At 52.3% G+C, this 57671-nt stretch carries 52 protein-coding genes and 2 pseudogenes (1 of these 54 cut by a window edge); 28 read left to right on the forward strand and 26 right to left on the reverse strand.

The window, feature by feature from the left end:
* Both xylB and xylA read right to left on the reverse strand, forming a co-directional pair.
* A protein-coding gene (gene xylB / locus WC7_RS03085) for a xylulokinase (RefSeq protein WP_016154924.1) crosses the window boundary here: on the reverse strand, positions 1-69 show its 5' portion. It extends 1386 nt beyond the left edge of the window; only the first 69 of its 1455 coding nucleotides appear in the window; the start codon lies at positions 67-69; its stop codon lies off the left edge, out of view.
* 71 nt (positions 70-140) lie between these two features.
* On the reverse strand, positions 141-1463 hold the full coding sequence (xylA, locus tag WC7_RS03080) for a xylose isomerase (RefSeq protein ID WP_016154925.1): 1323 nt from the start codon (positions 1461-1463) through the stop codon (positions 141-143).
* Between the two features lie 365 nt (positions 1464-1828).
* On the opposite strand from xylA, the gene xylF reads away from it, so the two are divergent.
* From xylF to xylR, 4 genes are all read left to right on the forward strand, one after another.
* On the forward strand, positions 1829-2821 hold the full coding sequence (gene xylF, locus WC7_RS03075; RefSeq protein WP_016154926.1) for a D-xylose ABC transporter substrate-binding protein: 993 nt from the start codon (positions 1829-1831) through the stop codon (positions 2819-2821).
* Between the two features lie 109 nt (positions 2822-2930).
* Positions 2931-4472, forward strand: coding sequence for a xylose ABC transporter ATP-binding protein (locus WC7_RS03070; protein ID WP_016154927.1), 1542 nt, complete (start codon positions 2931-2933; stop codon positions 4470-4472).
* Positions 4450-5631, forward strand: a complete 1182-nt coding sequence (gene xylH, locus WC7_RS03065; protein WP_016154928.1) for a xylose ABC transporter permease XylH — start codon at positions 4450-4452, stop codon at positions 5629-5631. Before WC7_RS03070 ends, xylH begins: the two co-directional genes overlap by 23 nt.
* An 80-nt stretch (positions 5632-5711) precedes the next feature.
* Positions 5712-6890, forward strand: a complete 1179-nt coding sequence (xylR, locus tag WC7_RS03060; protein ID WP_016154929.1) for a D-xylose utilization transcriptional activator XylR — start codon at positions 5712-5714, stop codon at positions 6888-6890.
* Positions 6891-6932: 42 nt separating this feature from the next.
* Here xylR and WC7_RS03055 read toward each other — a convergent pair whose 3' ends face one another.
* Positions 6933-7757, reverse strand: a complete 825-nt coding sequence (locus WC7_RS03055) for a protein bax (protein WP_016154930.1) — start codon at positions 7755-7757, stop codon at positions 6933-6935.
* Between the two features lie 316 nt (positions 7758-8073).
* On the opposite strand from WC7_RS03055, the gene malS reads away from it, so the two are divergent.
* Complete coding sequence (gene malS / locus WC7_RS03050; RefSeq protein ID WP_016154931.1) at positions 8074-10104, forward strand: alpha-amylase; 2031 nt, start codon at positions 8074-8076, stop codon at positions 10102-10104.
* A gap of 176 nt (positions 10105-10280) precedes the next feature.
* Positions 10281-11531 (forward strand): valine--pyruvate transaminase, encoded by a 1251-nt coding sequence (avtA, locus tag WC7_RS03045; RefSeq protein ID WP_016154932.1) that lies wholly within the window; start codon positions 10281-10283, stop codon positions 11529-11531.
* Positions 11532-11567: 36 nt separating this feature from the next.
* Here avtA and WC7_RS03040 read toward each other — a convergent pair whose 3' ends face one another.
* Complete coding sequence (locus WC7_RS03040; protein WP_016154933.1) at positions 11568-12041, reverse strand: 4Fe-4S dicluster domain-containing protein; 474 nt, start codon at positions 12039-12041, stop codon at positions 11568-11570.
* A gap of 117 nt (positions 12042-12158) precedes the next feature.
* The gene (yiaJ, locus tag WC7_RS03035; RefSeq protein ID WP_016154934.1) at positions 12159-12974 is read right to left on the reverse strand and encodes an IclR family transcriptional regulator YiaJ; all 816 of its coding nucleotides are present in this window, start codon (positions 12972-12974) and stop codon (positions 12159-12161) included.
* A gap of 217 nt (positions 12975-13191) precedes the next feature.
* Between yiaJ and yiaK the strand changes: the two genes are divergently transcribed.
* The 8 genes from yiaK to araD all read left to right on the forward strand — a co-directional run bounded on the left by yiaK (position 13192) and on the right by araD (position 20768).
* Positions 13192-14190, forward strand: coding sequence for a 3-dehydro-L-gulonate 2-dehydrogenase (gene yiaK, locus WC7_RS03030; protein ID WP_016154935.1), 999 nt, complete (start codon positions 13192-13194; stop codon positions 14188-14190).
* A gap of 11 nt (positions 14191-14201) precedes the next feature.
* Complete coding sequence (locus tag WC7_RS03025) at positions 14202-14666, forward strand: YhcH/YjgK/YiaL family protein (RefSeq protein ID WP_016154936.1); 465 nt, start codon at positions 14202-14204, stop codon at positions 14664-14666.
* A 13-nt stretch (positions 14667-14679) separates the two neighbouring features.
* Positions 14680-15612 (forward strand): DUF4862 family protein, encoded by a 933-nt coding sequence (locus WC7_RS03020; protein WP_016154937.1) that lies wholly within the window; start codon positions 14680-14682, stop codon positions 15610-15612.
* 31 nt (positions 15613-15643) lie between these two features.
* Positions 15644-16963 (forward strand): MFS transporter, encoded by a 1320-nt coding sequence (locus WC7_RS03015; RefSeq protein WP_016154938.1) that lies wholly within the window; start codon positions 15644-15646, stop codon positions 16961-16963.
* Between the two features lie 98 nt (positions 16964-17061).
* A complete protein-coding gene (locus WC7_RS03010) occupies positions 17062-18564 on the forward strand; it encodes an FGGY-family carbohydrate kinase (RefSeq protein ID WP_016154939.1) in 1503 nt (500 codons plus the stop codon).
* Entirely contained in the window at positions 18564-19226 is a 663-nt protein-coding gene (gene ulaD, locus WC7_RS03005; protein WP_032947249.1) for a 3-keto-L-gulonate-6-phosphate decarboxylase UlaD, read from the forward strand. The genes WC7_RS03010 and ulaD overlap by 1 nt, the downstream gene beginning before the upstream one ends.
* Complete coding sequence (locus WC7_RS03000; protein ID WP_016154941.1) at positions 19219-20079, forward strand: L-ribulose-5-phosphate 3-epimerase; 861 nt, start codon at positions 19219-19221, stop codon at positions 20077-20079. Before ulaD ends, WC7_RS03000 begins: the two co-directional genes overlap by 8 nt.
* Positions 20073-20768 carry an L-ribulose-5-phosphate 4-epimerase gene (gene araD / locus WC7_RS02995; protein WP_016154942.1) on the forward strand — a complete coding sequence of 232 codons (696 nt, stop codon included), beginning with the start codon at positions 20073-20075 and terminating at the stop codon, positions 20766-20768. The genes WC7_RS03000 and araD overlap by 7 nt, the downstream gene beginning before the upstream one ends.
* 4 nt (positions 20769-20772) lie before the next feature.
* On the opposite strand, the pseudogene WC7_RS02990 reads toward araD, so the two are convergent.
* Positions 20773-21252: pseudogene (locus WC7_RS02990) on the reverse strand (helix-turn-helix domain-containing protein); the annotation flags it as partial.
* 108 nt (positions 21253-21360) lie between these two features.
* Positions 21361-22101 carry a MipA/OmpV family protein gene (locus WC7_RS02985; RefSeq protein ID WP_016154944.1) on the reverse strand — a complete coding sequence of 247 codons (741 nt, stop codon included), beginning with the start codon at positions 22099-22101 and terminating at the stop codon, positions 21361-21363.
* 121 nt (positions 22102-22222) lie between these two features.
* Here WC7_RS02985 and WC7_RS02980 point away from each other — a divergent pair, with 121 nt between their 5' ends.
* A complete protein-coding gene (locus tag WC7_RS02980; RefSeq protein WP_016154945.1) occupies positions 22223-23176 on the forward strand; it encodes a LysR family transcriptional regulator in 954 nt (317 codons plus the stop codon).
* A 48-nt stretch (positions 23177-23224) separates the two neighbouring features.
* On the opposite strand, the gene WC7_RS02975 is transcribed toward WC7_RS02980, so the two are convergent.
* The 9 genes and pseudogenes from WC7_RS02975 to WC7_RS02940 form a co-directional block, all read right to left on the reverse strand.
* Entirely contained in the window at positions 23225-24361 is a 1137-nt protein-coding gene (locus tag WC7_RS02975) for an HlyD family secretion protein (protein ID WP_016154946.1), read from the reverse strand.
* A gap of 5 nt (positions 24362-24366) precedes the next feature.
* A complete protein-coding gene (locus WC7_RS02970) occupies positions 24367-24690 on the reverse strand; it encodes a DUF3302 domain-containing protein (protein WP_016154947.1) in 324 nt (107 codons plus the stop codon).
* Between the two features lie 184 nt (positions 24691-24874).
* Entirely contained in the window at positions 24875-26413 is a 1539-nt protein-coding gene (gene aldB, locus WC7_RS02965; RefSeq protein WP_016154948.1) for an aldehyde dehydrogenase AldB, read from the reverse strand.
* Positions 26414-26505: 92 nt separating this feature from the next.
* Positions 26506-27657: an L-threonine dehydrogenase gene (gene yiaY, locus WC7_RS02960; protein WP_016154949.1), complete on the reverse strand. Its 1152-nt coding sequence runs from the start codon at positions 27655-27657 to the stop codon at positions 26506-26508.
* Positions 27658-27845: 188 nt separating this feature from the next.
* A complete protein-coding gene (gene selB / locus WC7_RS02955; protein WP_016154950.1) occupies positions 27846-29690 on the reverse strand; it encodes a selenocysteine-specific translation elongation factor in 1845 nt (614 codons plus the stop codon).
* On the reverse strand, positions 29687-31078 hold the full coding sequence (gene selA, locus WC7_RS02950; protein ID WP_016154951.1) for an L-seryl-tRNA(Sec) selenium transferase: 1392 nt from the start codon (positions 31076-31078) through the stop codon (positions 29687-29689). The genes selB and selA overlap by 4 nt, the downstream gene beginning before the upstream one ends.
* 98 nt (positions 31079-31176) lie before the next feature.
* Positions 31177-31785 carry a glutathione S-transferase gene (locus WC7_RS02945; protein ID WP_016154952.1) on the reverse strand — a complete coding sequence of 203 codons (609 nt, stop codon included), beginning with the start codon at positions 31783-31785 and terminating at the stop codon, positions 31177-31179.
* Positions 31786-31855: 70 nt separating this feature from the next.
* Positions 31856-32992, reverse strand: a pseudogene (locus WC7_RS0124765) (HlyD family secretion protein).
* Positions 32993-32994: 2 nt separating this feature from the next.
* Positions 32995-33357: a DUF3302 domain-containing protein gene (locus tag WC7_RS02940; protein WP_016154955.1), complete on the reverse strand. Its 363-nt coding sequence runs from the start codon at positions 33355-33357 to the stop codon at positions 32995-32997.
* A gap of 533 nt (positions 33358-33890) precedes the next feature.
* Here WC7_RS02940 and mtlA point away from each other — a divergent pair.
* From mtlA to mtlR, 3 genes are all read left to right on the forward strand, one after another.
* Complete coding sequence (gene mtlA / locus WC7_RS02935; RefSeq protein ID WP_016154956.1) at positions 33891-35807, forward strand: PTS mannitol transporter subunit IICBA; 1917 nt, start codon at positions 33891-33893, stop codon at positions 35805-35807.
* A gap of 220 nt (positions 35808-36027) precedes the next feature.
* Complete coding sequence (gene mtlD / locus WC7_RS02930) at positions 36028-37176, forward strand: mannitol-1-phosphate 5-dehydrogenase (RefSeq protein ID WP_016154957.1); 1149 nt, start codon at positions 36028-36030, stop codon at positions 37174-37176.
* Entirely contained in the window at positions 37173-37763 is a 591-nt protein-coding gene (gene mtlR / locus WC7_RS02925; RefSeq protein ID WP_005120486.1) for a mannitol operon repressor MtlR, read from the forward strand. The genes mtlD and mtlR overlap by 4 nt, the downstream gene beginning before the upstream one ends.
* 12 nt (positions 37764-37775) lie before the next feature.
* Here mtlR and WC7_RS02920 read toward each other — a convergent pair whose 3' ends face one another.
* Positions 37776-37982 (reverse strand): hypothetical protein, encoded by a 207-nt coding sequence (locus tag WC7_RS02920; RefSeq protein WP_016154958.1) that lies wholly within the window; start codon positions 37980-37982, stop codon positions 37776-37778.
* Between the two features lie 292 nt (positions 37983-38274).
* Between WC7_RS02920 and WC7_RS02915 the strand changes: the two genes are divergently transcribed.
* From WC7_RS02915 to trmL, 6 genes are all read left to right on the forward strand, one after another.
* Positions 38275-38637 carry a YibL family ribosome-associated protein gene (locus tag WC7_RS02915; RefSeq protein WP_016154959.1) on the forward strand — a complete coding sequence of 121 codons (363 nt, stop codon included), beginning with the start codon at positions 38275-38277 and terminating at the stop codon, positions 38635-38637.
* Between the two features lie 262 nt (positions 38638-38899).
* Positions 38900-40555, forward strand: coding sequence for an L-lactate permease (lldP, locus tag WC7_RS02910; RefSeq protein WP_016154960.1), 1656 nt, complete (start codon positions 38900-38902; stop codon positions 40553-40555).
* Positions 40552-41328 (forward strand): transcriptional regulator LldR, encoded by a 777-nt coding sequence (gene lldR, locus WC7_RS02905; RefSeq protein WP_016154961.1) that lies wholly within the window; start codon positions 40552-40554, stop codon positions 41326-41328. Before lldP ends, lldR begins: the two co-directional genes overlap by 4 nt.
* On the forward strand, positions 41325-42515 hold the full coding sequence (lldD, locus tag WC7_RS02900; RefSeq protein ID WP_016154962.1) for an FMN-dependent L-lactate dehydrogenase LldD: 1191 nt from the start codon (positions 41325-41327) through the stop codon (positions 42513-42515). Before lldR ends, lldD begins: the two co-directional genes overlap by 4 nt.
* Before the next feature lie 195 nt (positions 42516-42710).
* Entirely contained in the window at positions 42711-44051 is a 1341-nt protein-coding gene (locus WC7_RS02895) for an MFS transporter (protein WP_016154963.1), read from the forward strand.
* 46 nt (positions 44052-44097) lie between these two features.
* A complete protein-coding gene (gene trmL / locus WC7_RS02890) occupies positions 44098-44571 on the forward strand; it encodes a tRNA (uridine(34)/cytosine(34)/5-carboxymethylaminomethyluridine(34)-2'-O)-methyltransferase TrmL (RefSeq protein ID WP_016154964.1) in 474 nt (157 codons plus the stop codon).
* A gap of 181 nt (positions 44572-44752) precedes the next feature.
* Here the strand turns inward: trmL and cysE are convergent, their stop codons facing one another.
* The 5 genes from cysE to WC7_RS02865 all read right to left on the reverse strand — a co-directional run bounded on the left by cysE (position 44753) and on the right by WC7_RS02865 (position 47919).
* Entirely contained in the window at positions 44753-45574 is an 822-nt protein-coding gene (gene cysE, locus WC7_RS02885; protein ID WP_016154965.1) for a serine O-acetyltransferase, read from the reverse strand.
* Between the two features lie 77 nt (positions 45575-45651).
* Positions 45652-46671: an NAD(P)H-dependent glycerol-3-phosphate dehydrogenase gene (gene gpsA, locus WC7_RS02880; protein WP_016154966.1), complete on the reverse strand. Its 1020-nt coding sequence runs from the start codon at positions 46669-46671 to the stop codon at positions 45652-45654.
* A complete protein-coding gene (secB, locus tag WC7_RS02875) occupies positions 46671-47138 on the reverse strand; it encodes a protein-export chaperone SecB (RefSeq protein ID WP_003024155.1) in 468 nt (155 codons plus the stop codon). Before secB ends, gpsA begins: the two co-directional genes overlap by 1 nt.
* A 46-nt stretch (positions 47139-47184) precedes the next feature.
* Positions 47185-47436, reverse strand: coding sequence for a glutaredoxin 3 (gene grxC / locus WC7_RS02870; protein WP_003024152.1), 252 nt, complete (start codon positions 47434-47436; stop codon positions 47185-47187).
* A gap of 51 nt (positions 47437-47487) precedes the next feature.
* On the reverse strand, positions 47488-47919 hold the full coding sequence (locus tag WC7_RS02865) for a rhodanese-like domain-containing protein (protein WP_005120473.1): 432 nt from the start codon (positions 47917-47919) through the stop codon (positions 47488-47490).
* Between the two features lie 247 nt (positions 47920-48166).
* On the opposite strand from WC7_RS02865, the gene gpmM reads away from it, so the two are divergent.
* From gpmM to WC7_RS02850, 3 genes are read left to right on the forward strand one after another with little or no spacing between them, the layout of a single operon-like run.
* A complete protein-coding gene (gene gpmM, locus WC7_RS02860) occupies positions 48167-49711 on the forward strand; it encodes a 2,3-bisphosphoglycerate-independent phosphoglycerate mutase (RefSeq protein ID WP_016154967.1) in 1545 nt (514 codons plus the stop codon).
* Between the two features lie 33 nt (positions 49712-49744).
* Positions 49745-51004, forward strand: coding sequence for a murein hydrolase activator EnvC (gene envC, locus WC7_RS02855; RefSeq protein WP_231390992.1), 1260 nt, complete (start codon positions 49745-49747; stop codon positions 51002-51004).
* 3 nt (positions 51005-51007) lie between these two features.
* Positions 51008-51979 (forward strand): divergent polysaccharide deacetylase family protein, encoded by a 972-nt coding sequence (locus WC7_RS02850; RefSeq protein WP_016154969.1) that lies wholly within the window; start codon positions 51008-51010, stop codon positions 51977-51979.
* Here WC7_RS02850 and WC7_RS02845 read toward each other — a convergent pair.
* On the reverse strand, positions 51966-53000 hold the full coding sequence (locus WC7_RS02845) for a glycosyltransferase (RefSeq protein WP_032947240.1): 1035 nt from the start codon (positions 52998-53000) through the stop codon (positions 51966-51968). The two genes, WC7_RS02850 and WC7_RS02845, sit on opposite strands and share 14 nt — an antisense overlap.
* A 231-nt stretch (positions 53001-53231) precedes the next feature.
* On the opposite strand from WC7_RS02845, the gene rfaY reads away from it, so the two are divergent.
* On the forward strand, positions 53232-53918 hold the full coding sequence (rfaY, locus tag WC7_RS02840) for a lipopolysaccharide core heptose(II) kinase RfaY (RefSeq protein WP_016154971.1): 687 nt from the start codon (positions 53232-53234) through the stop codon (positions 53916-53918).
* A 67-nt stretch (positions 53919-53985) separates the two neighbouring features.
* Here the strand turns inward: rfaY and tdh are convergent, their stop codons facing one another.
* The 3 genes from tdh to WC7_RS02825 form a co-directional block, all read right to left on the reverse strand.
* A complete protein-coding gene (gene tdh, locus WC7_RS02835) occupies positions 53986-55011 on the reverse strand; it encodes an L-threonine 3-dehydrogenase (protein ID WP_016154972.1) in 1026 nt (341 codons plus the stop codon).
* Between the two features lie 9 nt (positions 55012-55020).
* The gene (gene kbl, locus WC7_RS02830) at positions 55021-56217 is read right to left on the reverse strand and encodes a glycine C-acetyltransferase (RefSeq protein ID WP_016154973.1); all 1197 of its coding nucleotides are present in this window, start codon (positions 56215-56217) and stop codon (positions 55021-55023) included.
* 153 nt (positions 56218-56370) lie between these two features.
* On the reverse strand, positions 56371-57522 hold the full coding sequence (locus WC7_RS02825; protein WP_016154974.1) for a glycosyltransferase: 1152 nt from the start codon (positions 57520-57522) through the stop codon (positions 56371-56373).
* Positions 57523-57671: the final 149 nt, after the last annotated feature.

The raw sequence follows: 57671 nt of genomic DNA on the forward strand, positions 1-57671 counted from the left end.
CACATCGCCCTGCTCGTTGAGCAGAATGGCCTTTACGCCTGATGTGCCAAGATCTATCCCGATATACATAGGGCATCGTTCCTTAAAGAAAGGCCCGGTCGCGCGAGCTGACCGGGCTTACGGACATTCTCAGAGACCCGTTATTTGTCGAACAAATAATGGTTCACCAGATTTTCCAGCAATTCCTGATGACCGCTCTGGTGCACTGGCGCCAGGTTGTGTTGTTCAGCGTACTGCGCAATTTCCGTCAGCGTCATCTGCCCTTTCAGAATTTGCTGGCCCAGCTCACCATTCCAACCGGCATAACGTTTAGCCACGCGCTGATCCAGACCACCGTCTTCAATCATACGCGCCGCAATTTTCAGCGACAGCGCCATGGTATCCATCGCACCAATATGACCATAGAACAGATCGTATTTATCGGTACTCTGACGACGAACCTTGGCATCGAAGTTCAGGCCACCGGTGGTGAAGCCGCCGGCTTTCAGGATTTCGTACATCACCAACGCATTCTCTTCTACGCTGTTCGGGAACTGATCAGTATCCCAGCCCAGTTGCGCGTCCCCACGGTTGGCATCGACAGAGCCAAACAGACCCAGCGCGATAGCGGTGGCGATTTCGTGATGGAACGAGTGACCCGCCAGCGTGGCGTGGTTGGCTTCGATATTCAGTTTGATCTCTTTTTCCAGACCGAACTGCTTGAGGAATCCGTATACGGTCGCCGCATCGTAATCGTACTGGTGCTTGGTCGGTTCCTGCGGCTTCGGCTCGATAAGCAAAGTGCCCTGGAAACCGGTTTTGTGTTTGTGTTCCACGACCAGTTGCATGAAGCGACCAATTTGCTCACGTTCCTGACGCAGATCGGTATTCAGCAGCGTTTCATAGCCTTCACGACCGCCCCACAGAACGTAGTTTTCACCGCCTAATTTATGCGTGGCATCCATAGCCGTAACCACCTGCGTGGCGGCCCAGCTGAACACTTCTGGATCCGGGTTCGTGGCCGCGCCCGCGCCGTAACGTGGGTTGGTGAAGCAGTTTGCCGTTCCCCACAGCAGCTTCACGCCGCTCTGCTCCTGTTTTGCCGCCAGTACATCAACCATCTGCGCGAAATTGTTTTTGTACTCTTTCAGCGACGCACCTTCCGGCGAGACATCCACGTCATGGAAGCAGTAGTAGGGCACGTTCAGTTTGTGGAAAAACTCGAACGCCACGTCCGCCTTGCGCTTCGCTAATTCCAGCGCTTCACCGGGCTGCTGCCACGGGCGATTAAATGCACCAACACCAAACATATCTGCACCATTCCAGCAGAAAGTGTGCCAGTAGCAGGCAGCAAATCGCAGGTGATCTTCCATACGCTTGCCTAACACTAACTCATCAGAGTTGTAGTGACGAAATGCTAATGGATTAGTTGATTTGGTGCCTTCATAACGAACGCGCTCAAGCTGGTCAAAATAGGCTGGCATAATGAACTCCATAATCAGGTAATGCGGCGGGTGATGGATAATGTCGTAATATTGGGCACTCCCCACCTATTGCTCAATTATGTTATTTCATACTGCCATTGAGATAATTCACAAGTGTGCGCTACTTCTCAAAATAAAATCTGACCAATTTAAAAATTGTTACTTATCAAACTTAAATGCAACCCAGGTAACGAATCATTTAAAATACGATCCCGGTCATAAATCAAGAAATAAACCAAAAAACGTAATTGGAAGATAAAAATCTATAATTGCCTTCCCGCCGTTACCTGTTAAAACTCTGCTACGTCTTATGCTGTGATTGTTACTTTTACTGCTGTTTCCCCCCTACAAAAGGCATCACGATTATGAAGATGAAGAACATTTTACTTGCTGTTTGCACATCCCTTTTACTCACCAGCGTCGCAGGTCATGCCAAAGAAGTAAAAATCGGTATGGCGATTGATGATCTCCGCCTGGAACGCTGGCAGAAAGATCGCGATATTTTCGTCAACAAAGCTGAATCGCTTGGTGCGAAAGTATTTGTACAATCGGCGAATGGTAATGAAGAAACCCAAATGTCGCAGATTGAAAACATGATAAACCGGGGCGTGGATGTCCTTGTGATAATCCCTTACAACGGCCAGGTATTAAGCAATGTTATCAAAGAAGCAAAACAAGAAGGGATCAAGGTGCTGGCTTACGATCGCATGATCAATGATGCTGACATCGATTTTTATATCTCTTTCGATAATGAAAAAGTAGGTGAATTACAGGCTCAATCATTAGTCAATATTGTCCCCGAAGGGAATTATTTCCTGATGGGTGGCTCACCCGTTGATAACAACGCGAAGCTGTTCCGCGCTGGACAAATGAAAGTATTAAAACCGTATATCGACAGCGGAAAAATTAAGGTGGTGGGCGATCAATGGGTTGACGGCTGGTTACCGGAGAATGCGTTGAAGATTATGGAAAATGCGCTAACCGCCAACAATAACAAAATTGACGCAGTAGTTGCCTCAAATGACGCCACAGCTGGCGGTGCGATTCAGGCGCTGAGTGCGCAAGGATTATCAGGAAAAGTCGCTATTTCCGGACAAGATGCAGACCTTGCAGGCATCAAGCGCATTGTCGCCGGGACTCAAACCATGACGGTTTATAAACCTATTACATTGCTCGCAAATACCGCTGCGGAAATCGCCGTCGAACTGGGAAATGATCAACAGCCTAAAGCAGATACTTCGCTGAATAATGGCCTGAAAGATGTCCCTTCCCGACTACTCACACCTATTGATGTTAACAAAGATAATATTAACGAGACCGTCATTAAAGACGGATTCCACAAGAAAAGCGATCTGTAAGCCATGTGCCCTCTGCAAATCAGAGGGCAATAAAACGTGGTGTCAAATTCGCCACGGATATACGTGAATGTCCACGCAGGGTTCTCTTATTGGCTTATGTGGAGCAGTTATGCCATATCTTCTTGAAATGAAAAACATTACCAAGACATTCGGCGTAGTGAAGGCGGTTGATAACGTTAGCCTTAGGATCAATGCTGGCGAAATCATTTCATTATGCGGTGAAAATGGTTCGGGTAAATCGACGCTAATGAAAGTTCTGTGCGGAATTTACCCGCATGGAACCTACGAAGGCGAGATCATTTTTGCTGGCGAAGCCATCCGTGCCAGCCATATTCGTGATACCGAACGTAAGGGTATTGCGATCATCCACCAGGAATTAGCCCTGGTGAAAGAGTTAACAATACTGGAAAATATTTTCCTCGGTAACGAAATGACCCGTAACGGCGTTCTTGATTACGAGATGATGACGTTACGCTGTCAAAAATTACTCGATCAGGTCAGTTTGTCTATTTCGCCAGATACGCGCGTGGGCGATTTAGGATTAGGGCAACAACAGCTGGTAGAAATTGCAAAAGCGCTGAATAAGCAGGTCCGCTTACTTATTCTGGATGAACCAACGGCCTCCCTCACCGAGCAGGAAACTGCAATACTGCTGAATATTATACGTGACCTACAACAGCATGATATCGCCTGCATTTATATTTCACACAAATTGAATGAAGTTAAGGCCATCTCGAATACCATTTGCGTTATTCGCGACGGTAAACACATCGGCACACGCGATGCGACCAACATGACTGAAGACGATATTATCACCATGATGGTTGGTCGTGAGCTCACCGCACTTTACCCCAGCGAGCCTCATATCACGGGAGAAGAGATTTTACGGGTTGAGAATCTGACAGCCTGGCATCCCGTCAATCGCCATATAAAACGCGTCAACGACATTTCTTTCTCACTCAAGCAGGGCGAAATTCTCGGCATTGCCGGACTCGTCGGTGCAGGACGTACCGAAGCCGTACAGTGTCTGTTTGGCGTCTGGTCTGGTCGTTGGGAGGGAAAGATTTTTATTGAAGGCACTCAGGTGCATATCCATAACTGCCAGCAAGCTATTGCTCATGGCATCGCCATGGTGCCTGAAGACAGAAAAAAAGATGGCATTGTTCCGGTGATGGCTGTGGGGAAAAATATCACGCTGGCTGCACTCGATAAATTTACCGGGGGCATGAGCCATCTTGATGATGCCGCTGAACAAAAATGCATTCTGGAATCGCTTCAACAGCTCAAAGTAAAAACATCGTCCCCCGACCTTGCGATCGGGCGTCTGAGCGGAGGGAATCAGCAAAAAGCGATTCTCGCGCGTTGCCTCCTGTTAAATCCCCGGATTCTCATTCTTGATGAACCCACCAGGGGTATTGATATCGGCGCCAAATATGAAATCTACAAACTCATCAACCAGCTCGTCCAGGAAGGCATTGCCGTGATTGTCATCTCCTCTGAATTACCTGAAGTGCTCGGACTAAGCGATCGCATCCTCGTGATGCATGAAGGAAAACTGAAAGCTAACCTGGTAAATCATAACCTGACTCAGGAGCAGGTGATGGAAGCCGCATTAAGGAGCGAACATCATGTCGAAAAACAATCCGTCTGAAGCGAAACTTTCTCCCTCTATCACAGGTGGTTTCCCAGCAATAAAATCGCTTAACTTGCAAGTCTTCGTCATGATTGCGGCGATTATCGTGATTATGCTGTTTTTCACGTGGACCACTGATGGCGCATACCTGAGCGCACGTAATGTCTCGAACCTGCTTCGACAGACTGCGATTACCGGTATTCTTGCCGTGGGTATGGTGTTTGTGATCATTTCCGCTGAAATCGATCTCTCTGTCGGTTCCATGATGGGATTATTGGGCGGCGTAGCGGCGATCTGTGATGTTTGGCTAGGCTGGCCTTTACCGCTGACGGTGATCGTAACCCTGACTCTGGGATTGCTCCTCGGGGCATGGAATGGATGGTGGGTTGCTTACCGCAAGGTTCCGTCGTTTATCGTCACCCTTGCGGGAATGCTGGCTTTCCGCGGTATTCTGATTGGCATCACCAACGGCACCACCGTATCCCCCACCAGCGCAGCAATGTCTCAGATTGGTCAGAGCTACTTGTCTGATGGCACAGGCTTTGTCATCGGTGCTCTCGGCTTAATGGCGTTTGTTGGCTGGCAATGGCGAGGCCGTATGCGTCGCCAGGCGTTAGGCCTTGCCACTCCCGCATCAACGTCGGCTGTGGGTCGCCAGGCATTCACAGCCATTGTCGTCTTAGGGGCAATCTGGCTATTAAACGATTATCGTGGTGTTCCAACGCCCGTCCTGCTGCTGACGCTGCTGCTGCTCGGTGGGATGTTTATGGCCACGCGCACTGCATTCGGTCGGAGAATTTACGCCATTGGCGGGAACCTGGAAGCCGCCCGCCTTTCAGGTATCAACGTTGAACGCACCAAACTTGCCGTCTTCGCTATTAATGGTTTGATGGTCGCCATTGCCGGGCTCATTCTTAGCTCCCGGCTTGGCGCAGGTTCCCCTTCCGCAGGGAACATTGCAGAACTGGATGCCATTGCCGCATGTGTCATCGGGGGAACCAGCCTGGCGGGAGGGGTCGGGAGTGTTGCCGGCGCCGTCATGGGCGCATTTATTATGGCTTCTCTCGATAATGGAATGAGTATGATGGACGTCCCCACCTTCTGGCAATACATAGTGAAAGGAGCGATATTGTTGTTGGCGGTATGGATGGACTCAGCAACCAAACGTCGTTCCTGAATTTAAGAAGTGGGTGTATCTCAATGCCGGTTAATGCAACCGGCATTGTCTTTTCTACATGATTCAGCAGGAAAAGAACCATGTTTTATAAACGTCATCGTATTACGTTGTTATTTAATGCCAATAAAGCCTACGACCGTCAGGTGGTTGAAGGGGTTGGCGAGTATCTGCAAGCGTCGCAATCGGAGTGGGATATCTTCATAGAAGAAGATTTTCGTGCTCGCATTGATAACATTAAAGAGTGGTTAGGCGACGGCGTTATTGCCGATTATGACGATGATGATATTGCGCAATTACTTGTCGATGTGGATGTTCCGATCATTGGCGTTGGGGGTTCCTACCATCTGCAGCAAGATTATCCACCAGTACATTACATTGCCACCGACAACCACGCGCTGGTAGAAAGCGCCTTCCTGCATCTGAAAGAGAAAGGGATTAACCGGTTTGCATTTTATGGTCTTCCGGCTTCAAGCGGTAAACGCTGGGCCGCAGAACGTGAATATGCGTTTTGCCAGTTGGTTGCCAAAGAGAAGTACCGCGGCGTCGTCTATCAGGGGCTGGAAACCGCGCCGGAGAACTGGCAGCACGCGCAAAATAGGCTGGCGGACTGGCTGCAAACCTTACCTCCACAAACCGGGATTATCGCCGTCACCGACGCACGTGCGCGGCACGTTCTGCAGGCCTGTGAACATCTGCATATTCCGGTACCGGAAAAACTGTGCGTCATTGGTATCGATAACGAAGAGCTGACCCGTTACCTGTCACGAGTCGCCTTGTCCTCCGTCGCTCAGGGGGCCAGACAAATGGGGTATCAGGCAGCCAAACTACTCCACCGCCTGCTGGCTCACGAAGAGATACCCTTACAGCGCATTCTGGTTCCTCCTGTACGCGTTGTTGCGCGTCAGTCTACAGATTATCGTTCACTTACCGATCCTGCCGTTATTCAGGCGATGCATTACATTCGCAACCATGCCTGCAAAGGTATCAAGGTTGATCAAGTGTTGGACTCAGTAGGGATTTCACGTTCGAATCTGGAGAAGCGCTTTAAAGAAGAGGTCGGAGAGACCATTCACGCCGTGATTCATGCCGAAAAGCTGGAAAAGGCGCGCAGCCTGTTGATTTCTACCACGCTTTCAATCAACGAAATTTCACAGATGTGCGGCTACCCATCTCTGCAGTATTTCTATTCGGTATTCAAGAAAGAGTACGACACGACGCCAAAAGAGTATCGCGATGTGAACAGTGAAGTGTTGCTATAAGGATGATAGCCGGAGGGCGAAGTCGCCATCCGGCACTCGAAATTACATATGCGCGGCGATTAAACGCTGGTTGTCCTGATACATTGCGAACAGATAGTTGTTATAACTCTGTCCCTTAGTGGAATAACCCTTCAGCTTATGGATCATCGCGGTGGCGGTGACTTCCTGATCGGCTTTACGCAACTGCGCACGTGACTTACGGAAGGAAGAGTAGGCCGGATGCGTATTCAAATTAATGACGTAAGCATTCACCGACTCTTTCACTGATTCAAACTGTGAGTAGCCTTTCACCTTACCCGGTGCATTGTTACAACGACCCTTGCCACATTTCATGCCAAACAGGTTGTTGTTGCTCCGCGCCAGCTTCGACGTACCCCAGCCGCTTTCTGCCGCAGCCATGGTTGCCACCATACTGGTCGGGATAATGTCTACACGCTCAAGCAGCGTATTCCACGGAATTTTACGCGTGTTACCAGACCAGTTCACCTTGTAGCGCTTCGCGATGTCTTTCATACGCGTACGCTCAGTCGGTGACCAGCGGTTCTGGTACTGTTTTGAAATCAGCCAGTTACGGTCCGCCGTAATGGCAGCATTTTGACTGGTAATATAAGGCATAACTGTCCGGAGAAACGCTTTTTTCCTTGGTGTTCCGGAAGGGTATTTTCGCAAATCAGGAAGTGAACTACTCTTTGCACTATTGCGAGAATACTCTTGTTTACTGCTAACCTGTTTATTACTTGCCTTGGTTATCTGGGGCTTGTGACTCGTTGTCGCCGTGTGTGTCTTTGCCAGCACCTCACCCGAAAATGCAACGGTGAGTAACATAAGAATCATTGCCCCATATCGTCGAATGGGAGTCAATATCATTAGGTCTCCTGGTCGGATTTATACATTCCAACACCTTATATTTTTCACAAAAATGAGAGATGAATCTCAAATCATATCAAAAATAGCCGTCAAGAGCACCCACAGGAATAGTCCAATTCTGAAACTATGTCACGTATTAACGGTTCTGGGTGCCATTAATTCGAAGAAAATGTGGAGGTTATCGCAAAATAAGTTCATTTTTTGCGCGCGATCGCTCACCCTCACTTCTCCTCCTGGCGGAATCAACTCAAAGGAGGAGTTTCCGGCCTGATTTCACTGGCAAACTGGCGAAAATCGCAGCATCAAGGACAGCACTATGAAACTTGCCGCCGTTGCGCTGGCGCTAATGCCCAGCATTGCCATCGCCTCATCATGGACGTCTCAAGGACTTCCCACCTTCGAAGCGGAAGGTACGGGTAAATTCGTCAGCCATGCAGCGTTGACGAAGGGTACCCGTCCTTTAACCCTGAATTTTGACCAACAGTGCTGGCAGCCTGCTGATGCGATAAAACTCAACCAGATGCTGTCGCTAAAACCTTGTGAAGGCACGCCGCCACAGTGGCGTTTATTCAAAGACGGCGATTACACGCTGGAAATCGATACCCGCTCCGGTACGCCAACGCTGATGCTGTTGGTAAAAAGTGCTAAGGACACCGTCACCACCCAGATTCGCCAATGCCCGAAATGGGACGGTTCACCATTAACGCTGGACGTGAGCCTGACCTTCCCGGAAGGTGCCGTGGTGCGTGATTTCTACAGCCAGCAAACGGCAACAGTAAAAAACGGGTCGATTACCCTACAGCCCGCCGCAACCAGTAACGGGCTGTTGCTACTGGAACGGGCGGAAACCGATGCCCCCGCCGCTTTCGACTGGCATAACGCCACGGTGTATTTCGTCCTGACGGACCGCTTTGTGAATGGCGATCCGAGTAACGACCACAGCTATGGGCGTCGCAACGACGGCATGCAGGAAATTGGCACGTTCCACGGTGGCGATTTGCGCGGGCTCGCCAGCAAACTCGACTACCTGCAACAGTTAGGCGTCAACGCCCTGTGGATCAGCGCGCCGTTTGAGCAAATCCACGGCTGGGTCGGCGGTGGCGCCAAAGGGGACTTCCCCCACTACGCTTACCACGGCTACTACACCCAGGACTGGACCACGCTTGACGCCAATATGGGAAACGAAGCGGACCTGCGCGCGCTGGTTGATGGCGCACACCAGCGCGGCATCCGTGTCTTGTTTGATGTGGTGATGAACCATACCGGCTACGCCACGCTGGCGGATATGCAGGAGTATCAGTTTGGGGCACTGTACCTATCGGGCGATGAACTGAAAAAAACGCTCGGGGAACGCTGGACGGACTGGCAGCCATCCGCCGGGCAAAGCTGGCACAGTTTCAATGATTACATCAACTTTAGCGATAAAGCTGGCTGGGAAAAATGGTGGGGGAAAAACTGGGTCCGCACCGATATTGGCGATTACGACAATCCTGGCTTTGACGACCTGACGATGTCGCTGGCCTTCCTGCCCGATCTGAAAACCGAATCCACTACGCCTTCCGGGCTGCCAAACTTTTATCAGCACAAGCCGGATACGCACGCCAAAGCCATCGCCGGTTACACGCCCCGGGATTATCTGACGCACTGGCTCAGTCAGTGGGTGCGTGATTATGGGATTGACGGCTTTCGGGTCGACACCGCTAAACACGTCGAGCTTCCCGCCTGGCAGCAGCTAAAAACACAAGCCAGCGCGGCGCTGGTCGAATGGAAGAAAGCCAATCCGGAAAAAGCGCTGGATGATAACCCCTTCTGGATGACTGGCGAGGCCTGGGGTCACGGTGTGATGCAAAGCGACTATTACCGTCACGGCTTCGATGCGATGATCAATTTCGACTACCAGGAGCAGGCGGCAAAGGCCGTTGATTGTCTGGCAAATATGGACCCCACCTGGCAGCAGATGGCGGATAAATTGCAGGACTTCAACGTCCTGAGTTATCTCTCCTCGCACGATACACGTCTGTTCCGCGAAGGTGGAGACAACGCCGCCGAGCTATTGCTGCTGGCACCTGGCGCGGTTCAACTCTTTTATGGCGACGAGTCGGCCCGCCCCTTTGGCCCAACCGGCTCAGACCCATTACAGGGTACGCGCTCAGAGATGAACTGGCAGGATGTGACCGGGAAATCTGCCGCCAGCGTCGCACACTGGCAGCGAATCAGTCAGTTCAGGGCCAGGCATCCCGCCATTGGCGCCGGTAAACAAATCACGCTGCCGCTGACGCAGGGATACGGATTTATTCGTGAGCATGGCGACGATAAGGTGATGGTGGTGTGGGCCGGTCAGCCCTGATCCCGGTAGGCTTCTCGCTGTCCACGCAGCGGGAAGCCTTACTCAACATTAAAAACCAGCCAAATAAAAATCAGTAGCACAAAATCTCAATCCGGCCTGATACCCCTGATTTGCACCCTGCCATGGGTAGCGCTATGGTTAGCCACTTTACTACTCAGTTCGACAGACCACCTGCTATGACATTCTCACTTTTTGGCGACAAATTTACCCGCCATTCAGGCATCACACGCCTGATGGAGGACCTTAACGACGGTTTACGCACCCCAGGCGCCATCATGCTCGGTGGCGGCAATCCGGCGCAAATTCCAGAGATGCAAAATTACTTTCAATCTCTGCTGGCAGATATGCTGGAAAACGGCAAAGCCACTGATGCGCTTTGCAATTACGATGGTCCACAAGGTAAAACCGAGCTGCTGACTGAGCTGGCGAAACTGCTACGTGAGAAGCAGGGTTGGGATATCGAGCCACAAAATATTGCACTGACAAATGGCAGTCAGAGTGCATTTTTCTACTTATTCAATCTGTTCGCCGGACGCCGCGTCGACGGAACAACGCAAAAAGTGTTGTTCCCGTTAGCTCCGGAATACATTGGCTATGCCGATTCCGGGCTGGAAGAGGATCTCTTTGTCTCCGCGCGCCCAAATATCGAACTGTTACCAGAAGGTCAGTTTAAGTATCACGTTGATTTTGAACACCTGCACATCGGTGAAGAGACGGGCATGATCTGCGTGTCACGTCCGACAAACCCGACAGGCAACGTGATCACCGATGAAGAGCTGATGAAGCTGGACCGGCTGGCCAACCAGCATGGGATCCCGCTGGTGATTGATAACGCCTATGGCGTACCGTTCCCCGGCATCATCTTTAGCGAAGCGCGCCCGCTGTGGAACCCCAACATTGTGCTGTGCATGAGCCTTTCCAAGCTGGGTCTACCAGGCTCCCGCTGCGGCATCATTATCGCGAATGAAAAAATCATCACCGCCATCACCAACATGAACGGCATTATCAGCCTCGCGCCTGGCGGAATGGGTCCGGCAATCATGTGCGAAATGATTAAGCGCAACGACCTTCTACGCCTGTCCGAGACAGTGATCAAGCCGTTTTATTATCAGCGCGTTCAGGAGACGATTGCGATCATTCGCCGCTATTTATCTGAAGATCGCTGCCTTATTCATAAACCGGAGGGGGCGATTTTCCTGTGGTTATGGTTCAAAGATTTGCCTATCAGCACCGAACTGTTGTATCAGCGTTTGAAAGCGCGCGGCGTACTGATGGTTCCCGGTGACTACTTCTTCCCGGGTCTGGATAAACCCTGGCCGCATACGCATCAGTGCATGCGGATGAACTACGTGCCAGAACCGGAGAAAATAGAAGCTGGAGTGAAGATTCTGGCTGAAGAGATCGAACGCGCCTGGCAGGAAGGCTAACGCAAGTCCCGGCCTAACCACAGGTCGGGACTCACATTACTGTGGTAGTGAACACAGACGCTGGCGCTGAATACTGACGGCATCTATACACTGCAACGCGCTGGTCGGGCAGGCTTCGACACACGCGGGTCCCGCATCACGGTGCCAGCATAAATCGCATTTTATCGCCTGCACCCGTGACGAGCGGGCGACGACATTCATTGCCCCAAACGGGCAGGCCAGCATACAACTTTTACAACCTATACAACGCGCCTGTTCAACGAAGATATGCCCATGTTCACGACGAATTGCGTGCGTCGGGCAGACATTTGCACAGGGAGCGTCCTCGCATTGATGGCAGGCGACTGCCGTCGTAAAGGCGTCGTCTTTGATCACGCGGATGCGCGGGGTAAACGCAGTAGGAGAGACCGACGCGCAGTCCTGGTTTTGCTGGTGCGCGACGACGCAAGCAACTTCGCAGGTACGACACCCAATACATTTTGCCGCATCCGCCATAATAAACGCGTTCATTGCTCCCTCCGTCTGCGTGAAAACCACAGAGTGCCAGAGAGACGGCCCCTGTCGCTTTGATCGAACAGGGGAAACGGTTAAATATTGTCAGGTGCCTGAACAACTATGGCGATCCGCCTAATCGCGAACGGTAAAGCCCAGCTCATTGGAAATCGCCTGCGCGGTTTCCCGTAGCGGCTTGAGTAGGTTTTTTTCCCCTATCTGCTTAAGTCGCGAAGTAGAGAGTGAAATTGACACCGCGTACGGCACCCGACCATGAATATCAAACACCGGTACGGCAATACAGGAAACGCCCAGTTCGTTCTCTTCCCGATCCATCGCCATACTGCTTTCGCGGATCTGCGCCAATTCGTCGTACATCGCCGGCAAACCGGTAATGGTATTGCGGGTCAGCGGCTGAATAAGATCCTGATGGCTCTCCCAATAAGATTCCACATAATCCGCATGTCCAAACGCCATGTAAATTTTACCCATCGCGGAGCAATACAGCGGCATATGTTGACCGATATAAGCGCGGGTACGCAGCATGCCCGTCGTCGGTTCCAGCTTATAAATCAGAATCGCGTGGTCATCTTCACGGCTTGAGAAGTTGATTGTTTCACCCGTGGCAATATTCAACGCTTCGAGGTGCGGTGCGGCAACATGGATGATATTCAGTGAGGATAGTGCCTTCTGACCCACGGCGATAAATTTAGTGGTTAACCTATAGCTACCCGCAGCAGGTGCAGGCGTGACATATCCGCAGGACTGCAGCCCTTGCAGGAGTCGATGCACAGTACTTTTGTTCAGCCCGGCCAGTTCAGACAGATGGGCCAGTGGGCACCCATTCGGATAGTTACTCAGAATCTCAATCAACATTAAACCACGGAACAGGCTCTGACTTCCGGCTGGCCTCTCTTTGTCTTGCGTCATTTCACTCTCTTTTGTGCCCATCGCTTCTGCTCCCCTTTTCGTCGCGCTCTGATGGTAGCGCAAAGTGTGTTTCAGTTCACGATCTGAACCGAAAAAACACAACTATTTGATTTTGATGATTTTAAAAAATAGACCACCCCGTTGATCTGTCAAAATTTGATCGCTATATTTGAAATCAGATTTCGCATAGTGAAATTTAGAGATAAAAAAGCGATCAAATTTAAACAAGGAAACAGGAATGAAAGTCACTTTTGAGCAGTTGAAAGATGCGTTCAAGCGGGTACTGCTGGCACGCGGTATTGCCGTTGAAACCGCCGATGCCTGTGCCGAAATGTTTGCGCGCACCACCGAGTCCGGCGTTTATTCGCACGGTGTGAATCGTTTTCCTCGTTTTATTCAGCAACTGGATAACGGCGACATCATTCCTGAGGCCAAACCGCAACGCATTACCAGCCTGGGGGCGATTGAACAATGGGATGCCCAGCGTTCGATCGGCAACCTGACGGCGAAAAAGATGATGGACAGAGCCATTGAGCTGGCCTCCGATCACGGTATTGGTCTGGTCGCACTGCGTAACGCCAACCACTGGATGCGCGGCGGTAGCTATGGCTGGCAGGCGGCGGAGAAAGGTTACATCGGTATCTGCTGGACTAACTCGATTGCCGTGATGCCACCGTGGGGTTCGAAAGAGTGCCGCATTGGTACTAACCCGCTGATCGTCGCGATCCCCTCATCACCAATCACCATGGTTGATATGTCGATGTCGATGTTCTCCTACGGCATGCTGGAAGTGAATCGCCTGGCCGGTCGCCAACTGCCGGTAGATGGTGGCTTTGATGATGAAGGCAATCTCACCAAAGAGCCGGGCGTTATCGAAAAAAACCGCCGCATTTTGCCGATGGGCTACTGGAAAGGCTCAGGTCTGTCGATTGTGCTGGATATGATTGCCACCCTGCTTTCTGATGGCTCCTCCGTTGCGGAAGTCACCCAGGATAACAGCGATGAATATGGCGTTTCACAGATTTTTATCGCCATTGAAGTGGATAAGCTGATCGACGGCGCCACCCGCGATGCCAAGCTACAGCGGATTATGGATTTCATCACCACCGCCGAACGCGCAGATGAAAACACGCCTGTCCGTCTGCCGGGCCACGAGTTTACAAAGCTACTGGAAGAAAATCGCCGGAACGGTATCACCGTTGACGACAGCGTCTGGGCAAAAATTCAGGCCCTGTAAGGAGCAACACCATGATCTTCGGACATATTGCTCAACCTAACCCATGCCGTTTGCCCGCTGCGATTGAAAGGGCGCTCGACTTTCTGCGCACCACAGATTTTCAAAAACTGGAGCCGGGCGTGGTGGAGATCGACGGTAAAAATATCTTCGCGCAAATTATCGATTTAACCACCCGTGACGTTGCCGAAAATCGTCCTGAGGTGCATCGCCGCTATCTGGATATTCAGTTTCTGGCCTGGGGTGAAGAGAAAATCGGGATCGCCATTGATACCGGGAATAACCAAATCAGTGAATCGTTATTAGAACAGCGCGATATTATTTTTTATCACGCCAGCGAACATGAGTCTTTCATTGAAATGATTCCGGGAAGTTATGCCATATTTTTCCCGCAGGATGTTCACCGCCCTGCATGTCATAAAACTGTCACCACGCCGATCCGTAAAATAGTTGTGAAGGTCGCTATTTCAGTTTTATAAAAAGGAGCACAACATGAGCGTTAATAATGCCGGTTATATTATCGGTGCGTACCCCTGTGCACCCTCATTTCACCAAAAGAGTGAAGAGGAAGAGAAGGATTTCTGGCGACAACTCGCCGATACCCCGGATATTCGCGGTTTGGAGCAGCCCTGCCTTGAACATCTTCACCCGTTAGGCGACGAATGGTTATTACGTCATACACCGGGCGACTGGCAAATCGTGGTCACAGCTATAATGGAAACCATGCGCCGTCGTGGCGCAAACAGCGCTTTTGGGCTGGCTTCCAGCGACGAAGAACAACGTAAAGCCTGCGTGGCGTATTACCGCCATCTGCAGCAGAAAATCAACCATATCAATGCAGCCAACGGCGGAAAAGTAATCGCGCTGGAGCTGCATGCCGCACCCTGTGCCAGCAATCCAGATGTTGAGCAGGCCACCGACGCATTCGCCCGTTCGCTTAAAGAGATAGCCAATTGGGACTGGTCCTGCGATCTGGTGCTGGAACATTGTGATGCCATGACCGGTATTGCGCCGCGCAAAGGTTTTCTGCCGTTGGACAACGTGCTGGAGGTCATTGCCGGGTATGACATCAGCGTGTGCATTAACTGGGCGCGCTCGGCCATTGAAGGACGGAACCTCACCCTACCGCTGACCCACACGCAGCAGGCCCAACGGGCTGGAAAACTGGGCGCACTGATGTTTTCCGGTACCACGCTTGCGGGGGAATACGGCGAGTGGCAGGACTTACACGCACCGTTTGCCCCTTTCTGTCCAGAAGGTCTGATGGCCACCGACCATGCCCGCGAATTATTCGCCTGCGCAGGAGCAGACCCATTGCAATTTTCTGGCATTAAATTGCTGGAAATAAATGCCAGTGCAGATGTGAACCATCGTGTAGCGATATTGCGCGACGGTATCGCCGCATTAAATAAAGCAAAACTATAAAAATAAAATACTACTCTACGAGAATATTAATATGAACATGACCTCTCGCCCTACACTTCAAGACATACCCCGTCAGCGCTGGCTACGGATTATTCCACCTATTCTCATCGCCTGTATTATTTCTTATATGGACCGCGTCAATATCGCATTCGCGATGCCCGGCGGAATGGATGAGGAATTAGGTATTTCCGCCACCATGGCCGGTCTGGCCGGTGGTATTTTCTTTATCGGCTATCTGTTTTTACAGGTTCCCGGCGGAAAAATTGCCGTACACGGCAGCGGCAAGAAATTTATCGGCTGGTCGTTGGTTGCCTGGGCGGTCATTTCCGTTTTGACGGGGTTGATCACGAATCAGTATCAACTGCTGGTTTTGCGCTTCTTACTCGGCGTTGCCGAAGGCGGCATGCTGCCGGTCGTGCTGACGATGATCAGTAATTGGTTCCCCGATGCCGAACGCGGTCGCGCCAATGCGATTGTGATTATGTTTGTGCCGATTGCCGGGATCATTACCGCCCCGCTCTCGGGTTGGATCATCACCGTGCTCGACTGGCGCTGGCTGTTTATCATTGAAGGTTTACTGTCTGTCGTCGTCCTGGTGCTGTGGGCCTATACCGTTTACGACCGTCCGCAGGAAGCGCGCTGGATCTCTGACGCCGAGAAAAATTACCTGGTGGAAACGCTGGCCGCCGAGCAAAAAGCCATTGCCGGAACCGAAGTCAAAAATGCCTCTCTGGGCGCAGTACTTTCCGATAAAACCATGTGGCAGCTAATCGCGCTGAACTTCTTCTATCAGACCGGGATTTACGGTTACACCCTGTGGCTACCGACCATTCTCAAAGAGTTGACTCACAGCAGCATGGGGCAGGTCGGCATGCTCGCCATTCTGCCTTACGTCGGCGCAATTGCCGGGATGTTCCTGTTCTCTTCTCTCTCTGACCGCACCGGTAAACGCAAGCTGTTCGTCTGCCTGCCGCTGATTGGCTTTGCCCTGTGCATGTTCCTCTCTGTGGCGCTGAAAAATAACGTCTGGCTGGCTTATGCCGCGCTGGTCGGCTGCGGATTCTTCCTGCAATCGGCTGCGGGCGTGTTCTGGACTATTCCGGCGCGTTTGTTCAGCGCGGAAATGGCCGGTGGCGCACGTGGGGTCATCAACGCTCTCGGCAACCTCGGTGGCTTTTGCGGTCCTTACGCGGTCGGCGTACTCATCACCCTGTACAGCAAAGATGCGGGCGTTTACTGCCTGGCAATTTCACTGGCTCTGGCCGCGCTGATGGCCCTGCTGCTGCCAGCGAAATGCGATGCCGGCGCCGCGCCGCTAAATACACTGAATCCACATAAACGTACAGCTTAAAACAATGCCCGGTGGCGCTTCGCTTACCGGGCCTACAGGTAGCAACCGTCGTAGGCCGGATAAGCGCAGCGCCATCCGGCAAAAATGAGATAACAAAGATGAGTGAGAAAGCGACCTTCTGGCTGGGTATTGATTGCGGCGGTACATATCTGAAAGCAGGTTTGTATGATGCCAAAGGTCACGAGCAGGGAATTAACCGGCAATCGCTGCAGACAATATCGCCATTACCCGGGTACGCCGAACGCGATATGCACCAACTGTGGCAACAGTGCGTCGCGACCATTGCCGGGCTGTTAAAGCGTACAGGTGTCTGCGGCGAGCAAATCAAAGGTGTCGGTATATCCGCTCAGGGCAAAGGCCTGTTCCTACTTGATAAGCAAGATAAGCCGCTAGGTAATGCCATTCTCTCTTCTGACCGACGTGCGATGGACATCGTACAGCGCTGGCAGCAGGATGGGATCCCTGAGCAGCTCTACCCGGTCACCCGCCAGACATTGTGGACCGGGCATCCGGCATCGCTCCTGCGCTGGGTGAAAGAGAACACCCCTCAGCGCTACGCGCAAATTGGTAGCGTCATGATGGGTCATGACTACCTGCGCTGGTGCTTAACCGGCGTCAAAGGCTGCGAAGAGAGCAATATCTCCGAGTCGAACCTCTACAACATGACCACGGGTCAGTACGACCCGAAGCTGACTCAGTGGCTGGGTATCAGTGAAATCGACCATGCCCTGCCCCCCATCGTGGGGTCAGCAGAAATATGCGGGGAAATCACCGCTCAGACAGCCGCCATCACCGGTCTGGCGGCGGGTACGCCCGTCGTCGGCGGTCTGTTTGATGTGGTTTCCACCGCACTCTGCGCCGGTATCGAAGATGAGCACACCCTTAACGCGGTGATGGGAACGTGGGCTGTCACCAGCGGGATCGCTCACGGCCTGCGCGACCACGAGCCTCATCCCTATGTTTATGGCCGCTATGTGAATGACGGGCAGTACATCGTTCATGAAGCCAGTCCGACCTCCTCCGGCAATCTGGAATGGTTTACCGCTCAGTGGGGTGAGCTCTCTTTTGATGAAATTAATCAGGCCGTTGCTAGCTTACCGAAAGCCGGTAGCGCGCTTTTCTTCCTGCCCTTTTTGTACGGCAGTAACGCCGGGCTGGAGATGACCAGCGGCTTTTATGGCATGCAGGCTATACACACTCGCGCCCACTTATTACAGGCCATCTACGAAGGCGTGGTTTTCAGCCACATGACCCACCTGAACCGCATGCGTGAACGTTTTACGCAGGCACATACCCTGCGCGTCACCGGAGGTCCGGCGCACTCCGACATCTGGATGCAAATGCTGGCAGACGTCAGCGGCTTACGTATCGAGCTGCCACAGATTGAAGAGACCGGCTGCTTTGGCGCAGCGCTCGCCGCCCGCGTAGGCACCGGCGTTTATCACAATTTCAGCGACGCGCAGCGCAGCTTACAGCACCCAGTGCGCACACTGCTGCCAGACGCCGCCGCGCATGCGAGCTACCAGCGCAAATACCGCCAATACCAGAATTTAATTACCGCACTACAGGGCTATCACGCCCGCATTAAGGAGCACGAATGATGAGTCGACCATTACTGCAACTGGCGCTCGACCACACCAACCTGCAGGCAGCCCAGCTCGATGTCGCACTGCTACAAGAAAGTGTCGATATCGTTGAAGCGGGAACGATTCTCTGCTTGACCGAGGGCCTTAGCGCCGTCAAAGCGCTGCGCGCCCAGTGCCCAAATAAAATCATCGTCGCCGACTGGAAGGTAGCCGATGCGGGCGAAACCCTTGCACAGCAAGCGTTTGGCGCTGGCGCTAACTGGATGACCATCATCTGCGCTGCGCCGCTGGCGACGGTAGAGAAAGGCCATGGCGTCGCGCAGTCCTGCGGCGGCGAAATTCAGATGGAACTGTTCGGCAACTGGACGCTGGATGACGCCCGTGACTGGTATCGCGTTGGGGTTCGCCAGGCGATTTACCATCGGGGGCGCGATGCCCAGGCCAGCGGGCAACAGTGGGGAGAAGCGGATCTGGCGCGCATGAAAGCGCTTTCCGATATCGGTCTGGAGTTGTCGATTACCGGCGGGATTACGCCCGCCGACCTGCCGCTGTTTCGCGATATCAACGTCAAAGCCTTTATCGCCGGACGCGCGCTGGCTGGAGCGCAAAACCCAACGCAGGTTGCCTCTGAATTCCATGCGCAAATCGACGCCATCTGGGGAGCGCAGTATGCGTAATCATCCGTTAGGTATCTATGAAAAAGCGCTGGCGAAAGACCTCTCCTGGCCGGAGCGTTTGGTGCTGGCGAAAAGCTGCGGTTTTGATTTCGTCGAGATGTCGGTGGATGAAACCGATGAACGTCTGTCGCGTCTCGACTGGAGCCCCGCTCAGCGCGCATCGCTGGTGAGCGCGATGCTGGAAACCGGCGTGGCAATCCCCTCAATGTGCCTGTCCGCCCACCGCCGTTTTCCCTTTGGCAGCCGCGATGAATCAGTCCGCGTTCGGGCGCGCGACATCATGACCAAAGCCATTCGTCTGGCGCGCGATCTCGGTATTCGCACCATTCAACTGGCAGGTTACGACGTCTATTACGAGGAACATGACGAAGGTACGCAGCAGCGCTTTGCCGAAGGGCTGGCATGGGCAGTCGAGCAAGCCGCCGCCGCGCAGGTCATGCTGGCGGTAGAAATTATGGATACCGCTTTTATGAACTCGATTAGCAAGTGGAAAAAGTGGGACGAAATGCTGTCATCGCCGTGGTTCACCGTCTATCCGGACGTAGGCAATCTCAGCGCCTGGGGAAATGACGTCACTGCCGAATTGACGCTGGGCATCGACCGTATCGCCGCTATCCACCTGAAAGACACGCTGCCGGTAACCGAAACCCATCCGGGCCAGTTTCGCGATGTGCCTTTTGGCGAAGGGTGCGTGGACTTTGTCGGTATCTTCAAAACGCTGCATGAGCTGAACTATCGCGGATCGTTTCTGATTGAAATGTGGACTGAAAAAGCGAATGAGCCGGTACTGGAAATTATCCAGGCGCGACGCTGGATAGAAGAACGTATGCAGGAAGGAGGATTTCCATGTTAGAACAACTGAAGGCCGAGGTGCTGGCGGCCAATCTGGCGCTTCCGGCTCATGGTTTAGTCACCTTTACCTGGGGTAACGTCAGCGCGGTGGATGAAACGCGTAAGCTGATGGTGATTAAGCCGTCCGGCGTGGAATATAACGTGATGGCCGCCGACGATATGGTGGTGGTGGATATTGCCAGCGGCAATGTGGTTGAAGGCAGTAAAAAACCCTCCTCAGACACGCCAACCCATCTGGCGCTGTACCGTCGCTACCCTGAAATCGGTGGGATCGTCCACACCCATTCACGCCACGCGACGATCTGGTCACAGGCGGGTCTTGATCTCCCGGCATGGGGCACCACACATGCCGATTATTTCTATGGTTCTATTCCGTGTACTCGTCTGATGACCGTTGAGGAGATTAACGGCGAATATGAATATCAAACCGGTGAGGTCATTATTCAGACCTTTGAGCAACGCGATCTTAATCCGCTGCAGGTTCCGGCGGTATTAGTGCATTCACACGGTCCGTTCGCCTGGGGTAAAGATGCCGCAGACGCCGTACATAACGCCGTGGTGCTCGAAGAGTGCGCCTACATGGGGCTGTTTTCGCGCCAGTTAGCCCCTCAGTTGCCGGATATGCAGTCGGAGTTGCTGGATAAACACTATCTGCGCAAACACGGCGTGAATGCGTATTACGGGCAGTAACGGGTCAGGCGCTATTAATATGCTCTTTGCAATAGCGCCGTTTCCACGCCGCGGGTGTCAGGCTGGTATGCTTGCGAAAGATTTTGCGAAAGTAACCCACATCATTAAATCCACATTTTATCGCCACTTCGGTAAGCGACTGCGAGCCACTGATCAACAGTTTTTCTGCCGCCCTTACCCACTGGCGATGCAATGCTTCAGTTAGCGTCAGCCTGAAAGCGCTACGGAATACACGCCCCAGATAATCCGCATTGCAATACAGTTCTTTCGCCAGAGTTGAAGCACTAATCGGCAGGTGGAACTGGGTGTGGATTATTTGTTGCGCGTTCCATGCCAGCGCATTACCGGGGCTATCTGCGGGTTGCTCGCTAGCCGCCGCGGAGATTTGCTGCAAAATCAGCAGTAGGATCAGTTCCAACGCAACGCTGCGATGAATATTTTCCTGCTCGCGTAAGAACTGGCGAAACAGCGAAATGCGTATCTGGGTAAACGAGTAGTAACTGAAGGCATGCCGGATGACGATGCTTCGGGTCTTATCCGGTCTACCGCATTGAAAAGATTGCCCTCCTCCCTGAGGACAAACGGGTGAGAATCAGAAACGCCAGGTCAGACCGGACATAAAGGTAAAGCTGTCATCACGGTCAACCATCGGGCTATTTTTAATATCATCTGGCAGCGCACTATAGTTGGCGCTGGCCAGCAGCGTCAGATTGCTGGTCAATGCGTATTTAGCGGACAGGCCAACATACGGTGTCCAGCTATCGCCAGGGGAGTAGCTTGATAACCCACTACGGCGGGATTCATTGCCAGAGATGCCGTAGTAATATTCGTTGAAGTTTTCGTCATAGTAGAGCACGCCAATCGCCGGCGTCAGCGTCAGCTTGCCCATCGGCATTTGGCGAAACAGAGACATTTCCCCAACCCAACCGTTGCTGTTGTCCAGCACATCCGCTGCTGCGGAGACTTTCACGCTGCCCCATTTCTCATGGTGATACCATGCAGCACCCGCCATCGCGGTTGCGTCACGCTTGTTCAGTTGCTTCATCGCTTGATCGTCGTTATCACCCGGATCAAACTCAAGCGGCATGTACGAGGCAGTAATGCTAAATTCATTACTTTCATTTTTTGAAAGAATATAACCTAACGTTGTTTGCCTAAAATAAAATGATTCACTTTCATAACTGACAAGCGGTACTGCGTGAACGTTATCATTATATCCACGATAAGGAGATTCGTTATATACAGCGCCGCCGCCAATAGAAAATTCTGCGGCAGTTGCGCTCGCCATAAATGAAAAGGCGAATAGCGCCACAATATTGCGTTTAATTAACATGCCCACATTCCATTTTAAAATAAGATACAAAACGCGTGCATAATAATGCTTACAATTTCATCGGTGCAAGATTCATATTTATATAGTAATATATACAAACATATATATATTGGGTTTGGCGATGAACAAATTACAACTCAAACACCGGGAACTGAAGATTATTTCAGTAATTGCTGCCAGTGAAAACATCAGTCATGCCGCTACGGTTCTCGGCATCGCACAAGCCAACGTTAGTAAGTACCTTGCTGATTTTGAATCAAAAGTTGGACTAAAGGTATTTGATCGCACCACTCGACAGCTCACCCTCACGCCGTTTGGTACGGCGCTGCTTCCTTACATCAATGACATGTTGGACAGAAACGATCAGCTCAATAATTTCATTGCTGATTATAAGCACGAAAAACGTGGCCGGGTAACCGTATATGCACCGACGGGCATAATTGCTTATTTATCGCAACATGTGATCGCAAAAATTCAGGATATCGGTGGAATTAGCCTCTCACTTAAAACATGTAACCTGGAACGAAAGGCATTTTTTGAAGGTGTCGACTTCCCTGAAGATTGTGATATTTTAATCACCTATGCGCATCCTAAAGATGAATCTCTGGTTGCCAGTTTCATTACCAAATATGCGGTGACGGCTTTTGCCAGCCCTGAGTATATCAAAGCACATCCTATTAGTAGCCCTGATGAACTGGAAGAACATTCCTGTATCCTGATTGATTCCATGATGATAGATGAGGCTAATATCTGGCGTTTCACTTCTGCCGGAGGCAAGGAGATGCACGATTATCGGGTGACCGGAAATTATGTCTGCGACAATACACAGTCTGCACTGGCGCTGGCACGTAACCATCTGGGCATTGTTTTTGCGCCAAATGCGAGTATCCAAAAAGATATTGAATCCGGGTCGCTGGTTCCATGTTTCTCAGAACAACATGAATGGTGGCTGGATTTGGTGGTGATTTTCCGCAAACGTGAATATCAGCCATGGCGGGTACAGTTTATTCTTGATGAGATTTTGGCAGAGCTCCGCCAGCAACTTACTCAGGCGCTGGAACAGCAGCCTGAGTAAGCGAAAGTAGGTTACCAGGTTCAAAATGGTAAGCAAAATAGCCTGCGCCTAGTGATCGAGATACAGATAATGCACCCAACTGGTCATACGCAGCAGAACCTTACGCATCACTGACACATGGGTGAAGTGATCAGAATAAACCGCGACCTGCGCATAAATCCCATCAGGCAGAGCGTTCACATCCACATTATCATTCAGCTCAATCGTGGCGATCACCCCCTCCGATCCGGGCGTAGAATTTAAGGATTGCAGCGCCCCATTCGACTGGTATGTTCCCCCCGGTACGGCCGGACTGATGGCAGCCAGTTTGCCGCTGAAAACCTTACCCGGCAGGGCGTTAAACACCACTTCAGCTTCATCGCCTGGCTCCAATCGCAGCAACGAGTTTTGCCGGAACTGGGCGATAATTTGCCGTTTTTGATCCGGGATAAACACCATCACCGGACGCATAGGCAGCGCGGCGGCATAGGTTCCCGGTCGCATCAGCACCTGCGTAACGTAACCATCGCTGGGCGCGCGAACCACTGTCTGGTCCAGGTTGAACTCCGCTTCGGCTAACTGCGCTTTCAGGCTGGCAATTTGCGAATTCTCACCCTGCACCAGGCTGTCTAACTGACTCTGGATTTGCTGTTGTTCCGCAACGGAGGATTTCACCGCTGCTTCCTGCGCCAGATAGTTTTGCCGCGCCGCATCGATATCGCGTTCAGAAAAAGGATTGACCTTCGCCTGACTCCCCTGCGCATAACGCTGGTAATCTTTAGCTAGCTTGTCACGCGTAGCCTTTGCCCGCTGCGTGTTGGCTTGCATTTCGTCTAACTGCGCCACCAGCACCTGCTCTTTATGTTGTGCGGTGACAATATCAGCTTTCAGGCGATCAACTCGTGCCTGATAACGTCCCGGATTAAGTTTAAACAGTACCTCACCTTTTTTGATCAGCGTATTCTTCTTATCCGTCACTTCCGTCACGACCCCCGTGACCTGCGGTACTACGGGAATAGAAATTACTGCCTTTTGCGCCTTAAATGTATACGGATGGTTATAATTCATCAGTAATATAAGCCCGCAAACAATGAATATACCGCCCAATGCTGCAGTGGGTACTGTCCATTTATTGGCAGGAATTTTAAAAATCTTAAATATTGACCATGCGCACGCCACATAGGTCAGAACGATCAATAAATCCATCGATATTACTCCGCCGGAGAGGTCTTCGCCTCACCCAGTTTCTTTTCCAGATCGGCAACCCTGGCCTGCAACTGGATCAGGGAAGAATCCGCGCTTTGCATACCCCACCCGCGTTCCGGGCGATAAAGCGTTGCCCAGATCCATAAAAAGGGCCACATGACATGTAAGGTAAACAAACTCACCCAGCCCGCGACATGTATTGCGTCAGCATGAGGATGGTTACGTTTCTTTGCAATGAGATAGGGAATATCATGCAGAATAATAATCCCGTAAAAAATGACCAGGAATACAAAAATAAGCACTCCTAATGCAAAATAATTAAGGAACATATTTGCCTCAGGGATTTAAATTGAAAATTCGGCTGCAATTTGATTTACACAATAGAGTTGATAATAGTAGTGGAATGACCAGATTGGATGCAATCGTCTTATTTATATAACGATATATGGGTTTATATATAACTGCAGAATAAAGATATGCCCGGCGCAAAACCGGGCAATAAGTGATGAGAAATTAAAATAGTCCCAGCGGTTTATCCGAGTAGCTCACCAGCAGACATTTGGTTTGCTGATAATGCTCGAGCATCATCTTATGCGTCTCGCGCCCGATGCCCGACTGCTTATAGCCACCGAATGCCGCATGGGCCGGGTAAGCATGGTAACAGTTGGTCCAAACACGCCCCGCCTGAATCCCACGGCCCATCTTGTACGCCAGATTTCCGTTACGGCTCCAGACGCCAGCGCCAAGCCCATATTGGGTGTCATTGGCGATTTCCAGCGCCTCTTCCATGGTTTTAAAGGTCGTTACGGCCAGCACGGGCCCGAAGATCTCTTCCTGGAAAACCCGCATGTTGTTCTTGCCAAACAGAATGGTTGGTTCGAGGTAATAACCTTCTTTTAAGTCGCCATCCAGTTGCTTGCGCCGCCCGCCGGTGAGAACATCAGCCCCTTCTTTCTTACCAATATCGATGTAATTCAAAATGGTTTCCAGTTGACCATGCGAGACCTGCGCACCCATTTGCGTCACGCTGTCTAACGGGTTGCCGCTGCGAATACTCTCCACCCGGCGGATAGCTCTTTCCATAAAACGTTCGTAAATAGATTCCTGTACTAACGCACGGCTCGGACAGGTACACACTTCACCCTGATTGAAGGCAAACAGCGCGAAACCTTCCAGCGCTTTGTCAAAAAACGCATCCTCTTCATCCATCACATCAGCGAAGAAGATATTGGGCGATTTCCCACCCAGCTCCAGCGTGACGGGAATAATGTTCTGCGTGGCGTATTGCATGATCTGCTGCCCAACTTCCGTTGAGCCGGTAAACGCCACTTTCGCAATGCGTTTAGACGTCGCCAGATACTCACCGATTTCCCCACCCGCACCGTTTACCACGTTCACCACGCCTGGCGGGAGCAGATCGCCGATGACTTCCATCAGCAACAGCACGGACAGCGGCGTGAGGCGCGCGGGTTTAAGCACGACGCAGTTACCCGCCGCCAGCGCGGGCGCCATCTTCCAGCTGGCCATCAGCAGCGGGAAGTTCCACGGGATAATTTGCCCTACCACGCCAAGAGGTTCATGGAAGTGATAAGCCACGGTATCGCTATCAACCTCGCTTATTCCCCCTTCCTGCGCACGAATACAGGAAGCGAAATAGCGGAAATGGTCAATCGCCAGCGGAACATCTGCCGCGCTGGTTTCGCGGATGGGCTTACCGTTATCCCAGGTTTCTGCCGTCGCCAGCAGTTCCAGGTTTTGCTCCATACGATCGGCGATTTTGAACAGTATCGCTGCCCTGTCCTGCACGGATGTCTGTGCCCACTTGTCTTTTACTTTGTGCGCGGCATCCAGTGCCAGATCGATATCCTTTTTGCCGGAAGAGGCCACTTCGCACAGTAATTGCCCGGTTACCGGCGTCAGGTTTTGGTAATACTCGCCGTCCACCGGGGCAACCCAGTCACCGCCGATAAAGTTATCGTATCGGGCTTTTAACTTCAGAGGGTAACCATACTCGCCGGGATAAATACGCGTTGAAGGGGGGTTATTGGTCATGACCGTCTCCTTGCTGTAGGGGTACTACAAGGGTAGACGGGGCTGGCGAATTATTCGCCAGCCATTTACTGCTTTACGACAGGTATCACGAATTACATGGCTGCGCGATAAATCGCCATGATTTCTTCATGAGTCGCCTGAATCGGGTTAGTGAAACCGCAGGCATCTTTCAGGGCATTGGTCGCCAGTACGGCAATATCCTCTTCCTTCACGTTCAACTCACGCAGACCGGCCGGGATATTCACTTTCTGCGCCAGTTCGCGGATCGCCGCGATGCAGGCTTCCGCCCCTTGCTCTGCGCTCAAGCCAGCAACGTCCACACCCATTGCCGCGGCGCAATCACGCAGGCGAGCGGCAGCCACTTTGCTATTGAAGACCTGCACATGCGGCAGCAGCACTGCGTTACATACACCGTGCGGCAGATCGTAGAAGCCGCCCAACTGGTGCGCCATTGCGTGCACATAACCAAGAGAAGCGTTGTTAAAAGCCATGCCCGCGAGGAACTGCGCGTAAGCCATGGCTTCGCGCGCCTGAGCATTGCTGCCATCTGCAACGGCGACCGGAAGGTTTTCCGCAATCATGGTGACCGCTTTCAACGCGCACGCATCGGTAATCGGCGTTGCAGCAATAGACACGTAGGCTTCAATGGCGTGGGTCAGCGCATCCATACCGGTTGCCGCTGTCAGGGACTTCGGCATGCCGACCATCAGCGAGGAGTCATTAACTGACAGCAGCGGCGTAACATGCTTATCCACAATCGCCATTTTAATGTGGCGTACTTCATCGGTAATGATGCAGAAACGGGTCATTTCAGATGCCGTGCCCGCGGTGGTGTTAATGGCGATCATCGGCAGTTGTGGTTTTGCAGAACGGTCCACACCTTCGTAATCGCGAATATCGCCGCCGTTAGCCGCCACCAGCGCAATGCCCTTCGCACAATCGTGCGGAGAACCGCCGCCGAGGGAAATAACGCTATCACATTCGTTTTCTTTCAGTATATGCAGGCCAGCGGCGACGTTACTGGTCGTGGGATTAGGATGCGTACCGTCGAAAATTACGCTGAAAATATCACGTTCCTGTAATGCTTTTTGAATCTCGCCAGCCATACCTAATTTTGTCAGCATGGCATCCGTGACAATCAGCGTACGACGAAAACCATATTCCGCCATTGTATTCATTGCTTCTTTTAATGAATCAGCGCCGATTACATTCACGGAAGGAATAAAAAATGTTGAAGCAGCCATTGTACGATCCTTAATTACTCTAAAGAGTCAGGAAGCATACGAGTGAAATATCCAACAAAATATGATCGTGGTTGTTATTTTAATAACACCCACAATTAAAAAGCACATTAGGTTCATAATCTAATGTGCTTATTTCAATCAATATTTATTTTGTATTAATTCATTTAATTCCTGAATTAATTGTTTCATTACTTTTCGGGAAACAGCAAAGCATCGCGTAATAAATGATCATTTCCCCGTCGACGCGTAAAACCAATGCGGTCAAAATATTCCAGAATCTGGATAGCCAATTTGCGTCCAACGTTAAGCCTGTCGCGGAAATCGGCAGCACAGGTCGATCCTTTCTCCTGATCCAGTTCGCGGATCATATTGGCAAAGGCCACAATCCGATCGTTACGGTAATAGCGATCTTTGACGATCGCGGTGATGATGCCTTGCTGCGCTGCTTGTCGTAACGCCACACGCATCATCTGCTCATCTGTGCCCGTCTGTTTTGCCAAATCGCGCACCCACCACGGCTCATCGCCAAAAAGCGGTTCTGCTTTTTGCCAGATAGCCTGCTGCTCTTCGCTGAAACCGGCCTTATGATCCGGCAAATGCAGCCAGCCATGATGGCTATGGATGGCGCCGCTCTCACGCATCTTTTCAATCAGCAGCAGGACCAGCGCTTCATCTTCCATCGGCAAAGCCATACGGCGCAGGCGTTCTCGCCCAGGTCCTGGTTCATCACGGTGCTGCTCGTGGTACGTTGCCAGCGTATCAAGGACTTTCCGCTGCCAGCGCGCTGCAACGGCAGCATTCAACAGACTGTATCCCGCCTGAATAAAGCCATGCAGCTCAATCAACGGACGCATACCGTTGCCGTTGAGCTGACGCGCCCATGCGAAGTCAGGAATATTCACCGCCCCGCGCGTCAGATGCAGCGCCAGAGCTTCGCCGTCGCTCTGCACCTTCTCCAGTGCTGCCAGCCACTGCAAATATTCCGGCTTACGCTTCCCGCGACGCGGCGGATTGAGCGTTACCACGCGCGCGCCAGCCAGCGTCGTGCGGGCCGAAATATCGCGTAGCACCAGACGGTCGTTATCGGCGAGCCAGAGCGGTGTATCAAACACCAGTTCCGCCAGCGTCCCTTCAAGCAGCGAGATTCTCCCGGTGACGTGGCTGGCCGCGTGGTGAATATGCAGCGGTTGCCACTGCATCAGCGGCGCGGCATGCTCTAAAGAGACAATCACGCGGGTAAACGCCTCTGGCGGTGCATCGGAGAGCAGCCAGTCGCCGCGGTTAAGCTCTTCTTTTTGTGCATCACCAGCAATATTCAGCGCAATACGTTGCCCCGCCTGCGCGCGATCGGTGGCCTGATTTTGCGCATGCAAGCTACGTACGCGCATCGGTTTGTTGACGCCCGTGAGCCACAGCGTGTCACCAACAGTCACTTCACCGCTAAGCGCCGTCCCGGTCACCACCAGACCCGCGCCTTTGACCGTAAAGGCACGGTCAATCGCCAGGCGAAAGCTGCAATCGCGGGCATGCTCGCGCGACGTTAATTGCTGTAAATGATCGCGCAGTTCTTCGATTCCACGACCTTCACTGGCAGCCGTCACGAACAGAACCGCATCGGCGAATCCATAGTTTTCAAGCGCAGTAAGCACCTCAGTACGTACCGCGTTGATGCGATCGTCATCCACGCGATCGGCTTTCGTGAGCGCCACGGTGATCTGCGGATTGCCCGTCAGTTGCAGAATTTGCAAATGCTCACGCGTTTGCGCCATCACGCCGTCATCACACGCCACCACCAGCAGCGCATGGTCGATCCCGCCGACACCCGCCAGCATGTTGGACAAAAACTTTTCGTGTCCGGGAACATCGATAAATCCCAGAATCCTTCCGTCCGGCTGCGGCCAGTAGGCATAACCGAGATCGATGGTCATGCCGCGCTTTTTTTCTTCCGGCAAACGGTCGGCATTCACGCCGGTAATCGCCTGTAATAACGTTGTTTTTCCGTGGTCAACGTGTCCGGCGGTTGCAATAATCATTTCAGCATCATCTCCATAAACCGGGTCTCGTCCTCAAGGCAGCGCAGATCCAGCCATAAGCGACCATCATAAATTCGCCCAATGATCGGCACGGGCAGCGCACGCCAACGGGCGGCCAGTGCTTCGAGACGGCTACCGCGCCCGTCATGTGGCGTAAAGGTTAATGCCGCGCTGGGCAGCCTATCAACAGGTAGCGAACCGCTGCCTATCTGCGATAAACAAGGCATAACGTTCAGGGCGAATTCGTCGCCGTAATGATCAGCAAGCCGTGCCTGTAATTGTTGTGCCTGCGCGTGGACAGCCTCCTGCGAGCGGGTGAGCTGGCGTAACGTCGGCAACTTCGCTGCCAGCGCTTCCGGGTGCAGGTAGAGCCGCAGCGTCGCTTCCAGCGCAGCCAGCGTCATTTTATCAGCCCGTAATGCACGTTTCAGCGGATGGCTCTGTAAGCGCGCGATCATCTCTTTTTTACCGACAATAATCCCTGCCTGCGGCCCTCCCAGTAATTTATCGCCAGAGAAGCTCACCAGGCTGACGCCAGCTGCAATCAGCTGTTGCGGCATCGGCTCCTGCGGTAATCCATACTGGCTGAGATCGACCAGCGAGCCGCTGCCGAGATCCGCCACTACCGGAACATCCAGCTCCTTGCCAATAGTGGCCAGCTCTGCCTCATCCACCGACTTCGTAAAGCCTTCGATGCTGTAATTACTGGTATGTACTTTCATCAGCAGACCGGTATTTTCATTTACCGCCTGACGATAATCTTTCGTGTGGGTCCGGTTGGTGGTACCCACTTCGCGCAGAATACATCCGGCCTGACACATCACGTCAGGAATACGAAACGCGCCGCCAATTTCTACCAGTTCTCCGCGTGAAACGACCACCTCTTTGCCGTTAGCTGTGGCCGCCAGCATCAGCAAAACCGCGGCCGCGTTGTTATTGACGATACAGGCGTCTTCCGCCCCCGTCAGACGGCAGAGTAAATCCGCCAGGGCCCGATCCCGATGTCCACGCCCGGCATCATCCAGGCTGTATTCCAGCGTCACTGGCGTGCGCATCGCCTGCACCACAGCCTCGATCGCTTCTTCGGCCTGCGATGCGCGACCAAGATTGGTATGCAGCACCGTTCCGGTAAGGTTAATTACCGGACGCAGCGCACTTTGCGATTCTCGTTCCAGCCGGGCGCAGGCCTCTTGCGCCCAGTCCTCACACCATGCCGGGAGCGCGTGCGTGTCGCGAATAGCTTCTCTGGCTTCGTCGAGCATGTGACGCAGCAGGTCAACCACCCGGGTATGACCGTGAGACTCACGTAAAGCTGGGAAGGCGCTATCGCGCAATAAACGATCGATCGCAGGAAGCTGGCTGTAGAGTGAACGCATGTCGGTTGTCATGAAAGGGCCTGGCTGTTGGTGGCCCTCTCCACCGTGGAGAGGGATATCGATATAGGAAGGATTGTACCGTGACTTTGCTTAGGCGAGTATAATGTGTATCAAGCCTTTGGCGGTTCCGTACGGGCAAAACTTTCGCGTTGAAAGAGCGTTTCCACCAGTTTGACCAGATGCGGGCGATCAACACACCAGCCGGGCGCAACCCGACGGAAATTGAGATAACCGACGGCACAGGCAATCGCAATGGTGGCCAGGTTAACCGTATCCGTTTTCAGCGTCCCCTCCGCCAGATAACCTTCCAGCATATCCAAACTACGGGTAATCTTCTCCCGCTGGCGTAACAGTTCGGTTTCTGACTGCTGCGCGGCGGGGCGAGCCTGTTCGCGTACTGAGACTAAACCGGCATCCATAATGCCATCGGCCAGCGCTTCCAACTGGCGTACCTTCAGCGCCGCCAGTGGTTCACGCGGCAGCATCGCTGGCGCAATATCCAGCAGTTCTATGTATTCCGCGATGATTGGAGAGTCAAACCAGTACTCGCCCTCATCGGTAACCAACGCGGGCACTTTTCCTAACGGGTTATAGCGTGCCACGCCGCTATCTGCGTTATAGGGGAGTTCATTCACAAATTCGAAAGTGATGCCCTTTTCCAGTAACAGAATAGAAATTTTACGCACAAAAGGGCTGGTATAGCTGCCAATGAGTTTCATGCCGGGTCCTTTTTGCCAACAAAAATATCAGTATGGCTCAGGTCAGTGCAAATGGCAGGTGATGGCGGTCTCAATGATCCAAATAAAGGTAATGCATCCAGCTGGTCATGCGCAGCAGCACTTTACGCATCACTGAAACGTGAGCGAAATGGTCGGAATAGACCGCCACCTGGGCATAGATACCGTCCGGCAGCGCATCCACATCGGCATTGGGAGCCAGCTCAATCGTGGCCAGCACGCCATCGGTACCCGGCACCACCGTTAAGGACTGTAATGCTCCCTGCGCCTGATAAGAACCGCCCGGAACAACCGGCAGAATGCTGGTGAGCTTGCCGGAGAATACCTGGCCTGGCAGCGCGTTGAAGACCACTTCCGCTTCATCACCCGGTTTAAGGCGCAGCAACGAATTCTGGCGGAATTGCGCCACGATTTGCCGTTTTTGTTCCGGAATAAATACCATCACCGGGCGCAGAGGCAGCGCGGCGGCATAGGTCCCGGGCCGGATAAGCACCTGTGTTACATAACCGTTGCTGGGCGCACGTACGATAGTCTGTTCAAGATTGTATTTGGCTTCAGCGAGCTGGGCGCGCAGAGACGCAACCTGAGATTGCTCTCCATTGACCATACTGTCTAACTGGCTCTGAATCTGCGTCTGTTCAGCAACGGAGCCTTTGACCAGCGCATCCTGCGCCAGATAGTTTTGCCGGGCATTGTCGATGTCGCTTTCAGAGAATGGATTAACCTTCGCCTGACTGCCCTTCAAATAGCGTTGATAATCTTTATACAGGCGATCTCGTTCAGCGGAAACGCGGGTGGTATTGGCTACGGCTTCAGACAGCTGCGCTTTCATATTGTCGATGTTGTGTGTAGCGGTCACCAGGTCGGCCTATAGCCTGTCGACCCGCGCCTGATAACGAACGGGATCGAGTTTAAATAACACCTCGCCTTTTTTAATCAGCTGATTATTTTTATCTGTCACCTCACTAACAATTCCGGTGACCTGTGGGGTAACAGGAATTGAAATAACCGCCTTTTGCGCCGTAAAGGTATACGGGTGGTTATAGTTCATTAATAAAATCAGTCCCGCCACAATAAACACCCCACCTAATGCGGCGGTGGCAAGCGTCCATTGATTTACCGGAATACGGAATATTTTAAAAATGGCCCAGGCGAATGCCACATAAGTCAGGACAATCAACAAGTCCATGATCAAATCTCCGGAAAGGTGGAGTTATCGTTTTTTTTCTCCCCATCCAGTCTATTTTCCAACTGGGTGATGCGCGCGGCCAGTGCGGCAATTTCAGGGTCAGGTTCCTTCCCGGACGGCGTGATGTGTGACTGCATTCCCCAGCCTCGTTCTGGCTGATAGAGCGTGGCCCAGATCCACAGGAAGGGCCAAATAACATGCAGCGTAAATAAGCTCACCCAACCCGCAGTATGGATGGCATCGGCATGGGGATGGTTGCGCTTCTTAGCCATGTTATAGGGAATATCATGGATGGCGATGATTCCGTAAAACAGAACCAGAAAAACGAAGATCAGCACACCTAACGCGAAATAGTTTAGAAACATACCCGCCTCGTATTCACGCTAATCAGAGCTTTCAATTGCAGGCAGCCGAAAGGAGTCATGGCTGGTAATTTGAACATAATTGCAGTTAGTCATTTCCGCCATACCACCAGGGTATAAATTTTCAGGTTGATGGCTTGCGGGGTAGTTGCAAGAAATAGGTGATGAAACAGAATCCGCTCCAGATCACACTAGGAGAAATCCAGACAAATATTTATTGCGAAGTAGATCACAAATACCCAACAAACAGCCAAAGCAAAAACGTGAACAACTTCACACTTAACGCCCATTTTTAGCCAATTCTTGACCTGTGATGTTTTTTTGTACCGATATTTTGTGATGAAAATCACATTAACCAACGCCATACACCCTATATTTACGTGACAAACGTCACATAAAAAGCCGTCGACTGGACAGTTGAACGATTCAGTGCCAGATTTCGCAGTATCTACAGGGTCCGGCTACCTCCTGCCGCTACATTAACAAACCTCGGGCTTTAAGCCTGCGCGACAGCAAACATAAGAAGGGGTGTTTTTATGTCATCCGATATTAAGATCAAAGTGCAAAGCTTTGGTCGATTCCTCAGTAACATGGTGATGCCAAATATCGGCGCGTTTATCGCGTGGGGTATTATCACCGCATTATTCATTCCGACGGGGTGGTTGCCGAACGAAACGCTGGCGAAGCTTGTCGGCCCAATGATCACCTATCTGCTGCCGCTGCTGATCGGTTATACCGGTGGTAAGCTGGTTGGCGGCGAGCGTGGCGGCGTGGTGGGTGCTATCACCACCATGGGCGTTATCGTCGGTGCCGATATGCCAATGTTCCTCGGCGCGATGATCGCAGGTCCGCTGGGCGGCTGGGCTATCAAACATTTCGACAACTGGGTAGACGGTAAGATCAAGTCCGGTTTTGAGATGCTGGTGAATAACTTCTCCGCAGGCATCATCGGGATGATCCTCGCCATTCTGGCATTCCTTGGCATTGGCCCATTGGTTGAAGCACTGTCCAAAATCCTGGCGGCAGGCGTTAACTTCATGGTTGTCCATGACATGCTGCCGCTGGCGTCTATCTTCGTTGAACCGGCGAAAATCCTGTTCCTCAACAACGCCATCAACCACGGTATTTTCTCACCGCTGGGTATTCAGCAGTCCCACGAGATGGGCAAATCCATCTTCTTCCTGATTGAAGCTAACCCGGGTCCGGGTATGGGCGTTCTGCTGGCATACATGTTCTTCGGTCGCGGCAGCGCTAAGCAGTCCGCAGGCGGCGCGGCTATCATCCACTTCCTGGGTGGTATCCACGAAATTTACTTCCCGTACGTGCTGATGAACCCGCGTCTGATCCTGGCCGTTATCCTCGGCGGTATGACTGGCGTATTTACCCTGACTATCCTGAACGGCGGCCTGGTTTCTCCGGCTTCTCCGGGTTCTATCCTGGCCGTGCTGGCAATGACGCCGAAGGGTGCTTACTTCGCGAACATCGCTGCTATTTGTGCCGCAATGGCTGTCTCCTTTGTCGTCTCAGCCATTCTGCTGAAAACCAGCAAAGTGAAAGAAGATGATGACATTGATGCCGCAACTCGTCGTATGCACGACATGAAAGCGGAATCCAAAGGTGCATCTCCGCTGGCGGCTGGCGACGTGACTAACGACCTGAGCCATGTGCGTAAAATCATCGTTGCCTGCGATGCGGGTATGGGCTCCAGCGCCATGGGTGCGGGCGTACTGCGCAAGAAAGTGCAGGATGCCGGTCTGTCTCAGATTTCCGTCACCAACAGCGCGATTAACAATCTGCCGCCGGATGTCGATCTGGTCATTACTCACCGTGACCTGACCGAACGTGCGATGCGCCAGGTGCCTCAGGCACAGCACATTTCGCTGACCAACTTCCTCGACAGCGGCCTGTACGCCAGCCTGACCGAACGTCTGGTTGCAGCACAGCGCCACAACGTGAACGAAGAGAAAGTCCGCGATCACCTGAAAGACAGCTTTGAAGAGGGTGATACCCACCTGTTCAAACTGGGTGCGGAGAATATCTTCCTCGGCCGTAAAGCCACTAACAAAGAAGAAGCGATTCGCTTTGCCGGTGAGCAACTGGTGAAAGGCGGCTACGTTGAGCCAGAATACGTCGAGGCGATGCTGGACCGCGAAAAACTGACCCCGACTTACCTCGGTGAGTCCATCGCAGTGCCGCACGGTACGGTTGAAGCCAAAGACCGCGTGCTGAAAACCGGCGTGGTGTTCTGCCAGTACCCAGAAGGCGTGCGCTTCGGTGAAGAAGAAGACGACATTGCCCGCCTGGTCATTGGTATCGCCGCACGTAACAATGAACATATCCAGGTGATCACCAGCCTGACCAACGCTCTGGATGACGAATCCGTGATCGAACGTCTGGCCCATACCACCAGCGTGGATGAAGTTCTGGAACTGCTGGCCGGTAAAAAAGCTTAACCATTAAGTATCTCCAAAATATTTCGAGCTGCAGAAAGGCGGCAACGCAGCGAATCCCCAGGAGCGTACATAAGTACGTGACTGGGGTGAGCGAGGAGAGCCAACGCATCTGCAGTTCGAAATATGAAGGCGATATCCTCTCCCTTGTGGAGAGGGTTAGGTTGAGGGAAACGCCTCACCCCAGCCCTCTTGGGTAAAAACATTAATGAAGGTTAATACTATGAAAGCATTACATTTTGGCGCAGGTAATATCGGTCGTGGATTTATCGGCAAACTGCTGGCGGACGCGGGGATACAACTGACGTTCGCGGATGTAAACCAGGTCGTGCTCGATGCCCTGAATGCCCGTCATAGCTATCAGGTTCATGTGGTGGGTGAAAACGAGCAGGTTGATACCGTTTCCGGCGTCAACGCCGTGAGCAGCATCGGCGATGATGTTGTCGACCTGATTGCCCACGTAGATTTAGTCACTACCGCCGTCGGTCCGGTCGTTCTTGAGCGTATCGCTCCGGCCATCGCCAAAGGGCTGGTTAAACGCAAGGCGCAGGGCATCGCCACTCCGCTGAATATTATCGCCTGTGAAAACATGGTGCGCGGAACCACCCAGTTGAAAGGCCACGTTATGAACGCGCTGGCAGATGAAGACAAATCCTGGGTTGAAGAACATGTTGGCTTCGTCGATTCCGCCGTGGACCGCATTGTTCCCCCTTCGGCTTCTGCGACCAACGATCCGCTGGAAGTCACCGTCGAAACCTTCAGTGAGTGGATTGTCGACAAAACACAGTTCAAAGGCGAACTGCCTGACATCCCGGGAATGGAATTAACTGATAACCTGATGGCATTTGTCGAACGTAAACTCTTCACGCTGAACACCGGGCATGCTATAACCGCGTACCTCGGAAAATTGACCGGTCATCAGACCATCCGGGACGCGATTCTCGACGAGAAAATCCGTGCAGTGGTAAAAGGTGCGATGGAAGAGAGCGGCGCGGTACTGATCAAACGCTATGGCTTTGATGCAGCAAAACATGCGGCATACATTCAGAAAATCCTCGGTCGCTTTGAAAACCCGTATCTGAAAGATGACGTTGAGCGCGTGGGTCGTCAGCCGCTGCGTAAACTGAGCGCGGGCGATCGTCTGATTAAACCGCTGCTGGGCACGCTGGAGTATGGCCTGCCGCACGCGAATCTGGTCACCGGTATTGCTGCAGCGATGCACTATCGCAGTGAAGAAGATCCGCAGGCCCAGGAACTGGCCGCGCTGATTGACGAAAAAGGTCCACAGGCCGCGCTGGCACAGGTTTCCGGTCTGGATGCCAACAGTGATGTGGTGGCGGAGGCGGTTAACGCATATAACGCAACCAAATGATAGAGAATGTGGCGCAGGTCAGCCTGCGCCCAAATGACAGATTGTCAGATATGCAGGCAATAATGGAACAAACGCAGGCCTTTGAAAATCGTGTGCTTGAGCGTCTGAATGCTGGCAAAACCGTACGCAGCTTCCTCATCACCGCCGTAGAACTGCTCACCGAAGCGGTGAATATCCTTGTGCTTCAGGTATTTCGCAAAGACGACTATGCGGTAAAATATGCCGTAGAACCCCTGCTCGACGGCGACGGTCCGCTGGGCGATCTTTCCGTTCGTCTGAAGCTAATTTACGGTCTGGGCGTACTCAGCCGGCCGGAGTATGAAGATGCGGAGCTTCTGATGGCGCTGCGGGAAGAGTTAAACCATGACGGTAATGAATACGCGTTCACCGACGACGAAATTCTTGGCCCGTTTGGCGAACTCCACTGCGTGACGGCACTCCCGCCGCCACCGCAGTTTGATACCTCAGACTCAGGTTTGCACGCAATGCAGATTCAGCGCTACCAGCAGATGGTACGCTCCACGATGGTACTTTCCCTGACCGAGCTGATTTCTAAAATCAGCTTAAAAAAAGCCTTTCAAAAATAAGCCCCTGCAGGCTTACTTCTCTTCCTGCTGCGGTCGATACAGCTGCCGATAATACGCCAGACGTTGCAGATACAGCTGCGCATTCTCCTGCGGTATTTCAGTAGGGACAACGTTGCGCGGTGGTGTTTTATTCAGATATTCGCGAAAAGCCTGGCTTGAAGCCATAAAATCGACCGTCTTATCAATAAGGGCCGAAACGTTCTCACCTATTTTCGCCATAATCTTCCCTCCTCCATGTATTAACCGCGCTCAGCCTGCGCGGTTGCTCATTTAAGTTTAGGATCGGTTGGGCGATTATATTGAGGAAAACGTGCTTCACTATGAACCCGTCAATAAAAAGCACCACGGCCGACCTTATCACTTAAAATTCCTTATTAATCAAAATAGTAGTATTTTCATTAGCTGAATAATACTTGCAACATTTGATTATTTATCTTCGATTAGTTGTGAATAATCCCGCTCTGCGCGCATACTATAGGATATTCATCCTATTTTTATCAGAAGCTATCCTATGAAAGAAGTCGAAAAAAACGAAATTAAACGCCTGAGCGATCGTCTGGACGCTATCCGCCACCAGCAGGCAGACCTGTCCCTGGTTGAAGCCGCCGACAAATATGCCGAGCTGGAGCAAGAGAAAGAAACGCTGGAAACCGAGATCGCGCGTCTGCGTGACGTCCACGGCCAGAAGCTGAGCAAAGAAGCGCAAAAGCTGGCGAAACTTCCTTTCCGTCGTGCTATCACCAAAAAAGAACAGGCCGACATGGGCAAGCTGAAGAAGAGCGTGCGCGGCCTGATCGTCGTTCACCCGATGACCGAGCTTGGCCGTGAAATGGGCCTGAAAGAGATGACGGGCTTCGCGAAGAGCGAGTTCTGATCTCCCACCGGGCAACATTCGCTTGCCCGGTCCTTCCCTTCCCCTCGAAATTGGCCCTACCAATTTCAGCCAGATCCTACCAGCACCTCACATTTCATTAAAATGTGCGTACAATACCGTTGCCAATAAATAACATTTGATTAACCATTCATTGTCATTACCCCTACACAACAATATTGGCAGGGCCACTTTTACACATAATGTGACCAGGAGATGAGCACAGACTCATTCCATTATGTCGGCGGCCCCCAGGAGACCTGCAATGAATCTCTGGCAACAGAACTACGACCCGGCCGGTAACATCTGGCTTTCCAGTCTGATCGCATCGCTCCCTATCCTGTTCTTTTTCTTCGCCCTGATTAAGCTCAAGCTGAAAGGCTATGTTGCGGCGTCATGGACGGTGGTGATCGCTCTGACGGTCGCCCTACTGTTTTACAAAATGCCAGTCGATCACGCTCTGGCTTCCGTGGTGTACGGCTTCTTCTATGGTCTGTGGCCAATTGCCTGGATCATTATCGCCGCGGTATTCGTCTATAAAATCTCGGTGAAAACCGGGCAGTTCGACATCATCCGCTCCTCAATACTCTCGATTACCCCGGACCAACGTCTGCAAATGCTGATTGTCGGTTTCTCCTTTGGCGCATTCCTCGAAGGGGCGGCAGGATTTGGCGCTCCGGTAGCGATTACCGCCGCACTGCTGGTTGGTCTGGGCTTTAATCCTCTGTACGCGGCAGGTTTGTGCCTGATCGTAAACACCGCTCCGGTCGCTTTTGGCGCAATGGGCATTCCGATTCTGGTTGCCGGTCAGGTTACCGGGCTGGATAGCTTCGAGATTGGTCAGATGGTGGGCCGTCAGTTACCGTTCCTGACCATTATCGTGTTGTTCTGGATTATGGCGATTATGGATGGCTGGCGCGGCGTAAAAGAGACCTGGCCTGCGGTGATGGTCGCTGGCGGCTCGTTTGCTATCGCGCAGTACCTCAGCTCTAACTTTATCGGGCCGGAACTGCCAGACATTATCTCGTCTCTGGTTTCGCTGGTCTGCCTGACGCTGTTCCTGAAACGCTGGCAGCCGGTACGCATCTTCCGCTTTGGCGATATGGGCGCTTCACAGGTCGATCAGACGCTGGCCCGCACCCACTATACCGCTGGACAGGTGGTCCGCGCCTGGTCTCCGTTCCTGTTCCTGACCGCCACCGTCACGCTGTGGAGCGTACCGCCGTTTAAAGCGCTGTTTGCGCCAGGCGGCGCGATGTACCACTGGGTGGTCAATATTCCGGTTCCGTACCTCGATAAGCTGGTTGCCCGTATGCCGCCGGTCGTACACGAAGCCACAGCCTACGCGGCGGTGTATAAATTTGACTGGTTCTCCGCAACCGGTACCGCGATTTTGTTTGCCGCCCTGCTGTCTATCGTCTGGTTGAAGATGAAGCCGTCCGCAGCGCTGCAGACTTTTGGCAGCACACTGAAAGATCTGGCATTACCTATTTACTCCATCGGAATGGTGCTGGCATTCGCGTTTATCTCAAACTACTCCGGGCTTTCATCAACCCTGGCGTTGGCCCTGGCACACACCGGCAGCGCGTTTACCTTCTTCTCACCGTTCCTCGGCTGGCTGGGGGTATTTCTGACCGGGTCCGACACCTCATCAAACGCACTGTTTGCCGCCCTGCAGGCTACGGCTGCTCAGCAAATCGGCGTTTCGGATGTGCTGATGGTGGCGGCAAATACCACCGGCGGCGTGACCGGCAAGATGATCTCGCCGCAATCTATCGCTATCGCCTGTGCGGCAGTGGGATTAGTGGGGAAAGAGTCTGACCTGTTCCGCTTTACCGTGAAACACAGCCTGATTTTCACCTGCATGGTGGGTGTGATTACCACGCTGCAGGCCTATGTCTTAACCTGGATGATTCCATGATAGTGATACCCAGACGCCTGTCAGACGAAGTCGCATCTCGTGTGCGGGCGCTGATTGAAGAACAACAGCTGGAAGCGGGCATGAAGTTGCCCGCTGAGCGCCAACTGGCCGTACAGCTCGGCGTATCGCGTAACTCGCTGCGCGAGGCGTTAGCAAAACTGGTCAGTGAAGGCGTACTGATTAGCCGCCGTGGCGGCGGGACGTTTATCCGCTGGCAGCATGAGGCCTGGTCTGAACAAAACATCGTTCAGCCGCTGAAAACCCTGCTGGCGGACGATCCTGATTACAGTTTCGATATTCTGGAGGCCCGCCACGCCATCGAAGCCAGTACCGCCTGGCACGCTGCCATGCGGGCCACCGCCGCGGATAAAGAGAAAATCAGGCTCTGTTTCGAGGCCACGCAAAGCGAAGATCCGGATCTCGCCTCGCAGGCTGACGTTCGCTTTCATCTCGCCGTTGCGGAAGCCTCACACAACGTGGTGCTGTTGCAGACCATGCGCGGTTTCTTCGACGTCCTGCAGTCTTCGGTAAAACAGAGCCGCCAACGTATGTACCTGGTACCGCCGGTATTTTCACAACTGACGGCGCAGCATCAGGCCGTGCTGGACGCCATTGTTGCCGGGGATGCCGACGGGGCGCGTAAGGCCATGATGGCGCACCTCAGTTTTGTCCACACCACAATTAAACGATTTGACGAAGATCAGGCCCGGCAGGCGCGTATTACTCGCCTGCCCGGTGATCCTGGTGAGAATAGCAGGGAGAACAACACATGATTATTTCAGCAGCCAGCGACTATCGCGCCGCAGCCCAGCGCATCCTGCCCCCCTTCTTGTTTCACTATATTGACGGCGGGGCGTATGCCGAGCACACCTTGCGCCGTAACGTGGCAGACCTGTCAGAGGTGGCGCTGCGCCAGCGCGTACTGAAGAATATGTCCGACCTGAGCCTGGAAACAAAGCTGTTCAACGAAACACTTTCCATGCCGGTAGCCCTCGCGCCTGTCGGCTTATGCGGCATGTACGCACGCCGGGGCGAGGTTCAGGCCGCCGCCGCCGCTGATGCCAAAGGCATTCCGTTTACGCTTTCCACAGTGTCCGTATGTCCGATTGAAGAAGTCGCCCCGACCATCAAGCGTCCGATGTGGTTCCAGCTGTATGTGCTGCGCGATCGCGGTTTTATGCGTAACGCACTGGAGCGCGCCAAAGCGGCGGGTTGCTCCACGCTGGTCTTTACCGTCGATATGCCAACGCCTGGCGCACGCTACCGTGATGCCCATTCCGGTATGAGCGGTCCAAATGCGGCACTGCGGCGCTACTGGCAAGCAGTCACTCATCCACAGTGGGCATGGGACGTTGGTCTGAACGGTCGCCCGCATGATTTAGGCAATATTTCGACTTATCTTGGCAAACCCACCGGCCTTGAAGATTACATCGGCTGGCTGGCGAATAACTTCGATCCGTCGATTTCCTGGAAAGACCTCGAGTGGATCCGTGAATTCTGGGATGGTCCGATGGTGATCAAAGGGATCCTCGATCCTGAAGATGCCCGCGACGCCGTACGCTTTGGCGCGGATGGCATCGTTGTCTCTAACCACGGTGGCCGTCAGTTAGATGGCGTGCTGTCTTCAGCTCGTGCGCTGCCCGCCATTGCCGATGCGGTGAAAGGCGATATTACCATTCTGGCTGATAGCGGGATCCGCAATGGTCTGGACGTTGTACGCATGATAGCGCTGGGCGCGGATAGCGTGCTGCTGGGGCGTGCTTATCTGTACGCGCTAGCGACCCACGGCCAGGCCGGTGTGGCGAATCTGCTGAACCTGATCGAGAAAGAGATGAAGGTGGCGATGACCCTGACCGGTGCGAAGTCGATTAGCGAAATCAGCCGTGATTCGCTGGTACAGGAACTGGGTAAGAGCCTGCCTGCCGCGCTGGCACCTCTGGTCCAGGGTAGCGCAGCGTAACAACATCCCCGTAAACCCCATTTTCTGAATGGTCGGACTGTTTTCAGCCCGACCATTTTTTATCCAAAAATAACGACTAGTTAACATTTACAACCAATTTATTTGACAACTTTTTATCCACCTGCCAAATGTATAGACAAGCTAATACAACAGCATTTTATACATATAACAACCATCATAACGGGCGAGGGTGACATGGCTTATTCCGGAAAAGTGAATATCCAGCAGGCGATAGATGACAGTGCTTTTTCGCGCTTCCACTGGGTCATTATTGTCCTGGGTTTTCTGGTTTTAGCCATTGACGGCTTCGATACGGCGGCGATGGGCTATATTGCCCCCACGCTTTCAGCCGACTGGGGCATCAAGAAACAAGATCTTGGACCGGTGTTAAGTGCCGCGCTATTGGGCCTCTCATTTGGTGCCCTGCTGGCCGGACCGATTTCCGATCGTATGGGTCGTAAGCGCGTCCTGGTCTTTTCCTGTCTGTTCTTTGGCCTCGCCAGTCTGGGAACCGCCTATGCCCAGACGCTGAATATGCTCACGTTTTGGCGCTTTCTCACCGGGCTTGGGCTTGGCGCGGCAATGCCCAATGCCATCACCCTGGTGTCAGAATTCGCCCCGAAACGCTGTCGTTCAATGGCGATTAACACCATGTACTGTGGCTTTCCATTAGGGGCTGCGGGCGGCGGCGTAATCTCCTCCTGGCTGATCCCTAACTACGGCTGGCACAGTGTTCTGCTTGCTGGTGCGATCGCCCCACTGGTCCTCACCGTACTGTTGGTGCTGTTCCTGCCGGAGTCGGTTAAGTATCTGGTTCACCGCGGTAAAGGGGTTGCACAGATCAAACGCATTGCTCAACGCTTTATGTCGGGAAGTCTGGAACAGGTTACCCAGTTTTATCTGGATGAAGACCGTATCACGGTCAAAAAAAGCAGCGTGGCACAGTTATTTAGTATGCCCTGGCTGCCGGGTACGCTGATGCTCTGGATGACCTACTTTATGGGGCTGGTTATCTATTACGTGCTGCTGAGCTGGATGCCAACGCTGATGCTGGGAATGGGCTATCCGCTGGCCGAATCCGCCTGGCTGACATCGCTGTTTACCTTTGGCGGTACGGCGGGGATCCTGCTGGCCGGTTGGTTAATGGACCGCTGGGAAGCCCATAAAGTGGTCTCACTTGGCTTTATTCTGACGATGCTGTTTGCCCTCGCTCTCGGGTTTGAACATAACCACATCATCTTGTTCGGCGCACTGATCTTCCTGATGGGGATTACCATGAACGGCGCGCAGTCCGGGCTGCAGACGCTGGCCGCCACGTTTTATCCAACCCACTGCCGTGCGACGGGCATTGCCTGGATGCAGGGCGTGGGCCGCTTCGGCGGCGTAGCCGGAACGATGATGAGCGCCCAGTTGCTTTCCCTGCAATGGCAGGCAGACAGTATCTTAATGTTCCTCAGCCTTCCGGCCCTGGTCGCTGCTGCCGCGACAATTTACAAGCTGCAACGCTATAAACCGCAGACGCTGACCGTCGCATAGTACCCGCTCTTTCTGCTATTCTGCCCCCCGTTATCAAGGGGGCAGTATGCTTAACATCGTTTTATTCGAACCAGAAATCCCGCCGAATACCGGCAATATTATCCGTCTTTGCGCCAACACCGGCTTTCGTTTGCATATTATAGAGCCAATGGGCTTTACCTGGGACGACAAGCGCCTGCGTCGCGCGGGGCTGGATTACCATGAATTTACCGCCGTGCTGCGCCACCCTGATTACGCCGCCTTCGTCGCCGCAGAACATCCGCAGCGCCTGTTTGCTCTGACCACCAAAGGTACGCCAGCGCATAGCGCGGTATACTATCAGGACGGGGATTATCTGATGTTTGGTCCGGAAACACGCGGTCTGCCAGCCAGCATCCTTGACGCGCTGCCGGCCGAACAAAAAATTCGTATTCCGATGATGCCAGACAGTCGCAGCATGAACCTGTCAAATGCGGTGTCGGTGGTGGTGTATGAGGCCTGGCGCCAGCTAGGGTATCCGGGCGCGGTACTGCGTAGCTGATGATTGTTGGATGGCGGCTAGCGCCTGATCCGACCTACATTAATTTGATGAAATTCATTTCGAGCGTTATCGGCGCAGACAGATTGAACACGGACTGCGCACAGTCACCGGAGCGTACACGCAATACGTGAGGATGACGAGCACAGCTCAGGTTCAATCTGCCAGGTAAGATAGCTCGAAATCAGATACCATCTCCATACTCAAAAGTATGATGTATCCCGTTGAAATGCTGATCCATATCCATGGACGGCTTATCGCTGTCAGGCTTGCCGACGATGCGTGCCGGAACGCCTGCTGCAGTGGTATGCGGGGGTACCGGCTGTAAAACGACGGAACCTGCGCCAATCTTCGCGCCGCGCCCGACTTCAATGTTGCCGAGAATTTTTGCTCCCGCGCCAATCATCACGCCTTCACGAATTTTCGGATGACGGTCACCGCCGGCTTTACCGGTCCCGCCCAGCGTGACGGATTGCAAAATAGAGACGTCGTTTTCAATCACGGCAGTTTCACCGACCACAATACCAGTGGCGTGATCGAGCATAATCCCACGGCCAATTTTTGCCGCCGGGTGAATGTCTACCTGGAAGCTAACGGACACCTGATTTTGCAGGAAGATCGCCAGCGCCTGACGCCCCTGATGCCACAGCCAGTGACCGATACGGTAGGCCTGAAGCGCATGAAAGCCCTTCAGATACAGAAGTGGGGTGGAATATTTATCGACAGCCGGATCACGCGTGCGTACCGCCTGAATATCACAGGCCGCTGAGGCAATCATTTCAGGATCGGCCGCGTAGGCCTCTTCCACGACTTCGCGAATGGCAATGGCGGGCATGATCGGAGAAGCGAGTTTATTCGCCAGCATATAGCTCAGCGCACTGCCGAGGTTTTCATGCTTGAGCAACGTTGCGTGATAAAAACTGGCCAGCATTGGCTCACATTCCGCCAGTGCCCGGGCTTCCGCTTTAATGTTTTTCCAGACGATATCCAGTTCTTCACACGGCATTGCGTACTCCAGAAGGTAGCAAAACGACCGACCCGTTCTTCGCGGGTCGGGTCGTTATATTCAACAGTTCCTTACAGCTAGTGGCGACTCAGCTCGTCCCTGCGTGCACGGCCTAATAACGTCAATGCTGCCTCGCGCGCGTTTTTTCCGCAATACAATACTTGATAAATTTCCTCGGTTATTGGCATCTCAACACCAAAACGGTGCGCCAATTCACGAACTTCTTTCGTATTGCGGTAGCCTTCAACCACTTGACCAATCTTGTCCTGCGCCCCCTGCACGTCCATCCCCTGGCCGAGCATCATGCCAAAACGACGGTTACGCGACTGGTTGTCGGTACAGGTCAGCACCAGATCGCCTAAACCCGCCATCCCCATAAAGGTGGCAGGATCGGCACCCAACGCCGCGCCAAGGCGAGACATTTCGGTCAGTCCACGGGTGATCAATGCGGTTCGCGCATTCGCGCCGAAACCGATGCCGTCAGACATCCCCGCGCCAATCGCAATGACGTTTTTCACCGCGCCGCCAAGCTGCACGCCAATGAAATCCGGATTGCTGTAAACGCGGAAGCTCTTGCCACAGTGCAGCAACTGCTGGAGATCGTCAGCAAAGGTGTCGTCCGTCGAGGCCAGAGAAATCGCCGTCGGCATGCCCGCCGCCAGCTCTTTGGCGAACGTCGGACCGGAGATAACCGCCAGTGGAATAGAATTCCCCAGCGCTTCACGCGCGACGTCCTGCAGCAGGCGTCCTGTTTCCGCTTCCAGACCCTTTGTCGCCCAGACCAGACGCGCGTCAGGACGCATCAGCGGTTTGATGTTGCGCAGCACTTCGCCAAAGACGTGGCTCGGCACCACCACCAGAATATTACGACTGGCGGCCAGCGCAGTGGCTAAATCACTTTCCAGGCGCAGCGTTTCGGGAAAAGGCACATCAGGGAGGAACGCGACGTTGCAGCGATCGTGCTCGAGGGTCGCGATATGTTTCGGATCATGGCCCCACAGGACAACCTGATGGCCATTTCTTGCCAGGGTGATGGCAAGAGCGGTGCCGTACGAGCCGGCACCAATCACAGTCATTGAAGCATTACTTTGGTTCATCAGGCATCCTGATGTTCTTCAGTACCTTCGCCAGCCTGCTGCTGTAAATAGTTCATGAACAGCGCATCAAAGTTGACCGGCGCAAGGTTCAGTTGCGGGAATGTACCGCGGGAAACCAGGCTGGTGATGCATTCGCGGGCATACGGGAACAGAATGTTCGGGCAGTATGCACCAAGGCAATGCGCCATCTGAGTCCCTTCAATACCACTGATGGAGAAAATACCGCCCTGCTGAACTTCACACAGGAACGCAGTTTCTTCACCCAGAGATGCCGTTACGGTGACACGCAGCACTACTTCATACACATCATCTGCCAGTTGGGTAGATGCGGTATCAAGATCCAGTTTAACCTCTGGCTGCCAATCTTTCTGGAAAACATGTGGTGCATTTGGCGCTTCGAAAGACACATCCTTGGTATAAATACGTTGGATCTGGAAAGCCATTTCAGTGTTATTTTGTTCTGACATGTTGAGAAAACCCTTTAGTGTTGTCCTTTAAATACTTCGGTACGCCTTAACGCAGCAGTGGATCCAGTCCACCACGTGCATCCAACGCATACAAGTCGTCACAACCACCAATGTGCTGTGCATCAATAAAAATCTGCGGAACCGTTGTACGGCCACTGCGCTTGATCATCTCTTCACGCTTCACGGCATCGCCGTCAATCGGAAGTTCCTGGAAACTCACACCCTTGCTGTTCAACAGCGCCTTTGCGCGATGGCAAAACGGGCAGGTCGCTTTGGTATAGATCTCAATATTGGCCATGACTTATCTCCAGTGTTCTTTTACCCTGAGGCATGAAAGAAGACGGGTAAATTACTTGCCGCGAACCAGTGGCAGATTCTCGCCACTCCAGCCCGCTACGCCGTCTTTCAGTACAGATACCTGCTCAAAACCGGCTTTAATCAGCGCAGTTGCTGAATCCTGGCACTGCATACCAGAGCCATCAACCACAATAACAGGTTTGTTTTTGTGTTTTTCCAGCTCACCAAAATTGTTGGCTTTGATTTCGCTCGGCAGCAGGTTAGTGGAGCCCGCGATATGGCCTTTGCGGAAGTCGTCGCGCTGACGTAAATCCACAATCACCGCATCTTCTTTGTTGATAAGACGAGTGGCTTCTCCGCGCGTAATTACCTTCACTTTCGAAGTCAGGCTCTTAAACGTGGTAAATAATACAGCCGCCAGTAACGCAATCCAGGCGATACTCAATACAGGGTGGCGACTAACAAATTGCATAATTTCTTGCATGGGGGGTAACAACTCCCGACTTAGTGATTAAAAAACCAGGAAAGGAGTATACCTGCGCGTTGGCGCAAATACAGCCAGAGCGTGCATTGGATTGCATTTTTGCGGGGCGCTACGGAAAAAAAAACGTAAATCCGCGCCCTCTGCGACACGCTCTGGTCGATTATTTGATCTTCTGGGGCTATTTTATCGATTCAGCTGTAGTAAAATTACGCAATTATTTTTGTCTATTGAGTGTGAGGTTGTCGCAATGTCGGTTTCTAAAAAACCTATGGTACTGGTGATTCTGGATGGCTATGGCTATCGTGAAGACAGCCAGGATAACGCCATCTTTAATGCCAAAACCCCGGTAATGGATGCTCTGTGGGCAAAACGTCCGCATACCCTGATTGATGCCTCTGGCCTGGAAGTCGGCCTGCCCGATCGCCAGATGGGCAACTCCGAAGTGGGTCATGTCAACCTGGGCGCGGGCCGCATCGTGTATCAGGACCTGACCCGTCTGGATGTTGAAATTAAAGAACGGACTTTCTTCGCTAACCCAGTGCTGACCGATGCGGTCGACCAGGCAAAAAATAGCGGCAAAGCGGTTCACATCATGGGCCTGCTCTCTGCTGGCGGCGTTCACAGCCACGAAGATCACATCATGGCGATGGTAGAAATGGCAGCTGAACGCGGTGCTGAGAAAATCTATCTGCACGCTTTCCTTGATGGCCGTGATACCCCGCCGCGCAGCGCTGAACATTCGCTGCAGAAATTCGAAGAGAAATTTGCCGCGCTGGGCAAAGGCCGCGTAGCGTCCATCATCGGTCGTTACTACGCCATGGACCGCGACAACCGTTGGGATCGCGTTGAACAGGCTTATGACTTGATGACGCTGGCAAAAGGCGAGTTCCAGTTCGCTACGGCTGTTGAAGGCCTGCAGGCTGCTTATGCCCGCGACGAAAACGACGAATTCGTGAAAGCGACCGTGATCCGTGCTGAAGGCCAGGCTGAAGCCGCCATGGAAGACGGCGATACGCTGATTTTCATGAACTTCCGTGCTGACCGTGCGCGTGAAATCACCCGTGCGTTTGTTAACGCTGACTTCGACGGCTTCGCCCGTAAGAAAGTCGTTAACCTCAACTTTGTGATGCTGACCGAATACGCAGCCGACATCAAAACGGCTGTTGCTTACCCACCAGCGTCTCTGGCCAACACCCTTGGCGAGTGGATGGCGAAGAATGACAAAACGCAGCTGCGTATTTCCGAAACTGAAAAATATGCCCACGTGACCTTCTTCTTTAACGGCGGCGTAGAAGAGCCGTTCAAAGGCGAAGATCGCATCCTGATCAATTCGCCGAAAGTCGCGACCTACGATCTGCAGCCGGAAATGAGCTCTGCTGAGCTGACCGAGAAGCTGGTTGCTGCGATTCAGAGCGGAAAATACGACACCATCATTTGTAACTACCCGAACGGCGACATGGTTGGTCACACCGGGGTGATGGAAGCTGCGGTTAAAGCGGTTGAAGCGCTGGATCACTGCGTTGAGCAGGTGACTAAAGCGGTTGAATCCGTTGGCGGCCAACTGCTGATCACCGCGGACCACGGTAACGCAGAGCAAATGCGCGATCCGTCCACCGGTCAGGCGCATACAGCACACACCAACCTGCCCGTTCCGCTGATTTATGTCGGTGGTAAAAACGTCAAAGCAGTTGAAGGCGGCAAACTTTCTGATATCGCCCCGACGATGCTGACGCTGATGGGTATGGAAATCCCGCAAGAGATGACTGGTAAGCCGCTGTTCATCGTGGAATAATCCCTCCCCATGAGGGGAAAGGCGATTAATACCATCACTTGGGCCGTGAAACTGCGAAAGCTTTCAGTCAGGCCCTTGTTCTACGCCAGCGCGCTTAGCGCTGGCGTATTGCTGTGCGCCTTTTCCGCCCACGCGGACGAGCGCGATCAGCTCAAATCTATTCAGGCTGATATCGCGGCAAAAGAACGCGCGGTACGCCAACAACAACAACAACGCTCCACTCTCCTCGCTCAACTTAAAGCTCAGGAACAGGCCATCGCCGTTGCCGCCAGGCAACTACGCGAAACGCAAAACTCGCTGGCGCAGCTGAATGCGCAAATCACTGAGATGAATGCCGCCCTCGCGAAGCTGGAAAAACAGCGGGCTGCGCAAGAGCGTAGCCTGGCAGCCCAACTTGACGCAGCGTTTCGCCAGGGCGAACACACTGGTATTCAGCTCATTCTGAGCGGGGAAGAGAGCCAGCGCGGGCAACGCCTGCAGGCCTATTTCGGCTATCTGAACCAGGCGCGGCAGGAAACCATCGCGCAGTTGAAACAAACCCGCGAAGAGGTCGACTCGCAAAAAGCCGAGCTGGAAGATAAGCAGAGCGAACAGCAGACGTTGCTGTACGAACAGCGCGCTCAGCAGGCTAAGCTGGAGCAGGCGCGTAATGAACGCAAGAAGACGCTCTCGGGTCTGGAGTCATCGATTCAGCAGGGTCAGCAGCAACTGGGCGAAATGCGCGCCAACGAATCACGCCTGCGCAACAGCATTGCTCGCGCCGAAGCCGCAGCCAAAGCACGCGCGGAACGTGAAGCACGTGAGGCGCAGGCCGTACGTGACAAACAAAAGGATGCGTCACGGAAAGGCTCAACCTACAAGCCAACCGAAAGCGAAAAATCACTGATGTCCCGTACCGGCGGTTTAGGTTCCCCACGCGGCCAGGCATTCTGGCCCGTTCGTGGTCCAACGCTACATCGTTATGGCGAACAGTTGCAAGGTGAGCTACGTTGGAAGGGGATGGTTATTGGCGCATCCGAAGGCACCGAAGTTAAAGCCATTGCCGATGGTCGCGTCATTCTGGCGGACTGGTTGCAGGGCTACGGCCTGGTGGTCGTCGTTGAGCACGGTAAAGGCGATATGAGCCTGTACGGTTATAACCAGAGCGCGCTGGTCAGCGTCGGTACGCAGGTTCGCGCCGGGCAGCCTATTGCACTTGTGGGTAGCAGCGGCGGACAGGGCAGGCCGGCACTCTATTTCGAAATTCGTCGCCAGGGTCAGGCGGTCAATCCACAGCCGTGGTTGGGAAGATAAGTTTTGCCTCAATTTCGTCGTCTATTATTCTCTCTCGCCAGCGTGCTGGCCTTCGCAACACCTGTTTTTGCTGGCAAACTTGCCATCGTTATTGATGATTTCGGCTATCGTCCACACACCGAAAATCAGGTTCTGGCGATGCCTTCCACCCTCTCCGTTGCCGTTCTGCCTAATGCCCCACACGCGCGTGAAATGGCGATTAAAGCGCATAACAGCGGGCATGAAGTTTTAATCCATCTGCCGATGGCGCCGCTGAGCAAACAGCCGTTAGAGAAAGATACTTTGCGCCCGGAAATGAGCAGCGAAGAGATTGAGCGGATTATTCGCGATGCGGTAAGTAAAGTACCGAATGCGGTCGGACTGAACAACCATATGGGCAGCGCGATGACCTCCAGCCTGTTCGGCATGCAGAAGGTGATGCAGGCGCTGGAACGCTACGATCTCTACTTCCTGGACAGTATGACCATCGGCAACAGTCAGGCAATGCGCGCAGCATCAGGAACCGGCGTGAAGGTTATCAAACGCAAAGTCTTCCTGGATGACACGCAAAACGAAGCCGATATTCGCCGTCAGTTTAATCGGGCCGTTGAGCTTGCGCGCCGCAACGGTTCAGCAATTGCCATTGGGCATCCTCACCCTTCGACGGTTCGCGTCCTGCAGCAGATGCTTTATAACCTGCCTGCGGACATTACGCTGGTTCGCCCAAGCAGCCTGCTCAATGAACCACAGGTAGACACCTCCAGACCAAACCTTACACCGCCGAAGAATGGTAAACCTGATGCGCCACGTAATCCTTTCCGCGGGGTGAGATTATGCAAACCGAAGCAGCCGTTAGAGCCGGTTTACGCCAGCCGCTTCTTCAGCGTGCTCGGTGAAAGCATCACCCAAAGCACGCTGGTGCAGTACATGCGCCTGCAATGGCAGGGCTGGGGGAATACATCCTCACCCAGCGCTATGAACGCTAACGTAAATTAAGCGTTTTACGGGCAATACGAGAGGGCGAGGATGTTTTATCGCGCCATTTCCAGAGGCGGAATGACCATAGCAGCGCCTGGTACAAAACTTTGGCGCTGCGTACGTTAGTAATCATGCGTTTATACATACCAGAGACAAAAATCTCTGCAATCATGCGTTGACGAATATGGACATCCGGCTCTTTGCGTACTGCGTGGCAAACGCGCAATGCTTCATAGGTTATTTGCTGATGAAATTCCGGATAAATAGTAATCCGCCCCGCATATTCACGATTCAACTTATCCAATAACCGTGTAATTTTAATATAGTGGCGTTGGTAATTGAGATTTTTTAAGCCTTGTCTTTTAAGACGGCTAACTGATTGATCGTGTAAGAAGTATTTATACAATGATTGCTCGGTATATCGCACACGTTTGGCGTTAAACATAAACTCCGTCGTCCATACAATATCCTGATGATGCAACCCTGGAATAAACGCTATCTTGTTTTTCTCGATAACATCTCTGCGATAAACCCCCATCCAGACCACATGCGTCCAACGGCGTGAAGCCAATGCCATACGTAACCAGTCGGGGCCGGTCAATACACCCGTAGACCGCAGACGGTCCGTCGGTATTGATTGCCAGGTGTCCCCCGTTTCGAAAATGCACCAATCAGAATTGCACTGTGCCAGATCCAGGTCATCCTGAAGCGCCATGGTCATCAGGGTTTCATACATATTGGGATAAACCAGGTCATCGGCATCGACAAATGCAACATAATCCCCTCTGGCCACTTCCAGACCACGATTACGCGCGACAGATGCCCCGGCGTTAGCCTGATGTAACAACCGGACATGGGAATAGTTATCAGCATAATGTCTTGCAATATCAACAGAGTTATCCGTTGAACCGTCATCCACAATAATGATCTCTATCGCACCCCATGTCTGTGCGATCAAAGATTCCATGCAATCCCGAAAACTATCACCCGCGTTATACAACGGAATAATAACACTCAACATATTTGTGTGGTTTCTCATCAGATAACCCAAGTTTGTCAGTACACTGATGACTTTTACTACAGTTTCATTAAGGAATTATTAAGGTTAGAACGTTTAATTTTCAGAAGCGCCGCAGCGAAAGCAACCAGTATGGGAAAATGCCATGCGGCGCCTGAGTTCAGCGGCCTGTGATAGCTCAGATCGTCTACATATTGAGGGACACAACCTGTATACTATATCCCTGTAAATACACTGATATTGAGGAAAGTGATGGCCATCAGTAAGACACATGAAAAAGGTTATACGGTCTATTGCAAAGAGACAAAAAAAGACCTTAAGTCACTGATGAATAAGTATATAAACAAAGAAATCAGTGGCAAACCACTGAGCAGTGGTGACGCCATGCGCAGTGTAGAACTGGTCGAGTACAACTCACAAAAATTTATCATCAAAAACGACCGTGAAGTTGATCCTCGATTTGAGAAAAAAATGCAGAATTTTATCTCCGGCCCCTTTTATTCCAGGCTCATCAAGAAGCTGGACACTCTCTCCCCGGAAATGCGCGCCTGTACAGCCGATCTCTACTATGCCGCTGAAAAAGTACGCCTTCGTCAGTGTCATGATGTTTATATTATTCATGAATATGTTGAAGGCACTCCTTTGAAAGAAATTAACCATAAGAATGCCGATGAAGTGAAGCAGTGCGTTCTGCGCCTTCACAAAGCCGGGTTGGCATCTAATGATATCCACCCTGGAAATTTCATTCGTACGCCAGGCGGTGAATTAAGAATAATTGACTTATCCTGTAAGGGAAATATGAAGGTTTGCCAGGCTAATGACATTTTAGCATTGCAGCGAAAATATCATATTAACATCAAAGGAAAAGGGTTAATCTATAAGCTCATCTGGCTCAAAGAAGCGACAAGAACTTTATCCAGAAAGCTTCGTGGCAAATAGTATTTATTATTTATACGGCCAGAATAAAGAATCTGGCCGTTGGTAGCATTTAATACAAGTCGAGCATTCAATCCCAGCTCAGAATCACTTTCCCTGACTGGCCCGAGCGCATCGCGTCAAAGCCCTGCTGGAATTCATCTATGGAGAATCGATGGGTGATGATCGGCGACAAATCCAGACCAGACTGAATCAATGCGGCCATCTTGTACCAAGTCTCAAACATCTCACGACCGTAGATACCTTTAATAAACAATCCCTTAAAGATAACTTTAGTCCAGTCGATGGACATGTCTGATGGTGGAATACCCAGCATAGCAATACGGCCACCGTGGTTCATGGTGTCCAGCATGGCACGAAACGCTGGCGGCGCGCCGGACATCTCCAGACCGACATCAAACCCTTCGGTCATGCCCAGTTCAGCCATCACGTCGGTCAGACTCTCTTTCGACACGTTGACCGCGCGAGTGATGCCCATTTTACGCGCCAGTTCAAGGCGATACTCATTAACATCGGTAATCACCACGTGGCGTGCGCCAACGTGCCTGGCAACCGCTGCCGCCATAATACCGATTGGACCCGCGCCGGAAACCAGCACATCTTCCCCAACCAGATCGAACGACAGCGCCGTATGCACCGCATTACCGAACGGATCGAAGATAGACGCCAGGTCGTCAGAGATGTTGTCCGGAATTTTAAACGCGTTAAATGCCGGGATCACCAGGTACTCTGCAAAGCAGCCAGGACGGTTTACGCCAACACCGGTCGTATTGCGGCACAGGTGAGTACGTCCACCGCGGCAGTTACGGCAATGCCCGCAGGTGATATGACCTTCGCCTGAAACGCGATCGCCGATTTTAAAACCTTTAACTTCCTGGCCGATGCCAACAACTTCGCCGACATATTCATGTCCAACGACCATCGGTACCGGGATGGTTTTTTGCGACCATTCATCCCAGTTATAAATGTGAACGTCAGTCCCGCAGATGGCTGTTTTACGGATTTTAATCAGCAAATCGTTATGGCCGACTTCCGGTTCAGGAACGTCGGTCATCCAAATGCCCTCTTCCGCTTTCAGTTTGGATAACGCTTTCATTTCACATCCTCAGGCAATAACGCCCAGTTGTTTACCAATGCGTGTGAACGCCTCAACAGCACGCGTAATCTGCTCAGGGGTATGCGCCGCAGACATCTGGGTACGAATACGCGCCTGACCTTTTGGAACCACCGGATAGAAGAATCCAGTAACGTAAATCCCCTCTTTTTGCAGCGCGCGGGCGAACTCTTGCGCCACTACCGCATCCCCCAACATGACCGGGATAATTGCGTGATCCGCTCCCGCTAACGTAAAGCCTGCGGCAGACATTTGCTCGCGGAACTGACGTGCGTTCGCCCACAGGCGATCGCGCAGCTCGCTGCCTGCTTCGACCATCTCCAGCACTTTAATGGAGGCAGAAACAATTGCAGGAGCCAATGAGTTGGAGAACAGATACGGACGGGAACGCTGACGCAGCCACTCAACAACCTCTTTGCGCGCTGCGGTATAACCGCCAGATGCGCCGCCGAGCGCTTTACCCAGCGTACCAGTGATGATGTCCACACGCCCCAGCACATCACAGTATTCATGTGAGCCACGACCATTTTCGCCGACAAAGCCGACAGCATGGGAATCATCAACCATGACCAGCGCGTCGTATTTATCCGCCAGGTCACAAACGCCTTTCAGGTTAGCAATCACACCATCCATAGAGAACACGCCATCGGTGGCGATCAGGATATGACGGGCTCCCGCTTCACGCGCTTCTTTCAGGCGCGCTTCCAGTTCGACCATGTCGTTGTTGGCGTAACGGAAACGCTTTGCTTTACACAAGCGAACACCGTCAATGATAGAAGCGTGGTTGAGCGCATCTGAGATAATCGCATCTTCTGCGCCCAGCAGCGTTTCAAACAGGCCGCCGTTGGCGTCAAAGCAGGAAGAGTAAAGGATGGCATCTTCCATACCGAGGAATGCCGCCAGTTTTTGCTCCAGTTGCTTATGGCTGTCCTGGGTACCGCAAATAAAGCGGACCGAAGCCATACCAAATCCGTGAGAATCCATACCTGCTTTTGCAGCTGCAATCAGTTCCGGGTGGTTAGCCAGCCCCAGATAGTTGTTCGCACAAAAGTTAATAACGTGGCTTCCGTCCGCCACGGTGATATCCGCCTGCTGGGCAGACGTAATAATGCGCTCTTCTTTAAACAATCCTTCCGCACGTGCGGTTTCGAGATCGTTCGTTAACTGTTTGTAAAAATCCCCACGCATTTCAATTCTCCAGACTGGGCAAATTTCAGCACATATTACCCAAAGCTATACGCTGATACGAGATGACGCATCATCACTTCTTCAAAATGAAGCATAAATCACGTGTACCCACATAACCTCTCAGGAATGACAGACCTAGCATCACAACCTGACTTACGTTGTCGCGTCATCAATGACCTGAGACACTGATGACGGTGCTGTAGTAAATCCTGCCATAGCAAAGGCCTTATTAACCTTAATGATATAGTTGTCTTCGTAGAATTCCTCAATCGCCTGCTGAATCTGCTCGCCGGCAGGCAACGCTTTTCCATCAACAATTCCTTGTAGCAAGGAAACAAATTTTTCCGGTTCATCAGTAGGGTATAAATTACCGTTTATCCCTTCTTTGATAATGTCTGCAGGCCCCGTTTCACAATTAGAACTAATGGCATAAACACCGTGAGCGCTGGCTTCAACCAGAACCATAACGAAACCTTCAAAATGAGAAGTTAGTAGCAGGCAAGTGGTATTTTTTAGGGTATTTTGGATATATTTCCATGGTGATTTCTGCCAACCATGCCAGTGAATATTCCCACTAATCCCCAATGTTTCAGCAAATGCCGTTAAGGTATCAACATCAGGGCCGGTGCCGATAATATCTAAGGACCACTTCCCTTGTAGTTTAACCAACCCGTTGAAAAGACCACGTACATTTTTCTGTCCATCTGCCACAACCCTGCCTACATACACAAACCGGGCATGCTTCTCAGGGGTAGGGATACGGATATCGCATCGCGTAACGGGATTGTAAATCGTTGCAATAGTGTTTTTTTCTATTCCCATCTCAATGAGTTGCTGAGTTATCCCTGAGCTAATTGAAAGATGATAGTCAGCTTTATTAATGTACTTGATTTTTTTCTTGTAATTATTTTTGTAGAAGTTAAAAATAGAGAAGTGAAACCATGAAAATATTTTAACCTGCTTGCTTGTATATTTTCTTGCAACGTGACTGATGTAACATGATAGCGTATCCAAGGATATAATTATATCTGGACTTTCCTGAAGAATAATTTTTCGCAAACCATAAGCAAAACTTAGCCTTCTTAATTTAGTTATTTTTATATTAGAAGAAAGATGACAATAGCGCTGCCCCGTGAGCCAGTCATTATTGACATTGCTATTATTATTTTTCTTAAAAAAAACAAAGGAGACATCAATATCAGGGTCTTGCATCCGCAGCAGCTTCACCAGATTAACACATACCGTCTCCATACCGCCAAGGCCACTGGTTTCATAACCTGTAATAATTATCTTCTTAAGTTGCATATATTATTTTCATTCCAACGACTATTGTTGTCCCCAACACAGTGCTTTACCTTGCTTATTCATTCGTTGGTAGCTCCGAAAAAGCCGACACCGCGCGCCTAAACACCCATTCACGAATATGAATCATACACTACCATGCCCTAACTATT

It is taken from the genome of Citrobacter sp. KTE151, from assembly GCF_000398845.1.
GTDB classification, from domain to species: domain Bacteria; phylum Pseudomonadota; class Gammaproteobacteria; order Enterobacterales; family Enterobacteriaceae; genus Citrobacter; species Citrobacter braakii.

Coding starts and splice junctions, on each gene's coding strand:
- xylA (WP_016154925.1), bottom strand. CDS start 1,463: ATGCCAGCCTATTTTGACCAGCTTGAGCGCGTTCGTTATGAAGGCACC.
- xylF (WP_016154926.1), top strand. CDS start 1,829: ATGAAGATGAAGAACATTTTACTTGCTGTTTGCACATCCCTTTTACTC.
- WC7_RS03070 (WP_016154927.1), top strand. CDS start 2,931: ATGCCATATCTTCTTGAAATGAAAAACATTACCAAGACATTCGGCGTA.
- xylH (WP_016154928.1), top strand. CDS start 4,450: ATGTCGAAAAACAATCCGTCTGAAGCGAAACTTTCTCCCTCTATCACA.
- xylR (WP_016154929.1), top strand. CDS start 5,712: ATGTTTTATAAACGTCATCGTATTACGTTGTTATTTAATGCCAATAAA.
- WC7_RS03055 (WP_016154930.1), bottom strand. CDS start 7,757: ATGATATTGACTCCCATTCGACGATATGGGGCAATGATTCTTATGTTA.
- malS (WP_016154931.1), top strand. CDS start 8,074: ATGAAACTTGCCGCCGTTGCGCTGGCGCTAATGCCCAGCATTGCCATC.
- avtA (WP_016154932.1), top strand. CDS start 10,281: ATGACATTCTCACTTTTTGGCGACAAATTTACCCGCCATTCAGGCATC.
- WC7_RS03040 (WP_016154933.1), bottom strand. CDS start 12,041: ATGAACGCGTTTATTATGGCGGATGCGGCAAAATGTATTGGGTGTCGT.
- yiaJ (WP_016154934.1), bottom strand. CDS start 12,974: ATGGGCACAAAAGAGAGTGAAATGACGCAAGACAAAGAGAGGCCAGCC.
- yiaK (WP_016154935.1), top strand. CDS start 13,192: ATGAAAGTCACTTTTGAGCAGTTGAAAGATGCGTTCAAGCGGGTACTG.
- WC7_RS03025 (WP_016154936.1), top strand. CDS start 14,202: ATGATCTTCGGACATATTGCTCAACCTAACCCATGCCGTTTGCCCGCT.
- WC7_RS03020 (WP_016154937.1), top strand. CDS start 14,680: ATGAGCGTTAATAATGCCGGTTATATTATCGGTGCGTACCCCTGTGCA.
- WC7_RS03015 (WP_016154938.1), top strand. CDS start 15,644: ATGAACATGACCTCTCGCCCTACACTTCAAGACATACCCCGTCAGCGC.
- WC7_RS03010 (WP_016154939.1), top strand. CDS start 17,062: ATGAGTGAGAAAGCGACCTTCTGGCTGGGTATTGATTGCGGCGGTACA.
- ulaD (WP_032947249.1), top strand. CDS start 18,564: ATGAGTCGACCATTACTGCAACTGGCGCTCGACCACACCAACCTGCAG.
- WC7_RS03000 (WP_016154941.1), top strand. CDS start 19,219: ATGCGTAATCATCCGTTAGGTATCTATGAAAAAGCGCTGGCGAAAGAC.
- araD (WP_016154942.1), top strand. CDS start 20,073: ATGTTAGAACAACTGAAGGCCGAGGTGCTGGCGGCCAATCTGGCGCTT.
- WC7_RS02985 (WP_016154944.1), bottom strand. CDS start 22,101: ATGTTAATTAAACGCAATATTGTGGCGCTATTCGCCTTTTCATTTATG.
- WC7_RS02980 (WP_016154945.1), top strand. CDS start 22,223: ATGAACAAATTACAACTCAAACACCGGGAACTGAAGATTATTTCAGTA.
- WC7_RS02975 (WP_016154946.1), bottom strand. CDS start 24,361: ATGGATTTATTGATCGTTCTGACCTATGTGGCGTGCGCATGGTCAATA.
- WC7_RS02970 (WP_016154947.1), bottom strand. CDS start 24,690: ATGTTCCTTAATTATTTTGCATTAGGAGTGCTTATTTTTGTATTCCTG.
- aldB (WP_016154948.1), bottom strand. CDS start 26,413: ATGACCAATAACCCCCCTTCAACGCGTATTTATCCCGGCGAGTATGGT.
- yiaY (WP_016154949.1), bottom strand. CDS start 27,657: ATGGCTGCTTCAACATTTTTTATTCCTTCCGTGAATGTAATCGGCGCT.
- selB (WP_016154950.1), bottom strand. CDS start 29,690: ATGATTATTGCAACCGCCGGACACGTTGACCACGGAAAAACAACGTTA.
- selA (WP_016154951.1), bottom strand. CDS start 31,078: ATGACAACCGACATGCGTTCACTCTACAGCCAGCTTCCTGCGATCGAT.
- WC7_RS02945 (WP_016154952.1), bottom strand. CDS start 31,785: ATGAAACTCATTGGCAGCTATACCAGCCCTTTTGTGCGTAAAATTTCT.
- WC7_RS02940 (WP_016154955.1), bottom strand. CDS start 33,357: ATGTTTCTAAACTATTTCGCGTTAGGTGTGCTGATCTTCGTTTTTCTG.
- mtlA (WP_016154956.1), top strand. CDS start 33,891: ATGTCATCCGATATTAAGATCAAAGTGCAAAGCTTTGGTCGATTCCTC.
- mtlD (WP_016154957.1), top strand. CDS start 36,028: ATGAAAGCATTACATTTTGGCGCAGGTAATATCGGTCGTGGATTTATC.
- mtlR (WP_005120486.1), top strand. CDS start 37,173: ATGATAGAGAATGTGGCGCAGGTCAGCCTGCGCCCAAATGACAGATTG.
- WC7_RS02920 (WP_016154958.1), bottom strand. CDS start 37,982: ATGGCGAAAATAGGTGAGAACGTTTCGGCCCTTATTGATAAGACGGTC.
- WC7_RS02915 (WP_016154959.1), top strand. CDS start 38,275: ATGAAAGAAGTCGAAAAAAACGAAATTAAACGCCTGAGCGATCGTCTG.
- lldP (WP_016154960.1), top strand. CDS start 38,900: ATGAATCTCTGGCAACAGAACTACGACCCGGCCGGTAACATCTGGCTT.
- lldR (WP_016154961.1), top strand. CDS start 40,552: ATGATAGTGATACCCAGACGCCTGTCAGACGAAGTCGCATCTCGTGTG.
- lldD (WP_016154962.1), top strand. CDS start 41,325: ATGATTATTTCAGCAGCCAGCGACTATCGCGCCGCAGCCCAGCGCATC.
- WC7_RS02895 (WP_016154963.1), top strand. CDS start 42,711: ATGGCTTATTCCGGAAAAGTGAATATCCAGCAGGCGATAGATGACAGT.
- trmL (WP_016154964.1), top strand. CDS start 44,098: ATGCTTAACATCGTTTTATTCGAACCAGAAATCCCGCCGAATACCGGC.
- cysE (WP_016154965.1), bottom strand. CDS start 45,574: ATGCCGTGTGAAGAACTGGATATCGTCTGGAAAAACATTAAAGCGGAA.
- gpsA (WP_016154966.1), bottom strand. CDS start 46,671: ATGAACCAAAGTAATGCTTCAATGACTGTGATTGGTGCCGGCTCGTAC.
- secB (WP_003024155.1), bottom strand. CDS start 47,138: ATGTCAGAACAAAATAACACTGAAATGGCTTTCCAGATCCAACGTATT.
- grxC (WP_003024152.1), bottom strand. CDS start 47,436: ATGGCCAATATTGAGATCTATACCAAAGCGACCTGCCCGTTTTGCCAT.
- WC7_RS02865 (WP_005120473.1), bottom strand. CDS start 47,919: ATGCAAGAAATTATGCAATTTGTTAGTCGCCACCCTGTATTGAGTATC.
- gpmM (WP_016154967.1), top strand. CDS start 48,167: ATGTCGGTTTCTAAAAAACCTATGGTACTGGTGATTCTGGATGGCTAT.
- WC7_RS02845 (WP_032947240.1), bottom strand. CDS start 53,000: ATGAGAAACCACACAAATATGTTGAGTGTTATTATTCCGTTGTATAAC.
- rfaY (WP_016154971.1), top strand. CDS start 53,232: ATGGCCATCAGTAAGACACATGAAAAAGGTTATACGGTCTATTGCAAA.
- tdh (WP_016154972.1), bottom strand. CDS start 55,011: ATGAAAGCGTTATCCAAACTGAAAGCGGAAGAGGGCATTTGGATGACC.
- kbl (WP_016154973.1), bottom strand. CDS start 56,217: ATGCGTGGGGATTTTTACAAACAGTTAACGAACGATCTCGAAACCGCA.
- WC7_RS02825 (WP_016154974.1), bottom strand. CDS start 57,522: ATGCAACTTAAGAAGATAATTATTACAGGTTATGAAACCAGTGGCCTT.